Source organism: Acidisoma sp. C75, from assembly GCF_054665095.1.
This window is the reverse complement of record NZ_BAAFHD010000007.1, coordinates 1-54,494: the sequence shown is the minus strand read 5'-3', so window position 1 is coordinate 54,494 and position 54,494 is coordinate 1. Positions and strand designations below refer to the sequence as shown.

General features: G+C 67.4%; 55 protein-coding genes, 1 pseudogene and 1 riboswitch (1 of these 57 running past the window's edge). Of the genes and pseudogenes, 17 read left to right on the top strand and 39 right to left on the bottom strand.

The features are described 5' to 3' along the window. Positions 1 to 929: the 5' portion of a choline ABC transporter substrate-binding protein gene (locus ACYQ7X_RS10740; protein WP_459697017.1), read on the bottom strand. Its footprint begins 34 nt before the window's first position; only the first 929 of its 963 coding nucleotides appear in the window; its start codon is at positions 927 to 929; its stop codon lies beyond the left edge, outside the window. A 307-nt stretch (positions 930 to 1,236) separates the two neighbouring features. On the opposite strand from ACYQ7X_RS10740, the gene betB reads away from it, so the two are divergent. From betB to ACYQ7X_RS10720, 4 genes are all read left to right on the top strand, one after another. Further along, complete coding sequence (betB, locus tag ACYQ7X_RS10735; protein ID WP_459697016.1) at positions 1,237 to 3,327, top strand: betaine-aldehyde dehydrogenase; 2,091 nt, start codon at positions 1,237 to 1,239, stop codon at positions 3,325 to 3,327. Beyond that, a complete protein-coding gene (gene betA, locus ACYQ7X_RS10730; RefSeq protein ID WP_459697015.1) occupies positions 3,327 to 4,982 on the top strand; it encodes a choline dehydrogenase in 1,656 nt (551 codons plus the stop codon). Before betB ends, betA begins: the two co-directional genes overlap by 1 nt. A gap of 105 nt (positions 4,983 to 5,087) precedes the next feature. After that, on the top strand, positions 5,088 to 5,489 hold the full coding sequence (locus tag ACYQ7X_RS10725) for a DUF2177 family protein (RefSeq protein WP_459697014.1): 402 nt from the start codon (positions 5,088 to 5,090) through the stop codon (positions 5,487 to 5,489). Between the two features lie 95 nt (positions 5,490 to 5,584). Then, entirely contained in the window at positions 5,585 to 6,046 is a 462-nt protein-coding gene (locus ACYQ7X_RS10720) for a MarR family winged helix-turn-helix transcriptional regulator (RefSeq protein WP_459697013.1), read from the top strand. 11 nt (positions 6,047 to 6,057) lie between these two features. Here the strand turns inward: ACYQ7X_RS10720 and ACYQ7X_RS10715 are convergent, their stop codons facing one another. From ACYQ7X_RS10715 to ACYQ7X_RS10680, 8 genes are all read right to left on the bottom strand, one after another. Next, on the bottom strand, positions 6,058 to 7,053 hold the full coding sequence (locus tag ACYQ7X_RS10715; protein WP_459697012.1) for a threonine ammonia-lyase: 996 nt from the start codon (positions 7,051 to 7,053) through the stop codon (positions 6,058 to 6,060). Further along, complete coding sequence (locus ACYQ7X_RS10710; protein ID WP_459697011.1) at positions 7,050 to 8,540, bottom strand: glycosyltransferase family 39 protein; 1,491 nt, start codon at positions 8,538 to 8,540, stop codon at positions 7,050 to 7,052. Before ACYQ7X_RS10710 ends, ACYQ7X_RS10715 begins: the two co-directional genes overlap by 4 nt. Positions 8,541 to 8,647: 107 nt before the next feature. Then, positions 8,648 to 9,736, bottom strand: coding sequence for a glycosyltransferase (locus ACYQ7X_RS10705; RefSeq protein ID WP_459697180.1), 1,089 nt, complete (start codon positions 9,734 to 9,736; stop codon positions 8,648 to 8,650). A gap of 88 nt (positions 9,737 to 9,824) precedes the next feature. Further along, a complete protein-coding gene (locus ACYQ7X_RS10700; RefSeq protein ID WP_459697009.1) occupies positions 9,825 to 10,259 on the bottom strand; it encodes a cupin domain-containing protein in 435 nt (144 codons plus the stop codon). Between the two features lie 14 nt (positions 10,260 to 10,273). After that, positions 10,274 to 10,873 (bottom strand): glutathione S-transferase N-terminal domain-containing protein, encoded by a 600-nt coding sequence (locus ACYQ7X_RS10695; RefSeq protein ID WP_459697008.1) that lies wholly within the window; start codon positions 10,871 to 10,873, stop codon positions 10,274 to 10,276. An 87-nt stretch (positions 10,874 to 10,960) separates the two neighbouring features. Continuing rightward, positions 10,961 to 11,692: a hydroxyacylglutathione hydrolase gene (gene gloB, locus ACYQ7X_RS10690; protein ID WP_459697007.1), complete on the bottom strand. Its 732-nt coding sequence runs from the start codon at positions 11,690 to 11,692 to the stop codon at positions 10,961 to 10,963. A 613-nt stretch (positions 11,693 to 12,305) separates the two neighbouring features. Next, a complete protein-coding gene (locus ACYQ7X_RS10685; RefSeq protein WP_459697006.1) occupies positions 12,306 to 13,493 on the bottom strand; it encodes a helix-turn-helix domain-containing protein in 1,188 nt (395 codons plus the stop codon). A gap of 163 nt (positions 13,494 to 13,656) precedes the next feature. Next, positions 13,657 to 14,289, bottom strand: coding sequence for a hypothetical protein (locus ACYQ7X_RS10680; RefSeq protein WP_459697005.1), 633 nt, complete (start codon positions 14,287 to 14,289; stop codon positions 13,657 to 13,659). Between the two features lie 4 nt (positions 14,290 to 14,293). Between ACYQ7X_RS10680 and ACYQ7X_RS10675 the strand changes: the two genes are divergently transcribed. Both ACYQ7X_RS10675 and ACYQ7X_RS10670 read left to right on the top strand, forming a co-directional pair. After that, positions 14,294 to 15,181 carry an IS1 family transposase gene (locus ACYQ7X_RS10675; RefSeq protein ID WP_459697179.1) on the top strand — a complete coding sequence of 296 codons (888 nt, stop codon included), beginning with the start codon at positions 14,294 to 14,296 and terminating at the stop codon, positions 15,179 to 15,181. A gap of 60 nt (positions 15,182 to 15,241) precedes the next feature. Then, positions 15,242 to 15,952, top strand: coding sequence for a class I SAM-dependent methyltransferase (locus tag ACYQ7X_RS10670; RefSeq protein ID WP_459697004.1), 711 nt, complete (start codon positions 15,242 to 15,244; stop codon positions 15,950 to 15,952). Positions 15,953 to 16,074: 122 nt separating this feature from the next. Here the strand turns inward: ACYQ7X_RS10670 and ACYQ7X_RS10665 are convergent, their stop codons facing one another. Then, on the bottom strand, positions 16,075 to 16,674 hold the full coding sequence (locus ACYQ7X_RS10665; protein ID WP_459697003.1) for an NUDIX domain-containing protein: 600 nt from the start codon (positions 16,672 to 16,674) through the stop codon (positions 16,075 to 16,077). A 228-nt stretch (positions 16,675 to 16,902) separates the two neighbouring features. On the opposite strand from ACYQ7X_RS10665, the gene ACYQ7X_RS10660 reads away from it, so the two are divergent. Continuing rightward, positions 16,903 to 17,079: a DUF3309 family protein gene (locus tag ACYQ7X_RS10660; RefSeq protein ID WP_459697002.1), complete on the top strand. Its 177-nt coding sequence runs from the start codon at positions 16,903 to 16,905 to the stop codon at positions 17,077 to 17,079. A 66-nt stretch (positions 17,080 to 17,145) separates the two neighbouring features. On the opposite strand, the gene ACYQ7X_RS10655 is transcribed toward ACYQ7X_RS10660, so the two are convergent. Together ACYQ7X_RS10655 and ACYQ7X_RS10650 are read right to left on the bottom strand one after the other, a co-directional pair. Beyond that, positions 17,146 to 18,570 (bottom strand): S1 family peptidase, encoded by a 1,425-nt coding sequence (locus ACYQ7X_RS10655; protein ID WP_459697001.1) that lies wholly within the window; start codon positions 18,568 to 18,570, stop codon positions 17,146 to 17,148. Further along, positions 18,561 to 19,124, bottom strand: a complete 564-nt coding sequence (locus tag ACYQ7X_RS10650) for a hypothetical protein (RefSeq protein WP_459697000.1) — start codon at positions 19,122 to 19,124, stop codon at positions 18,561 to 18,563. The genes ACYQ7X_RS10655 and ACYQ7X_RS10650 overlap by 10 nt, the downstream gene beginning before the upstream one ends. Positions 19,125 to 19,309: 185 nt before the next feature. Between ACYQ7X_RS10650 and ACYQ7X_RS10645 the strand changes: the two genes are divergently transcribed. From ACYQ7X_RS10645 to glcF, 3 genes are read left to right on the top strand one after another with little or no spacing between them, the layout of a single operon-like run. Then, positions 19,310 to 20,734, top strand: a complete 1,425-nt coding sequence (locus ACYQ7X_RS10645) for an FAD-linked oxidase C-terminal domain-containing protein (protein ID WP_459696999.1) — start codon at positions 19,310 to 19,312, stop codon at positions 20,732 to 20,734. After that, positions 20,731 to 21,948 (top strand): FAD-binding protein, encoded by a 1,218-nt coding sequence (locus tag ACYQ7X_RS10640; RefSeq protein ID WP_459696998.1) that lies wholly within the window; start codon positions 20,731 to 20,733, stop codon positions 21,946 to 21,948. Before ACYQ7X_RS10645 ends, ACYQ7X_RS10640 begins: the two co-directional genes overlap by 4 nt. A gap of 9 nt (positions 21,949 to 21,957) precedes the next feature. Then, positions 21,958 to 23,265 (top strand): glycolate oxidase subunit GlcF, encoded by a 1,308-nt coding sequence (gene glcF, locus ACYQ7X_RS10635; protein ID WP_459696997.1) that lies wholly within the window; start codon positions 21,958 to 21,960, stop codon positions 23,263 to 23,265. Between the two features lie 13 nt (positions 23,266 to 23,278). On the opposite strand, the gene ACYQ7X_RS10630 is transcribed toward glcF, so the two are convergent. The 8 genes from ACYQ7X_RS10630 to ACYQ7X_RS10595 form a co-directional block, all read right to left on the bottom strand. Continuing rightward, positions 23,279 to 23,578: a putative quinol monooxygenase gene (locus ACYQ7X_RS10630; RefSeq protein ID WP_459696996.1), complete on the bottom strand. Its 300-nt coding sequence runs from the start codon at positions 23,576 to 23,578 to the stop codon at positions 23,279 to 23,281. Between the two features lie 26 nt (positions 23,579 to 23,604). Next, positions 23,605 to 24,408, bottom strand: a complete 804-nt coding sequence (locus ACYQ7X_RS10625; protein WP_459696995.1) for a FadR/GntR family transcriptional regulator — start codon at positions 24,406 to 24,408, stop codon at positions 23,605 to 23,607. A gap of 207 nt (positions 24,409 to 24,615) precedes the next feature. After that, a complete protein-coding gene (locus ACYQ7X_RS10620; protein ID WP_459696994.1) occupies positions 24,616 to 24,813 on the bottom strand; it encodes a YqaE/Pmp3 family membrane protein in 198 nt (65 codons plus the stop codon). A 31-nt stretch (positions 24,814 to 24,844) separates the two neighbouring features. Continuing rightward, entirely contained in the window at positions 24,845 to 26,074 is a 1,230-nt protein-coding gene (locus ACYQ7X_RS10615; RefSeq protein WP_459696993.1) for a molybdopterin molybdotransferase MoeA, read from the bottom strand. Beyond that, entirely contained in the window at positions 26,071 to 26,556 is a 486-nt protein-coding gene (gene moaC / locus ACYQ7X_RS10610) for a cyclic pyranopterin monophosphate synthase MoaC (RefSeq protein ID WP_459696992.1), read from the bottom strand. The genes ACYQ7X_RS10615 and moaC overlap by 4 nt, the downstream gene beginning before the upstream one ends. 11 nt (positions 26,557 to 26,567) lie before the next feature. Then, complete coding sequence (trpC, locus tag ACYQ7X_RS10605; protein WP_459696991.1) at positions 26,568 to 27,398, bottom strand: indole-3-glycerol phosphate synthase TrpC; 831 nt, start codon at positions 27,396 to 27,398, stop codon at positions 26,568 to 26,570. Further along, positions 27,395 to 28,441: an anthranilate phosphoribosyltransferase gene (gene trpD, locus ACYQ7X_RS10600; protein WP_459696990.1), complete on the bottom strand. Its 1,047-nt coding sequence runs from the start codon at positions 28,439 to 28,441 to the stop codon at positions 27,395 to 27,397. Before trpD ends, trpC begins: the two co-directional genes overlap by 4 nt. 43 nt (positions 28,442 to 28,484) lie before the next feature. Next, complete coding sequence (locus ACYQ7X_RS10595) at positions 28,485 to 29,081, bottom strand: anthranilate synthase component II (RefSeq protein WP_459696989.1); 597 nt, start codon at positions 29,079 to 29,081, stop codon at positions 28,485 to 28,487. 150 nt (positions 29,082 to 29,231) lie between these two features. Here ACYQ7X_RS10595 and msrB point away from each other — a divergent pair, with 150 nt between their 5' ends. Beyond that, the gene (gene msrB, locus ACYQ7X_RS10590) at positions 29,232 to 29,639 is read left to right on the top strand and encodes a peptide-methionine (R)-S-oxide reductase MsrB (RefSeq protein WP_459696988.1); all 408 of its coding nucleotides are present in this window, start codon (positions 29,232 to 29,234) and stop codon (positions 29,637 to 29,639) included. On the opposite strand, the gene ACYQ7X_RS10585 is transcribed toward msrB, so the two are convergent. From ACYQ7X_RS10585 to ACYQ7X_RS10550, 8 genes are all read right to left on the bottom strand, one after another. Next, positions 29,626 to 30,213 carry a mismatch-specific DNA-glycosylase gene (locus ACYQ7X_RS10585; protein ID WP_459696987.1) on the bottom strand — a complete coding sequence of 196 codons (588 nt, stop codon included), beginning with the start codon at positions 30,211 to 30,213 and terminating at the stop codon, positions 29,626 to 29,628. The two genes, msrB and ACYQ7X_RS10585, sit on opposite strands and share 14 nt — an antisense overlap. Positions 30,214 to 30,419: 206 nt before the next feature. Further along, complete coding sequence (locus ACYQ7X_RS10580; RefSeq protein WP_459696986.1) at positions 30,420 to 30,635, bottom strand: hypothetical protein; 216 nt, start codon at positions 30,633 to 30,635, stop codon at positions 30,420 to 30,422. Between the two features lie 102 nt (positions 30,636 to 30,737). After that, the gene (locus ACYQ7X_RS10575) at positions 30,738 to 31,352 is read right to left on the bottom strand and encodes a thiamine phosphate synthase (RefSeq protein WP_459696985.1); all 615 of its coding nucleotides are present in this window, start codon (positions 31,350 to 31,352) and stop codon (positions 30,738 to 30,740) included. After that, the gene (locus ACYQ7X_RS10570; RefSeq protein ID WP_459696984.1) at positions 31,349 to 32,140 is read right to left on the bottom strand and encodes a thiazole synthase; all 792 of its coding nucleotides are present in this window, start codon (positions 32,138 to 32,140) and stop codon (positions 31,349 to 31,351) included. Before ACYQ7X_RS10570 ends, ACYQ7X_RS10575 begins: the two co-directional genes overlap by 4 nt. A gap of 4 nt (positions 32,141 to 32,144) precedes the next feature. Then, positions 32,145 to 32,342 carry a sulfur carrier protein ThiS gene (gene thiS, locus ACYQ7X_RS10565; RefSeq protein ID WP_459696983.1) on the bottom strand — a complete coding sequence of 66 codons (198 nt, stop codon included), beginning with the start codon at positions 32,340 to 32,342 and terminating at the stop codon, positions 32,145 to 32,147. Continuing rightward, positions 32,339 to 33,334: an FAD-dependent oxidoreductase gene (locus tag ACYQ7X_RS10560; protein ID WP_459696982.1), complete on the bottom strand. Its 996-nt coding sequence runs from the start codon at positions 33,332 to 33,334 to the stop codon at positions 32,339 to 32,341. Before ACYQ7X_RS10560 ends, thiS begins: the two co-directional genes overlap by 4 nt. Positions 33,335 to 33,401: 67 nt before the next feature. Then, positions 33,402 to 33,526, bottom strand: a riboswitch (TPP riboswitch). Positions 33,527 to 33,573: 47 nt separating this feature from the next. Continuing rightward, a complete protein-coding gene (locus ACYQ7X_RS10555; protein ID WP_459696981.1) occupies positions 33,574 to 34,401 on the bottom strand; it encodes a sulfotransferase domain-containing protein in 828 nt (275 codons plus the stop codon). An 18-nt stretch (positions 34,402 to 34,419) separates the two neighbouring features. Continuing rightward, a complete protein-coding gene (locus ACYQ7X_RS10550) occupies positions 34,420 to 34,716 on the bottom strand; it encodes a hypothetical protein (protein WP_459696980.1) in 297 nt (98 codons plus the stop codon). Between the two features lie 226 nt (positions 34,717 to 34,942). Between ACYQ7X_RS10550 and ACYQ7X_RS10545 the strand changes: the two genes are divergently transcribed. Continuing rightward, positions 34,943 to 35,734 (top strand): ImuA family protein, encoded by a 792-nt coding sequence (locus tag ACYQ7X_RS10545; protein WP_459696979.1) that lies wholly within the window; start codon positions 34,943 to 34,945, stop codon positions 35,732 to 35,734. After that, on the top strand, positions 35,646 to 37,190 hold the full coding sequence (locus ACYQ7X_RS10540; protein WP_459696978.1) for a Y-family DNA polymerase: 1,545 nt from the start codon (positions 35,646 to 35,648) through the stop codon (positions 37,188 to 37,190). The genes ACYQ7X_RS10545 and ACYQ7X_RS10540 overlap by 89 nt, the downstream gene beginning before the upstream one ends. Positions 37,191 to 37,274: 84 nt before the next feature. Here the strand turns inward: ACYQ7X_RS10540 and ACYQ7X_RS10535 are convergent, their stop codons facing one another. The 6 genes from ACYQ7X_RS10535 to ACYQ7X_RS10510 form a co-directional block, all read right to left on the bottom strand. Next, complete coding sequence (locus ACYQ7X_RS10535) at positions 37,275 to 37,772, bottom strand: DUF805 domain-containing protein (RefSeq protein WP_459696977.1); 498 nt, start codon at positions 37,770 to 37,772, stop codon at positions 37,275 to 37,277. An 18-nt stretch (positions 37,773 to 37,790) separates the two neighbouring features. After that, positions 37,791 to 38,354, bottom strand: a complete 564-nt coding sequence (locus tag ACYQ7X_RS10530; protein WP_459696976.1) for an NINE protein — start codon at positions 38,352 to 38,354, stop codon at positions 37,791 to 37,793. Positions 38,355 to 38,376: 22 nt separating this feature from the next. Continuing rightward, entirely contained in the window at positions 38,377 to 38,787 is a 411-nt protein-coding gene (locus ACYQ7X_RS10525) for a hypothetical protein (protein ID WP_459696975.1), read from the bottom strand. A 170-nt stretch (positions 38,788 to 38,957) separates the two neighbouring features. Then, positions 38,958 to 40,313, bottom strand: coding sequence for an MATE family efflux transporter (locus ACYQ7X_RS10520; protein WP_459696974.1), 1,356 nt, complete (start codon positions 40,311 to 40,313; stop codon positions 38,958 to 38,960). Further along, positions 40,303 to 41,586 carry a cation:proton antiporter gene (locus ACYQ7X_RS10515; protein ID WP_459696973.1) on the bottom strand — a complete coding sequence of 428 codons (1,284 nt, stop codon included), beginning with the start codon at positions 41,584 to 41,586 and terminating at the stop codon, positions 40,303 to 40,305. The genes ACYQ7X_RS10520 and ACYQ7X_RS10515 overlap by 11 nt, the downstream gene beginning before the upstream one ends. After that, on the bottom strand, positions 41,583 to 42,341 hold the full coding sequence (locus tag ACYQ7X_RS10510; protein WP_459696972.1) for a GntR family transcriptional regulator: 759 nt from the start codon (positions 42,339 to 42,341) through the stop codon (positions 41,583 to 41,585). Before ACYQ7X_RS10510 ends, ACYQ7X_RS10515 begins: the two co-directional genes overlap by 4 nt. Positions 42,342 to 42,782: 441 nt before the next feature. Here ACYQ7X_RS10510 and ACYQ7X_RS10505 point away from each other — a divergent pair, with 441 nt between their 5' ends. After that, a complete protein-coding gene (locus ACYQ7X_RS10505; RefSeq protein ID WP_459696971.1) occupies positions 42,783 to 46,073 on the top strand; it encodes a beta strand repeat-containing protein in 3,291 nt (1,096 codons plus the stop codon). Positions 46,074 to 46,151: 78 nt separating this feature from the next. After that, positions 46,152 to 46,769: a LysE family translocator gene (locus ACYQ7X_RS10500; protein ID WP_459696970.1), complete on the top strand. Its 618-nt coding sequence runs from the start codon at positions 46,152 to 46,154 to the stop codon at positions 46,767 to 46,769. A gap of 187 nt (positions 46,770 to 46,956) precedes the next feature. Here the strand turns inward: ACYQ7X_RS10500 and ACYQ7X_RS10495 are convergent. Beyond that, positions 46,957 to 47,115: pseudogene (locus ACYQ7X_RS10495) on the bottom strand (IS21 family transposase); the annotation flags it as partial. Positions 47,116 to 47,297: 182 nt separating this feature from the next. On the opposite strand from ACYQ7X_RS10495, the gene ACYQ7X_RS10490 reads away from it, so the two are divergent. Further along, entirely contained in the window at positions 47,298 to 51,002 is a 3,705-nt protein-coding gene (locus ACYQ7X_RS10490) for a glycosyltransferase (RefSeq protein WP_459696969.1), read from the top strand. Positions 51,003 to 51,181: 179 nt separating this feature from the next. Here the strand turns inward: ACYQ7X_RS10490 and rsmD are convergent, their stop codons facing one another. The 4 genes from rsmD to ACYQ7X_RS10470 are packed head-to-tail and all read right to left on the bottom strand — an operon-like array spanning position 51,182 to position 53,673. Continuing rightward, entirely contained in the window at positions 51,182 to 51,739 is a 558-nt protein-coding gene (rsmD, locus tag ACYQ7X_RS10485; protein ID WP_459696968.1) for a 16S rRNA (guanine(966)-N(2))-methyltransferase RsmD, read from the bottom strand. Between the two features lie 10 nt (positions 51,740 to 51,749). After that, entirely contained in the window at positions 51,750 to 52,565 is an 816-nt protein-coding gene (locus ACYQ7X_RS10480; RefSeq protein WP_459697178.1) for a pseudouridine synthase, read from the bottom strand. An 8-nt stretch (positions 52,566 to 52,573) separates the two neighbouring features. After that, positions 52,574 to 53,284 (bottom strand): gamma-glutamyl-gamma-aminobutyrate hydrolase family protein, encoded by a 711-nt coding sequence (locus ACYQ7X_RS10475; RefSeq protein WP_459696967.1) that lies wholly within the window; start codon positions 53,282 to 53,284, stop codon positions 52,574 to 52,576. Beyond that, positions 53,281 to 53,673 (bottom strand): hypothetical protein, encoded by a 393-nt coding sequence (locus ACYQ7X_RS10470; protein WP_459696966.1) that lies wholly within the window; start codon positions 53,671 to 53,673, stop codon positions 53,281 to 53,283. Before ACYQ7X_RS10470 ends, ACYQ7X_RS10475 begins: the two co-directional genes overlap by 4 nt. A gap of 83 nt (positions 53,674 to 53,756) precedes the next feature. On the opposite strand from ACYQ7X_RS10470, the gene ACYQ7X_RS10465 reads away from it, so the two are divergent. Further along, entirely contained in the window at positions 53,757 to 54,188 is a 432-nt protein-coding gene (locus tag ACYQ7X_RS10465) for a nucleoside deaminase (protein ID WP_459697177.1), read from the top strand. Positions 54,189 to 54,494 lie beyond the last annotated feature (306 nt).

The following is a 54,494-nucleotide window of genomic DNA, read 5'->3' as shown; positions in this document are numbered from 1 at the left end:
GCAGGCTGGCTGCCATCGAAGGTCGTCACGCCGGCGAGCCAGGAGGTGAGCACATCCGGATGCGCCTTGAGATACTTCGCTGCCGCAGCCTCGGGCTCCATCTTGTCGTACATGATAGAGCCCATAATGGTGTTTTCCATGTCGAGCGAGAATTGCAGGTTCTGCAGGAATTTCCCGACGTTCGGGCATTTCTGCACGTAGCCGGCGCTGGTGTTGGTGGAGACGGTCGCGCCGCCATAGTTCGGGCCGAAGATCGCATCACCGCCGGAGAGGTACTGCATGTTGAACTTAGTGTTCATCGGATGCGGTTCCCAGCCGAGGAAGACGATGGCCTGCTTGTGCGGCACCTTGCGCGCCACTTCCGCGAGCATGCCCTGCTCGCTCGACTGCACGAGCGTGAACTTGCCGAGATCGTCGGTGTTGTTCTTGATCATGTTGAGGATGAGGCGGTTGCCGTCATTGCCCGGCTCGATGCCGTAGATCTTGCCGTCCAGCTGCTTGTAGAAGTTGTGGATGTCCTGGAAGGACTTGAGGCCCTGGTTATAGAGATAGGTCGGCACGGCGAGGGTGTATTTCGCGCCGGTCAGGTTGACGCGCACGACATCGACCTGCTTCGTCTTGAGAAGGGGATCGAGATTGACGGTCATCGTCGGCATCCAGTTGCCGAGGAAGACGTCGATCTTCTTGTCCTTCAATTCCTCATAGGTCACAGGAACGGACAGCAGCGTCGTCGTCGGGTCGTAGCCGAGCGCGCGAAGGATGAAGCTCGCGGTGCCCGTCGTCGCCGTGATATCGGTCCAGCCGACATTGGAGAAGCGCACGGTGTGGCAGGCTTGCGGGTCGCCGGCGGCCTGGGCGCTGGCTGCCGCGCCGATGCTGCCGGCGACGAGGCCGAGCAAGGCCACGGCGTGCAGAAGGTGTTTACGCATCTTGGATCCCCTAATTCAGGCTTTGCGAAAGGTCGAACGCGATCCAGGCGCCGGCCTGGAGCCGTGAATTGAACATACTTTCAATCTTTAGCGGCGGTCATCCGTTTTTTTGACGTGCAAGGCGTGTTTTCGCCGGGATTTTCATGCCGCTGTGCACAAAAACGGCACTTTTGCCGCGCTGCTGCTCATGTTTCGCTCAGTTATTGGCTCAAAACATCCGCTCCACGCTTGTCTTGATTGAACGTTCAAGCAACGATAGAAAGCCCTGCCGGCGACTGACGCCGCCACCTGCTGCTGGAGATGCCGAGTGTCGCGTCGGGAATCAGAGGATCTGAGGCGCAAGCAGCTGATCGACATGACGGTCCAGGTCATGGCGCAGGTCGGCTTTCAGGCCACCACGCTCGGCCTCATCGCCAAGCAGGCCGGGCTCTCACCCGGCCTCGTCGCGCATTATTTCGGAGACAAGGACGGGCTTCTCGAAGCGACGCTGCGTAACCTCGCCTCCCGCCTCAGCCGTGCCGCCTCCGCCCGCCTCCAGGCGGCGGCCACGCCCCGCGCCCGCCTGCAAGCGGTGATCGACGCCAACCTGGCGCCGGAGGAGATGGATTCCCAGACGAGCACGGTCTGGCTCGCCTTTTGGGGCCAGGCGATCCATTCGGACCGTCTCAAGCGCGTGCAGCGCATTTATCAGCAGCGGGTACTGGCCAATCTCCGCCATGCGCTGCGCAGCCTCGCCCCTCCCCAGGATGTCGATCGTCTCGCCATCATCATCGCCGCCATCATCGACGGGCTCTGGCTGCGCACCACGCTCGCCGCCTCCTGGAGCCCGGCCGATTCGGAAGCGGCCCGCCGCATCGCCGCCGGTTTCGTCGATACCCAACTCGCCGCGACCATGGAAGGACAGCCCATGCCCAAGACCCCCGCGGCCGAGGCCGCCCGCCTGCCGCGGCAGGCCAATTGGATCGGCGGTGCCTATCGCCCCCATGCCGCCGCCGAGACTTTCGCAACGCTCAACCCGGCGACCGGCGAAACCCTCGCGATCGTCGAGATCGCAGGCGAGAGCGCGCTCGATGCCGCGATCGCTGCCGCCAGGGCAGGGCAGGGCATCTGGGCCGCGATGACGGGGATGGAGCGCGGCCGCATCCTCCGCCGCGTGGCCGATCTCTTGCGGGCACGAAACGACGAGTTGGCCGCGCTCGAAAGCCGCGATACCGGCAAGCCGATCCAGGAGACGCGCGTCGTCGATGTCATCTCGGGCGCCGATTGCATCGAGTATTTCGCCGGGCTCGCCGGCGGCATCACGGGTGAGAGCGTCGATCTCGGCGCGGCGGCAATGGGCTATACCCGGCGCGAGCCGTTGGGCATCGTCGCCGGCATCGGCGCCTGGAACTATCCCATCCAGATCGCCTGCTGGAAGGCCGCCCCGGCGCTTGCCTGCGGCAATGCGATGATCTTCAAGCCCTCGGAGCTCACCCCGCTCTCCGCCTTCAAGCTTGCCGAAATCATGAAGGAAGCGGGCGTGCCGGATGGGGTGTTCTCCGTGCTCGCGGGGGATGGCCGGCTCGGCGCGCTCCTCTCACGGCATCCGGCGATCGCCAAGGTCTCGCTCACCGGCTCGGTGCCGACGGGCAAGAAGATCATGGCGGCGGCGGCCGAGACGCTGAAGCAGGTCACGCTCGAACTCGGCGGCAAATCCCCGCTCATCGTCTTCGAGGATGCGGATATCGAAAGCGCGGTCGGTGGCGCCATGCTGGGCAATTTCTATTCCGGCGGCGAGGTCTGCTCCAACGGCACGCGCGTCTTCGTCCATCGCAGCATCCGCGACCGCTTTGTTACCCGCCTGCTGGAGCGCACGGCCAGGATCCGCATCGGCGATCCGCTCGATCCTGAAACCCAGATGGGCGCGCTCATCTCGCACGCGCATATGGAGAAGGTGCTGGGCGCGATCGAACGCGGGCGGGCCGAGGGCGCGAAGCTCCTGGCGGGCGGCGCGCGGCTGACGGAAGGGGCGCTCGGCGCCGGCTATTTCGTGCAGCCGACGATCTTCGAGGCCGCCGCCGATGATCTCACAATCGTGCGGGACGAGATCTTCGGCCCCGTGCTGACGATCCTCACCTTCGAGACGGAGGAGGAGGTCATCGCCCGCGCGAACGATACCGAATTCGGCCTCGCCGCCGGTCTCTTCACGCGCGATCTCGCCCGCGCGCATCGGGTGATCGCCAAGCTTCAGGCCGGCACCTGCTGGATCAATACCTACAACATCACGCCGATCGAGCTTCCCTTCGGCGGCTACAAGCAATCGGGCCTGGGCCGCGAGAACAGCCGCGCCGCGCTCGATCATTATTCCCAGATCAAAAGCGTCTATGTCGCGCTGACGCCGGTGGAAAGCCCCTACTGATGGACAGTTTCGACTATATCATCGTCGGCGCCGGCTCGGCCGGTTGCGTGCTCGCCAACCGGCTGACGGAGGATGGCACTACGAGCGTGCTGGTGCTGGAATATGGCGGGTCCGACAAGTCGATCTATATCCAGATGCCGGCCGCCCTCTCGATCCCGATGAACCGCGCGAAATACAACTGGTTCTATGAGACCGAGCCCGAGCCGCATCTGGGTGGGCGGCGCATGCATACGCCGCGCGGCAAGGTGCTGGGCGGCTCATCCTCGATCAACGGCATGGTCTATATCCGCGGCAACGCGCTCGATTTCGAGGGGTGGGAGCAGGCCGGTGCGCAAGGCTGGGGCTACCGGCACGTGCTGCCCTATTTCAAGCGCGCCGAGCATCGCGAGGAGGGGGGAGACGCCTATCGCGGCGCCGATGGCCCGCTCTACACCTCCTATGGCCCGACCGAGAACCCGCTCTACCGCGCCTGGGTGGAGGCCGCGAAAGAGGCGGGCTACCCGGAAACCGCGGATGTCAACGGCTACCAGCAGGAAGGCTTCGGCCGGATGGATCAGACCGTCCGCCACGGCCAGCGGTGGAGTGCCGCCAATGCCTATCTCAAGCCCGCCATGGGCCGGAAGAACCTCGAAGTGCGGACGGGCGTTCTTGCCAAGCGGATCGTCTTCGAGGGGCACCGCGCGGCGGGCATCCGCTACCTCCGCGGCAGCGAGGAGATCGAGGTGCGGGCGCGGCGCGAGGTCATCCTCTGCGGCGGGCCGATCAACTCCCCGCAGCTCCTCAAGCTCTCGGGGATCGGCCCGGGCGCCGAGCTTGCCGAACACGGCATCCCGCTGCTGGCGGATCGCCCCGGCGTCGGCGAGAATTTGCAGGATCATCTGGAATTCTACTTCCAGATGGCGGTCAAGCAGCCCATCACGCTTTTCTCGGCGCAATCTCTCTTCGCCAAGGGCCTGATCGGCATGCGCTGGCTGCTGCGCCGCGATGGCCTGGGTGCGACCAACCATTTCGAGACCTGCGGCTTCATCCGCAGCCGCGCGGGTATTCCCTACCCCGATATCCAGTATCACTTTCTGCCGCTCGCCATCTCGTACGACGGCAACAGCCTGGCGACCGAACACGGCTGCCAGGCGCATGTCGGGCCGATGCGCTCCAAAAGCCGCGGCTGGGTGCGGCTGCGTTCAGCCGATGCGCGGGAAAAGCCGCGCGTCTTCTTCAACTATATGAGCCATCCGGACGATTGGGAGGAGATGCGGGCCTGCGTCCGCCTCACGCGGGAGATCTTCCAGCAGAAGGCCTTCGCGCCCTATCTCGGGCGGGAGATCCAGCCCGGCGCCGAATGCGTGACCGATGCGCAGATCGACGCCTTCATCCGCGACAAGGTGGAGAGCGCCTACCACCCCTCCTGCACCTGCAAGATGGGCGCGCCATCGGATGCGATGGCGGTAGTCGATCCGGAAACCCGCGTCATCGGCGTCGAGGCGCTGCGGGTGGTGGATAGCTCGATCATGCCGCAGGTCACCACGGGCAATCTCAACGCGCCGACCATCATGATCGGGGAGAAGGCGGCCGATCATATTCGCGGCCGGCCGCTGCTCAGCGCCTCCAACGCGCCCTTCTACCAGGCGGAGAACTGGCAGACGGCGCAGCGCTGACCGGAGCCGCCCCGGAGCAGAGCCGCGCCGAGATGCAAGCCCCGGCTTGCGCGCTGGCGCCAATTCGGCTCAATCCTGCGCGGGCCATAGGCGAGGAATGAGACGATGCTGCTCTTCGGCTACTGCGTGACGCTGCTGGTGTTTCTGGCGCTCGATATCGTCTGGCTCGGCATCATGGGCCATAGCTATTGCGCCGTCCTCGGCCCGCTGATGGCCCCGGAGATCCGCTGGGGCGCGGCCGGCCTCTTCTACCTGCTCTATATCCTCGGGCTCACCATCTTTGTGCTGCGGCCCGGGCGGCGGCATGGCGGCCTCTGGGTCGCGGTGCATGGGGCGCTCTTCGGGCTCTTCGCCTATGCGACCTATGACCTCACCAATCTCGCGACGCTCGCGCGATGGACGACGCAGGTGACGATCCAGGATATCGTCTGGGGCATGGTGGTGAGCGCCATCGCCTCGCTCTTCGGCTGGGTGGTGATGCGGGGCCGAGGCCGGCGCCGGCCGTAAGCCAGGGCAGCGGCGGCCGTGGATCCCCTTGCGATCTAATCGCGCGCGACTTATCTCAAGGCAAGGAACGCCGCTGCGCGCGGCTGGAGCTTGCCATGTCCGTCTCTCCGCGCCCATCGCCCGATCTCCCCGACCTGCTCTGCTTCGCAGTCTATTCGGCGAGCCACGCCTTCAACCGCGTCTATAAGCCCTTGCTGGAGCCGCTCGGCCTCACCTATCCGCAGTATCTCGTCATGATGCAGCTGTGGCGGGAGGACGGGCAGACGGTCGGCGCCCTCGGCGGCCGGCTCTTCCTCGAATCGAATACCTTGACGCCGCTGCTCAAGCGCCTCGAAGCGCAGGGGCTCGTCGCGCGTGGGCGGGACCCGGCGGACGAGCGGCAGGTGCGCGTGACCCTGACCGAGGCAGGGCGCGCCCTGGCCGAGGCGGCGCTGCCGGTCCCCTCCTGCATCCTCGATGCCAGCGGCCATAGCCTGGAAGACCTGCAACGACTGACCGCCGCGGTGACGCGCCTGCGGGATCAGCTGATGGCGGCGGGCGGCAGCGAGGAGCGGTAGCCCGCCCTCGCTCACACGCCGGCGGCTGCCTCCGCCATGGCGAGCGCTTGGGAGAAGATGGCCGGATCGACATTGCCGCCCGAGAGCAGCACGGCCGTCACCCGGTCACGCCCGTCGAAGGCGCCCGAGAGCAGGGCGGCGAGCCCGACCGCGCCCGAAGGTTCCAGCACCAGCTTGAGGTGCAGGAAGGCGAAGGCCATCGCCTGCAGCACCGCCTCATCCGTCACCACCAGGCCGCCGGCGACGCGCTGGCGATTGATCGCGAAGGTCAGTTCCCCCTGGTTCGGGGAGAGCAGCCCGTCGCAGAGCGTCGAGCCGCCGGGCGGATTGCTCTCCCGCATGCCGGAGAGGAGCGAGCGGCGCATATCGTCCCGGCCCTCGGGTTCCACCGCATAGCTGGCGAGGCCCGGAAAGCGGGCTTGCAGCGCGAGGCTGAGCCCGGCGAGCAGCCCGCCGCCGCTCACCGGCACGAGCACGGCATCGGGCGTGAGGCCCATCGCCGCCGCATCCTCGGCAATCTCCAGCCCGGCGGTACCTTGCCCCGCGATCACTTCGTGCTTGTCGTAGGGCGGAATGACGGCGGCGCCGGTCGCTGCCGCCTCCGCTGCGGCCAGCGCCTCCCGGTCATCGTGCAGGCGGTCGAACGGAACCACGCGGGCGCCCCAGCTTTTCGTCATCCGGGTTTTGATCGCCGGTGCATCGGCCGGCATGAAGATCGTCGCCGGCATGCCGGCCGCCGCCGCCGCATAAGCGGTCGCCTGGGCATGATTGCCGGACGAGAAGGCGACGACGCCCCCGCGATGCCCGGCCTCGGCGAGGCGAAGCACGGCATTCATCGCACCGCGCAGCTTGAAGCTGCCGGTATGCTGGAGGTTCTCCGCCTTCAGCAACACCGTGCCGCCCACCGCGCGGTCCAGCACCGCGCTGCGGAGCAGCGGCGTGTGGCGGAGGCGGCTGCCGCAGCGGCTGCGCGCCTCTTCGATATCGGTGATCGTCGGCAGGGTCATCGCGGCGCTCCGGTCGGCAGGCGGGTGAGGAGGGCGGGGCCCGCGGCCCCGATGGTGACGGCATAGAGGTGATAGCGCCCGCCGATCCGCTCGCCCCGCTGGCGGGTGATGGTGCCGAGCGGCGAGACTGCGGCCCAGGCGCCAGGCGGCGGCGGGCCCTGGCGATGGGTTGGGCGCAGGAAGAGGCCGCGCGCGCCGGGGGGCGCGGCCGTTTCCGGATGCGGCAGGGAGAAATAGCGCCAGCGCGGCTCATCGGCGAGAACCGGCACCCGGCCGCGCAAATAAAAGGCGAGTTCGGCGCCGAGGCCGTATTCGTCCACGGCGATGAAGGGCGCATGCCGCGCCGCGGCTTCCGCGGCCATGCTGTCCGCAAGCTGTCGCCAGCCGCCGAGCAGCCGCACTGTCGGGTCTTTCGCGCCGCCGAGCGGCAGGGGGCTCGCCACCGCCTGGATATAGACGACCGCGGTGATGGCGAAGCCGAGCGCGAGGCCAGGCTTCAGCCACCGCTGGCCGGCGGGCAGGCGGGCCGCGGCGATGACCCCGGCCGGATAGAGGATTTCCGGCCAGTTGCCCTGCACCCGGTCGCCCAGCGCATGCTGGAGGAAGACGAGCGCCGGCAGCACCCCGAGGGCGGTGAGCAGGCCGGCCGCCGCCTCCTGCCGGCGAAGGGCGATCCCCGCCTCGCGCCAAAGGCCGAGCAGGCAGAGCACGAAGATGATGGGCGTCGCGAGCCCCGCCTGGCCGGCGATGAGTTCGCCGAGGAACTGGGCTGCCCGCGCGGGGTGGAAATCCTCCGTCCGCCCGCCTTGCTTGGCGAAGCTCACCCAGCCATGGCCGGCATTCCAGAGGATGACCGGGAGGAAGAGCAGTAGCGCGAGGCAGAGCGCGGCCCAGGGGCGCGGGTCGGCAAGCCAGCGGCGCCCGGCGGGGAGGGCGAGGAACCAGAGGCCGATGCCCGCCAGCAGCAATCCGGCGGGGTATTTGCTGTCCATCGCCAGCCCCGCCGCCGCCCCAGCGGCGATCCACCACCAGCCGCTGCCGCCCGCCACCAGCCGCGCCATCGCCCAGAGGGTCAAGACCCAGAAGAAGAGCAGCGGCGTATCCGGTGTCATCACCACCGAACCCGCGCCAAAGACGAGGCTCGCATTGAGCAGCAGGCTCGCCGCATAGCCGCGCCCCGCCTCAAGCCGCCGCGCGGCATCGATGAGGAGAAGGGAAGCGGCGAGCCCCGAGAGCGGCCCGAGCAGGCGGATGCCGAGCGGCGTCGCGCCGCAGAGCGCCGTGCCGAGCCGGATCCAGAGGGCGACCATGAAGGGATGATCGTAATAGCCGGCGGCCGGCGCGCGGCTCCAGACCCAGTAATAGGCTTCGTCGGGCGATAGCGGGATGAGGGCCGCGACTATCAGGCGCAGCGCCGTGAGGCCGAGGAGGGCGAGGATCACCGCGGCGAGCGGCGAGAGAAGCGGGCGGGCGCGTGCGACGGGCATTTCCCTGCCTATGCCGGAGCCGGCCCGCCGGCACCAGAGGGTGCGACGCGCGGCGCGAATGCGCGCCGAGACGGACCGGGCCGAGGCTCTCCCGAGCAGGCTGCCGGCTAGACGCTGCGCCAGACGAGGGTGGAGGAGACGGCGTAATTCCACACGACGCCGACCGCCGCACCCACCGCCGCGGCCGAAAGCCCATTGTCGCGGAAGGGGGAGAAGAGCGCGCTCGCGATGCCGATATTGGCGATCGCGCCGACGCCGCAGACCAGCATGAAGAGGATGAGCCCGCGCACCAGCCGCGGCCCGCGCAGCCGGTAGCTGCGATAGGTCAGCCGGTTGTTGAGCTGGAAGTTGAAGAGCATGGCGAGAATCGTCGCGATGATTTCGGAGCGCACGAAATCGAGCCCGACATTCCGCCCCGCCCAGAGCACCGCGAGGTTGACGAGCACGCCGAGCGCGCCGACCAGGGCGAAGGCGAAAAAGCGCATCGGCACGTAGCCATGCAGCAGCTTGTCGAGCAGCTGGGCCGCGAACTGGATCATCACCAGCGCGTCGAGCTTGCTCTCGCCCGCCTCGCGCTTATGGAACTGGCAGGGGATTTCCAGCACGCGGAGCCTTTCCGGCGCCGAGAGGATGATATCGAGCAGGATCTTGAAGCCTTGCGCGGAGAGGCGCGGCGCGATCGCTTCGAAGCCCGCGCGCGGCATCATGAAGAAGCCGCTCATCGGGTCGGTCAGCCGCATCGGCAGCAGATATTGCGCGAGCGCGATGCCGGCATTGGAGATGCGGTGCCGCGCCGCGGAGGAAAGCCCGTCGGACGAGCCGTCGCCGACATGGCGGCTGCCGACCACGAGATCCGCCCCGCCGGCGCGCAGCGCCGCCAGCATTTCCGGCAGCTTCGTCTGGTCGTGCTGCAGATCGCCATCCATCACGGCGACGAAATCGGCCGAGGAGGAGAGGGCGCCTTCGATCACCGCGGAGGAGAGCCCGCGCCGGCCGATGCGGCGGATGCAGCGCACGCGCGGATCGCGCCGGGCAAGCGCGCGCGCCTCCTCGGCCGTGCCGTCGGGGCTGTTGTCATCGACGAAGATGATCTCCCAACCGACCCCGGGGAGTGCGGCGGCCACCCGCTCCACCATCGGGCGGACATTCGGCCGCTCCTTGTAGCAGGGCACGACGATGGAGAGCTCTGGCGGCATCATGCGCGGGCCCGGTTCCGGATTCGAAGAAGAGGACATGGGCGCAGGCATAGCGCGCTTTGGGCCCACGGCAAGAGCGCCCGGCTTCTTAGGGCTCCCAGCCGGGCGGCGCCATCTCGAAGCCCGAGAAGAGAAAAGCAGGGGCGACGACGCAGGAGACGAGCGTCCAATCCCCGGCACTCCAGGCACGCTGCCAGTGGTTCTTCGCGACCACACCCTGGAAGCTTTCGCCAAGCCCGATATCCGGCCCGAGCCGATGGGCGAAGCCGCTTTCCCCCGGCGGGGCGATTTCGAGGACGAGCGGCGCGCCACCATGCCAGAGCCAGATTTCCACCGCATCGACGCGATGCCAGGCGCTGATCACGCCGCGCGGCAGGAGGAAATAGATCGTCGTCGCCACCCCTCGCGCCACGAGATCGCCATCGCGGAAGCTTTCGCGGAAGAACCCGCCCTCGGGATGCGGCTGGAGCGCGAGGGCGGCGATGACATCCGAAGCCCGCAGGCTGGGGTCGCGCAGATCCATGTGGGCCGGCCTCCTCAGCCGGGCGGGGTGGTCTCGGTAAAGCCCGGCAGCGCGGCGGTGGTTTCCGCGAACCACTGGGCGAGGCGGGGATGGGAATCCCGCCAGGCGAGCGGCGCGAAGCGGAAATCGAGATAGCCGAGCGCGCAGACGAGGCTGATCGTGCCGATATCATGATGCAGGGGGGCGGGGATGTGATCCTCGCAATAGGCGAGCGTCCGGGAGACGCCGGCCATCTGCCGCGCGATCTCGGCGCCGCGTGCTTCTTCCGCCGGCCGCTGCTGCTCCATGCGTGTCAGCACCGCCGCGTCCATCATGCCGTCCGCGAGCGCCTGCAGGCGCAGCGCCGGCCAGCGCGCGCCATGCTCGGGGAAGAGCGGCGGGGCATCGCCGAGGCTGTCGAGATATTCGCAGATGACCGGGCTATCGAAGAGCGCTTCGCCATCCTCGGTGATGAGGCAGGGGATTTTCGACAGCGGATTAGCCGCCACCAGTTCGGGCGGCAGGGCATAGGGGTTGGTCGGCACAAGCTCGATCTGGCTATCGATCCCGCGGGTGCTGGCAGCGAGCAATACTTTGCGCGCAAAGGGGCTGGTCTTCGAATAGAGCAGCTTCATGGGCGGTCTCCTCCTGGGGGTAGGCGGCAGCGGGAAACGGGAAGCGGGAAGCGGCCAGCAGGCGGGGGCGGCGGTCTCGCCCCGGCTTCAGCCCTTGAAGCTATCCTTCATGGCGCGGATACGGCCGAAGGAGGCGGCATCCGCGGCCAGCAGATAGGGGTTGACCGGCAATTCATCGGCAAGCCGCACGGGAACCGTCTGCCTTCCTTCCGCCCGCATCCGATCGACCTCGGCGGCGCGGGCGCGCAAGGCCGGGTTCTCCCCGTTGATCGAGAGGGCGAAGCGCGCATTCGCCTGGGTATATTCATGGCCGCAGCAGATCAGCGTCTCGGGCGGCAGGGCGCGGATCTTGGCGAAGCTCTGGAAGAACTGCTCCGGCGTGCCTTCGAACATCCGCCCGCAGCCGAGGCTGAACATGGTATCGCCGCAGAAGAGCAGCGGGCCGCCCGGGAAGAAGAAGGAAATATGCCCGACCGTATGGCCCGGCGTTTCGATCACGCGGCCCTCTTCGCCCGCGAAATCGATGCGGTCTCCCTCCTGCACGGCCCGGTCGAGCGGGGGGAGCCGATGCGCATCGGCCTCCGCCCCGATGATCTGGGCGCCGAAACGCGCGCGCAGCGCATCCGCGCCCGCGACATGATCGCCATGGTGATGAGTGAGCAGGATGAGGTCGAGCCGGCCGCCCATCCCGTCCACCGCCGCGATGGCCGGGTCTGCCTCCGCCGGGTCGATGAAGGCGAGCGCGCCGGTGCGATCGTCCCGCAGCAACCAGGCATAGTTGTCGGACAGCATGGGCACGGGGATGGCGGAAAGGGTCATGCCGGTTTTCTAGCATCGCGGCCGGCGCGCGTGAATGCTTCGCGGCGCAACAAATCGGTAGTGTCTCAGTTTGAAATTTTCCAAGAATTAGACTCCTTGGTCCGTGCATTTCCGGCCCGGATGCCCTATGCTTAGCGGAAAGCATAGGAGAACGCGATGCCACTAACACCACCCAGCCGAACCACCCCAACTTCCGAAGGGCAAAACGGCCTAACTTACGACCATGAGGGTAAGAAGGTTATTATTGTAGCGACGCACGAAGCGGTGCAGGATCATGGGTGGCCTAAAATAACACAGGTAGCTAGCGACAAATACGATCGCGGCAATGTGGATACATCGAAAGACCCTGTTCAAGTGCCAGTTGGCCTTGAAGATTTCTGAGGGCGCCAAGGATGCCTAAAGGCCCTAAAGGCGAAAAGCGCCCTGCCGACGTGATCGGCAACGCCGTGAAGGTCATGCGGATAGCGACTGGCGAGGAGCAGGAGGACATCGCGCCCGCGTCGGCTGCGGCCACGCTGGGGAAGCTGGGCGGGGCTGCCCGCGCCCGGAATATGACCCCCGAGCGGCGGGCAGAGATCGCCAAGAAGGCGGCGGCTAAGAGATGGGGGAAGGGCTAGGCTTTTTTTCCAAAAAGGCTAATCACGTTTGAATCTTGACGGAACTCTTCTTTCAGGACCGGCGTCGCGCGCGAATCCAGCTCACCGGACAGCAGCCCTGGTTCAAGGTCGGCAAGCTCTTCTAACTCAGACGCAGGTAGTGGTAGTGACTTCATAATCTGAGCGGCAGATTGCACTTTAGCCTCAATCAAAAGTTCAAAACTACGCCTAATAAGGTGCGGCTCTTCTACCGCAAGCTTACCATCAAGAGGCTCTCCTTCTCGCCATCCGCGCCGGTTATAGTTAATCCACAATCGGCGTGCGTACTCTTCATCAATGAGGTCGAGATGTTTACAACGCATTACCATCGCGCCCACGGACGCGCCCCAGCGTTCCTTCAAAGTTAGGAAGGCATCCAGTGACGGGGCATACAATTCGTCCGTAAATTCACGTGAAGGCAGCAACATTGCTGACGCAATCTGATCGGCCTGTTTTTCAACAGCCTTATAAAAGCTCCGATCATTCAGCCGACGCTGCGAGATATTTGCATGACAAACGATATGAACAAGTTCGTGAAGAACATCGAAACGCTGACGGCAAGCACTTGCCTTGTCTCGTGATAAAACCACAAACGGCGCGCCAAAGCGGCTTGACCATTGCGAGAATGCGTCAAGTTTATCTGCTCTGACATGAATGCGAGAAACCAGGATTCCGTTATTTTCCAACAACTCAATCGTATCGGGCATCGGCCCAGGGCTCACGCCCCAAAACTCCCTAATCTGCTGGGCGGTGCGCTCAACAAAAGAAGAACTTCCAAAGTTTTCCTCTGAAAATTCTATGTAAGGTAAATTCAATTTAGGCAGATCAAAATAAGATGCTAGGTAATCAACAATCTCCTTCATCCATTCCAAACGGACTTCTGCACGATCACGCGCAACAGGAGGAGCTGACAAACGAGCACGCCAAAAAATTGGTTGCTCATCCCGATGAGGAACTGAGCGTAGAAAATAGTCGCGCGGAAATTTCAAAACGCTAGCCAGACTATACACGACATCAAGTTTGGGGCTTTGGTGTCCATTCTCGTATTTTGAAATAGACTGCACACTTACGCCGACCATATCTGCTAGATCGGTGGCACTTACTCCACGCGCCTTACGCGCCTCAATAAGGCGCTCCCCCACGAAACCCTGAGCTATTGCAGTCATTTTTTGTCATCCGTACCTGTGCCTTCTTCGCCCGGCTTCTTCCACGGCATAGAACGCTTTGGAAGCACCTTTTTCGGAGCAGAGGGGTAGGCACTTAGAATCTCAGTTATGGTTAATTCTGTCGTCCAGACCTTACAGTCAGCGGAAGGGAGACAAAACTGAATCATCCCGAGCTTCTGCGATTCAAGGTCGAAGCGACGACCAACAGGGTTATGAGCGATAGGCCGTACAGGCTACGCATCACGAAAGCGCCTTCTGGTTCGTCCCCAAGATCAAGACGAGGTAGGCCCATTGTCTCGGCAAGCTTCTCCCGAAACTTAGCCGGTTGAGGCATTAAACCAATTGCAGGAACATATGACTGCGTTATCCCAACATCATTCTTAAACACGTAAGCGTGCCTGCGATTGTTTTGTACTATTAAGTTCATCGAGTGCGAAAGTTTATGGCGAACTGCCAAATCAACAAGCAGCTTTTCCATTCTAAAATGGCGGCGTTGAAGAAGGTCATCGATCTTCTGGTCTGGCAAAACATTCTTATCCGTATCAACGGAGGCGAACGCATCAGCGTAAGTGATGATAGCCAAAGATCGAAGGTCGGACCAAAACTCAGCCGGTATGTCCCGAACAATCTTATCTTTAGCAGAGGATTTGATTTCCTCAGATGCGTCCATAAGAAGATGACCCCTAAACAATTTTCCTGTATTGCACAATTCCGTATAAAGCTTAAAGAGTTTTGTGTCAACGACGGGTTTGTGGATGGTTTTTCTTGACGCTAAGCATAAAAGTTCATACAACATGAGTATGAACAAGCTTTCCCTCGCTCAGCGCGCCAATATCCTCACGATGCTTTGCGAGGGCTCGTCCATGCGGTCTGCGTCGCGGATTGCGGATGTGAGCATCAACACCGTGGCGAAGCTGCTGGTCGATGCTGGCGCGGCTTGCGAAGCCTTCCATAACGAGGCTGTCCGTAATGTCCCGGCCAAGCGGGTGCAGTGCGATGAGATTTGGTCATTCTGCTACGCCAAGCAAAAGAACGTGGCGGCGGCCAAGGCCGCCCCTGAAGGCGCTGGTGATGTCTGGACGTGGACGGCGCTGGATGCCGATAGCAAGCTGATTGTGGCCTTCCTCGTGGGTGGCCGTGACGCTGGCTATGCCCACGAGTTCATGCTGGACGTAGCGGATCGTCTCGCTAACCGCGTCCAGCTCACCACAGACGGCCATAAGGCTTATCTGGACGCGGTAGAGGATGCGTTCGGGGCCAATGTCGATTATGCCATGCTGGTGAAGATGTATGGCGAAACAACTGCCGCGCCGGGGCGCTACAGCCCCGCCGAATGCACCGGCATCAAGAAAACCCGCATTGAGGGCAAGCCGGACGCCAATCACGTCTCCACGTCCTATGTGGAGCGCCAGAACCTCACCATGCGGATGTCCATGCGTCGCTTCACCCGCCTGACCAATGGCTTCAGCAAGAAGGTGGAGAGCCATGCGGACATGGTGGCGCTCTATACCGTCTGGTACAATTTCGTCCGCCAGCACAAGACGCTGCGTTGCTCGCCCGCTATGGCCGCTGGCTTGAGCACGACGTTGTGGAGCATGGAGGACGTGGTGAAGCTGATCGATGCCCGCGCCGCCAAGCCGAACCGCCCGGCGGTTTATAAAAAAGCGGCGGCAGAAATTTCAAACTGAGACACTACCAACAAATCTGCCGGATCGCGGGAGTTTGCGGTTCCGTGTATGCTCGCCGCGATGGCACTGGATGTACACGCTGCAGCCGATTTCTATGGGACCGCGCAGGGCGCGGTGACCGCGCGGGTCATTCGGGAGCGGATCGCCGCGCTCTGGCCGGATATGACGGGCAAGGCCGTGCTCGGCCTCGGCTATGCGCCGCCCTATCTGCGCGCATGGCGGGAGGAAGCGCGGATGACGGTGGCGCTGACGCCGGCGCAGATCGGCGCCGCGCGCTGGCCGATGGGGGCGGCCAATCTCACCTGCATGGCCGAAGAGGATGCGCTGCCCTTCGCGGGCCCGGTCTTCGACCGCGTGCTGCTCGTCCATGGCCTCGAAAACGCCGAGAACCTGCGCGGCCTGCTGCGCGAGGTCTGGCGCGTGCTGAAGGATGACGGGAAGCTTATGGTCATTGCGCCCAACCGCCGCGGCATGTGGGCCTATTTCGAGCAGACGCCCTTCGGCCATGGCACGCCCTACACGGCCGGGCAGGTCGGGCGGATGCTCACCGGCTCGATGTTCCGGGTCGAGCGGCGGGACATGGCGCTCTGCATGCCGCCGCTCGCCAGCCGGATCATCCTGCGCAGCAATCGGCTGTTCGAGCGCAGCGGCCGCTGGGCGATGCCGCAATTCGCCGGCGTCATCATCGCCGAGGCGGTGAAGGACGTCTATTCCGCGATCCCGACGAATATGACGCCCTCGCGCCGCTTCATCCTCGCCGAGGCACCCTAGGCGAGCGCCCCGGGAAAGCCGCGCGGCAGCGGACGAGGCAGCCCTCCCGAAGGTTTCGCGCGCGGGATCGTCCCGCCCGATGATGCGGCGCTTGGGCCCCCGTGCCTCGGTCGCGGATTGCCTCACACGACGGAGGCCACATCAGAGAAGAGATGAAGGGCGGCGTAGTAGAGCAGCATGATGGTCTTACCATCGCGGATGGCACCTTCCCGGATCATGGCGAGCGCCTCCTCGATCGTCGGTTCAAGAACCGCGATATCCTCGCCTTCCTCCGCCTTGCCGCCGCCGCTGCCGATACGGTCGGCCGCTTCATAGCGGGCGACGAAGAAATGCAGCCGCTCCGTCACCGAGCCCGGGCTCATGAAGGCGTCGAAGATCGGGGTCGCCGCGCTGATGCGAAATCCCGTCTCCTCCTCCGTCTCGGCGCGGATGCGGTCGGCCGGGGCGGCATCGTCGAGAAGCCCGGCCGGCACCTCGATCAGCAGATCGTCATAGCCGTTGACGAAGGCCGGGTAACGGAACTGGCGGGTCAGAACCACCGTCCGCCGGGTGGGGTCGTAGAGCAGGATGGCAGCGCCATTGCCGCGGTCATAGGTCTCGCGCGCCTGGCGCTGCCAGCATCCATCGGCGCGCCTGAAGGACAGCACCGTCTTTTTGAGGACCGACCAGTCCCGGGCGAGGATTCGTTCCTCTTCGATGCGGATGCGGCCGGCAAGGCTCATGGCAAGGCTCTCCTGAATGGCGCGGGGCGTGGGTGCCGGCGCCCGGCAGGAATACGTGCAAGATCGTGCATGTTCAAGATATTTCGTGCAGACAGCGCCACACAAGCCGCTGGCATGGCGGGCGAAATCTCCGCCCATGGCCCTTCCGCTTCGCGGCTTTGACGCCATCTCCCCTCCCTGTGACGCGGCGCAACCGGCGGCCAAGGCCGCCCTCATCCAGGAAAAGCCATGCTCCTTCTCATCGTCATCATCCTTCTCGTCATCGTGCTATTCGGCGGCGGCTGGGGCTATTCACGCGGCTATTATGTGGACCGGCCGCATTACGGCTACGGCCTCGGCGGCCTCGGCACCTTCCTCATCATCGTCCTCATCCTCATGCTGCTGCTCGGCCATAGCCATTACTGAGCGGGCAGGGCGGGGCGGCGGCCCCGCCGGCCTCAGCCCGGCCTTCACGCCTTCCGCGCAGCCGCTTCAGTAGCTGCGCGGAAAGGTCGTCAGATGCACCGCGAAGAGGGCGCTCGCCTCGGAGGCGAGTTCGGGCGGGGTTTGCAGCATCGGCGCGAGGAAGCGGTGGTTGACGGCGGCGATGCCGATAAACGCGTCGCCCTTCGCCATCAGCGTCTCGAAACCGGCATGAGGCACCGGCTCGCCCGGCGCCTGGCCCACGAAGAGGCTGCGGTTGACGAGCATGCCGCCGGCATGGATCTCCGGCTTGTTATAGCTCCAGGCAGGATCTTTCACGAGATAGGGGAGAAGGGGCTGCGCCCAGCCCGCCTCGAAGGCGAGCGAAGCATCCTGAACCTCGGCGATCCAATCCGGCGTCCAGGGCCTCGCTTGCAGATGCGTGCCGGAAATCGCGAGGCCGATCGCGGGGTCCCCCCAATCCGCCCAGCAGCCGCTCGGCCCCGCCGCGAGCGTCGCCCCCGCCGGCACCGCAATCCCCGCGCCGGTCTTGGCCTCCGTCCAGAGATCGAAGCGGAGCGGGGCGAAGACCGCGATCGGTTGGCCGCTTGAGGCCGCGATCTGCAACAACCCTTTGGGATCGTCCGAGGATCGGTAGAGATCGGCAAGCCCGATGGTGCGGGTTCGCACGAAGCTCAAATCGCCGCAGGCGGCATGCGGCGCTTTCGCATCCGGCGAGACATAGGCGAAGTTGCTGGCGATATCGGTCGGAAGGCCCGGCGCCGCGGCGACCGCGGGCGCCGCCAGCAGATCCCTGAGGTAGCGCGCCCGCACCGCCCAGCCGAGCCCGACGGTGCCGCGTTGCAGCCCGCCCGAGCCGATCGCCACCACCTCGCCGGCATCGTTGAGGATGGGCGCGCCTGAATGGCCGGGCAGCAAGTTGCCATCCACCCGCAGGATTTCGGTCGAGAGGCTCGGGAAGCCGAGCTTCTGGATCTCCTCCCGCTCGGCATCGCCCACCGCATCCTGTAGCAGCGGCGCTGTCTGATTGGCCGCGGTGACATAGAGCGGCGCGTCCGAACTCGTCGGCTGGTCGAGCGGATAGCCATAGACATCGACATAAGTGCCGATCGGCGGATCGGCCGCCGCTGCTTGCAACGGTGCCGCCTGCGGCGGGTCGGCCACGCTCAGCAGTGCGAGATCGGCGCTCAGCAATTCGTGGCGAACGGCGGCATCCACCGCCTGCACCTGGTCGCCCACCGGAAAGAAGACCTGGACCGTGCGGCAGCCGATGACGACATGCAGCGCGGTGACGATATGGCCCGCCCGCTGCCACACGAAGCCGGTGCCGGAGCGCGATTCGCCCGCGCAATCGGTGCCGACGACGCGCAGTACCGACGGCGCGACGCGGAGCAGGATGGCGGCACTCGGCTGGGCGAGCGCGGCGCCGGGCAGCAGCGCGAGCAGGCCGCAGACCGCCTTGATCAGTCGCATAGCGCGGTGATCCCGGCATGCAGCACGGCTGGCTGGTCCGCCGTCGCGGCCGCGGCGCGGGCGGCGAGGATGGCATTGCCGCTTCTGTCGTCGGCGGCGCGGAGCACGAGGAGGGCGGAGGCGTCCGTCACCCGGTTGAGGCGGCTGCAGAGCCCGCTCTGGGTGGCGTAGAAGGCATTCACGGGCGTGGGCGCGGGCCCCACCTGCCGGCCCGCCGGCCGCACGCCGAGCCTTTCGTAGGCGACCAGGGATTGCGCGTCCTCGGCCGAATAGCCGGCATCGGTCCAGCGCTGCACCTGCGCCTTGATATCCGGGGCGAGCACATCGCTTGCGCGGAGCGCGAGGCCGCCGACCCCGCCGAGCGCGCAAGCGAAGCCGAAGAAGCCGATGCGCATGGCCCGATCGGGGCCGCCTGCCTTGGCAAGCCCGAGAAAGGCAGCGAGCCCCGCCATCAGCGCGGCCATCACCTCGCCAACCAGCGAGGTGGACGAGAGGCCAAGTAACAGGCCGACAAGAACACCGAGGCCCATGCCTGAGAACGCTTCGGCGAACATTTTCTATTCTCGGATATTTGCCGTCTAGCAGTAACGGCGATCGGAGGGTGCGTCCAGCGGATTGCGGCTGCCGCCGCTCGCCCTGCGCCTACTCCCCGGCGCCTTGCGTCGCCCGGCGCTTGCGTCGCCCGCCCGGCCGGCGCAGATTCGCGCCCCGCGCTGAAAGCGGAAGGGGGAGGCGGACCATGCTCAAGCAGCTCGAACCCAAGGCCGGGGTGCTCGCCCGGCGGGGCGAGATCATCGCCGGGCTGCGCGCGCTCGTGCCCGCAAGCGGCGTCATCGCCGAGCCGCTGCGCCTCAAGCCCTATGAGACGGATGGCTTAAGCGCGCTGCGCGAAGTGCCGCTCGCCGTCGTGCTGCCGGAAACGACCGAGCAATTGGCGGCGATTCTGCGCTACCTGCACGGCCAGGGCGTGCGCGTGGTGCCGCGCGGCGCCGGCACCGGCCTTTCGGGCGGCGCCCTGCCCATGGCCGATACCGTCGTCGTCGGCATGATGCGGATGAACCGCATCCTCGCGATCGACTATGCAGACCGCTTCGCGGTGGTGCAGGCGGGCGTCACCAATCTCGGGATAACCGCCGCCGTGCAGGAGCAAGGCTTCTTCTACGCCCCCGATCCTTCGAGCCAGCTCGCCTGCATGATCGGCGGCAATGTGGCGATGAATTCCGGCGGCGCGCATTGCCTCAAATACGGCGTGACGGCGAACAACCTCCTCGGCCTCAAGATCGTGACGATCACCGGCGAGATCATCGAGATCGGCGGCGCGCATCTCGATGCGGCGGGGTATGACTGGCTCGGCCTGCTGACGGGCAGCGAAGGCCAGCTCGCCATGGTCGCGGAAGTCACCGTGCGGATCCTGCGCGCGCCGGAAGGGCAGCGGGCGATGCTGGCGGGGTTTCGCTCCAACGAGATCGCGGGGGCCTGCGTCTCGCGCATCATCAGTTCGGGCATCATTCCGGTGGCACTCGAATTCATGGATCGGCCGGCGATCCATGCTTGCGAGAAATTCGCCGCCGCCGGCTATCCGCTGGACGCCGAAGCCTTGCTCATCATCGAGGTGGAAGGATCGGAAGCCGAGCAGGATGCGCTGCTCGGCAAGCTGCGCGCGATCTGCGCCGAGTTCGATCCCATCAGCCTGCGGGTGTCGCAATCGGCGGAGGAGAGTGCCGCCATCTGGAAGGGCCGCAAGGGCGCCTTCGGCGCGGTCGGGCGGATCAGCCCGGATTACCTCTGCATGGATGGCGTCATCCCGACCTCGAAGCTCGCTCAGGTGCTCGGCCATATCGCGATGCTGAGCGAGCGCTACGGCCTCGCCGTCGCCAATATCTTCCACGCCGGAGACGGCAATCTCCATCCCCTCATCATGTTCGACGCGAACGATCCGGCGAGCTACGCCAAGGCCGAGCAGTTCGGCGCCGATATCCTCTGCTATTGCGTCGAGGTCGGCGGCTGCCTGACGGGTGAACACGGCGTCGGCATCGAGAAGCGCGATCTGATGAACCGCCAGTATAGCGAGACGGAACTCGCCCAGCAGCGCGCCATCAAAACCGCCTTCGATCCGGATTGGCTGCTCAACCCGGCCAAGGTCTTCCCCCTGGTGGCGGCATGAGCGTGGCGCTGGCGGCGCCTGCGCGGCTCGCACCGGCGAGCGAGGAGGGGATCGCCGAGGCGGTATGCCGGGCGATCGCGGACGCCGCCCCGCTGGCCATCGAAGGGCTCGGCAGCAAGGCCGCCATGCTGCGGCCGGTGCAGGCGGCAGCGACGCTTTCGACGCGCAACCTCACCGGCATCACCCTCTATTCGCCCGGCGAACTCGTGCTCTCGGCCAAGGCGGGCACCCCGCTCGACGAGATCGAGCGCGCGCTCGCTGGCCAAGGCCAGCAGCTCACGGCCGAGCCGCCCGATCTTTCGCGGTTGCTCGGCGCCCCGCCGCAGCAGACGATCGGCGGGCTTGTCGCCACCAACCTCAGCGGGCCGCGCCGCATCGCCTGGGGCGCGATGCGGGACCATCTGCTCGGCATCCGCATGGTCAATGGCCGGGGCGAGGTCATCCGCTCCGGCGGGCGGGTGATCAAGAACGTCACCGGGCTCGATCTCTGCAAGCTGCTGGCGGGCAGCCAGGGCACGCTCGGCGTGTTGACGGAGGTGACGCTCAAGGTTCTGCCGCGGCCGGAAAGCGCGGGCTCGCTGGTGCTGCGCCGGCAACAGGCGGCCGAGGCGGTGGCCGCCCTCTCGGCCGGGCTCGGCTCGCCCTATGGCGTTTCCGGCGCGGCCTGGCTGCCCGGCTGGGCCGCGGCCCGCCTCGGCCATGGCGATCGGTCCCTCACCATTCTGCGCATCGAGGAGAGCGCGGCGAGTGTCGCCTATCGCCTCGGCCGGCTGCGCGGCGCGCTCGCCGGCTTCGGCGGGGTGGAGCTCTGGCCGGAGGCCGAGAGCGTCGCCGCCTGGGCCGCCATCCGCGATGCGCGGCCGCTGGAAATCGCCGAGGGGGAGGGGCTTTGGCTGCTCTCCACCCGGCCGTCGCGCGGGCCGGCGGTGCTGGCGGCGGTGGAGGCTGCGGGCGGCCGCGGCTTCCTCGATTGGGGTGGCGGGCGGGTCTGGGCCCTGGGGCCTGGCTTGCCCGCGATGGCGCAGGCGATCGCGGGGGCGATCGGCCGGGAAGGCGGCACCTGGATGCTGATGCGCGGGCCGGAGGCGCTGCGCTTCGCAGCCCCCGTGCTGCCGCCCGACCCTCCCGCGCTCGCGGGCCTCGCCCGGCAGGTCAAGGCCGCGCTCGATCCGCATGATCTCTTCAATCCCGGCCGCCTCTCGGCGGCGCTATAGGCCAGCCTCATGCAAACGAACTTCTCCCCCGCCCAGCTGGAAAACCCCGATACGGCGGCGGCGAACGAGGTGCTGCGCACCTGCGTCCATTGCGGCTTCTGCACCGCCACCTGCCCGACCTTCGTGCTGCTCGGCGATGAGCTCGACAGTCCGCGCGGGCGCATCTACCTCATCAAGGACATGCTGGAGCACGACCGCCCGGCGACCGAGGAGGTGGTGCGGCATGTCGATCGTTGCCTCTCCTGCCTCTCCTGCATGACGACCTGCCCCTCGGGCGTGAACTATATGCACCTCGTCGATCATGCCCGCCGGCATATCGAGGAGACCTATCGGCGCCCCTGGCATGAGCGGGCGCTGCGCGCCGTGCTTGCCCGGGTGCTGCCCCATGCCGGTCTGTTCCGCGCAAGCCTGCGGGCGGCGGCCCTCGCCCGGCCGCTCGCCGCCCTGCTGCCGGCCCGCTCCAGGCTCGGCGGCCGGCTGGCGGCGATGTTGCAACTCGCCCCGGCCCGCCTGCCGCCGCCGAGCCCGATGCAGCGGCCGCAGGTCCACAAGGCCGAAGGCGAGCGGCGCGGGCGGGTGGCTCTCCTCACCGGCTGCGCGCAGAAGGTGCTCTCGCCCGCGATTAACGAGGCGACCATCCGCCTCCTCACCCGCCTTGGCATCGAGGTGGTGATCGCCCCTGAGGTTGGCTGCTGCGGGGCGCTCACCCATCACATGGGCCAGCACGATCCGGCGATGGCCGCCGCGCGCGCCGCGATCGCCGGATGGAGCCGCGAGATCGAGGGCGCGGGGCTGGACGCCATCATCGTCAATACCTCCGGCTGCGGCACAACGGTGAAGGATTACGGCTTCATGTTCCGCAACGAGCCCGCGCCCTGGGCCGCGCGGGCGGCCCGCATCTCGGGCCTCGCGCTCGATATCAGCGAATATCTGGCACGCATCGGCTACCGGCCGAGCCGGGAGGCGCCTGGCCTCACCGTCGCCTATCACGCCGCCTGCAGCCTGCAGCACGGGCAGAAGGTGACGGCCGAACCCAAGGCGCTGCTGAAGGCCGCCGGCTTCGCGGTGGTGGAGCCGCGCGATGCGCATCTCTGCTGCGGCTCGGCCGGCACCTACAACATCCTGCAGCCGGAAATCGCCGGCCGCCTGCGCCTGCGAAAGCTCGAAACGCTGGCCGCGCGCAAGCCCGATCTGATCGCCGCCGGCAATATTGGCTGCATCACGCAGTTGGGCGGCGGCGGGCTGCCCGTGGTCCACACCGTCGAACTGCTCGACTGGATGGCGGGCGGGCCGAAGCCTGCCGCGCTCGGCGGTTGAGCCCGGCTCGGCGCTATGCCGCGGGCGGCTCGTCCAGGAACACCACCTGCGAGGCGCCGCCCACCACCATCTCGCGGATCGCGGCGTTGAAGGCGCGGGCATGCGGGCTCGTGATATGCGCCTCGAAGGCCGCATCGTCGGCGTAGATCTCATCCACATGGTAGCAGCGGGGCGCATCAGCCCGGGTATAGGCGATGAAGCGCAGGCAGCCCGGCTCGGCCCGCACCGCGCGGGTGAGGTCGGCGATCATCGCCCGCATCCGCTCCTCCTGGCCGGGGAGAACTTCGAAGGTGGCGTAGAGCGGCTTGGCCATGCGGGCGGTTCCTCGGGCTGTGGGGGTCAGGGCGTGCCGCGATATTCGCGCAAGGCGATCTCGGTCAAGACCATCGCTTGCGCCTGGCCGATGGAGGCCCAGCCATCCTCGATCACCGCGCTCATGGCACGCGCCGCGGCGGAAGGATCGCCGACCGCGATCGCCTCGGCGATCGCGACGTGCCCGGCTTCGGAAAGCGTCTGCCGCTGGGCGTCATCCGTCGGCGCGCTGATCGAGAAGGCGGCGGCGAGGGCGGTGCGAATGAGGGCGCCGATCGATTGCAGGAAGGGATTGCCGGAAGCATCGAGGATGAGGAGGTGGAAGGCGAGATCGGCATCGGCGAAGGCCCGCCGCTCCCGCCCGGCATCGCGCATCAGCTGGGCGAGCGCCCGCAGCTCGGCCACCTGCTCCTCATTGCGCCGCCGGGCCATGAGCGCCGCGGCCATCGGCTCGAAGGTCTGCCGCAGTTCGAAAAGCTGGGCGAGGAAGGCACGATCGACGCCGACTTCGAACCGCCAGGCGAGGATATCGGAATCGAACATATTCCAGTGCCGCGGCTCCAGCACGCGGGTGCCGACCTTGGTTTTGGCGAGGATCATGCCCTTGGCGACGAGCTTTTGCATCGCCTCGCGCAGCGTGCTGTTCGAGACGCGGAATTTCTGCGTCAGTACATCCTTGGTCGGCAGCAGGGCGCCGGTCGGATATTCCCCCGAGACGATCGCGAGGCCGATCTTCCGCATGACGAGATCATGCGCCGATTCGGCTCGGCGGCCGGAGCGGGTGGAGGAGGCGGCGCCCGGGCGCGGGCGGCGCTTTTCTGGGCGTTTCACCACCCCTATACCCACCGCGGCGGTAGAAATCCGCCGGGCTCTTCATGCGGCGCGCCGGTCGCCGCGCTTATCCTGTCTGCCATCGCGCGTTTCCTGCCCTTGCCCCTCTGCCGAAACGGAGGCTTGTGAGCTTTTTGTTGCGCCGATCATACGCAAGCCGCGGCCGGGATGGAACTGATTAACTCTGACTTTTGCCGCGCTCGCCCATCAGGGCCGGCGGAAAAAGCCCGCCTCCCGCATTTTCCGATCGGTCTCGTATTGGTTCAGCGCATAGACCGCCCAGATCGCGGCCGGAATCCAGCCGATGATGGTCGCATGCAGCAGAAGGCAGAGAATGCCGGACCAGGGGCGGCCGATGAAGAAGAACGAAACCCCGGGCAGCAAAAGAGCGAGGAGCAGGCGCATCAGAACCTCCGAGGATGGGCGATGGCGGGCCCTAAAGCCCGAGCGGGGCGAGGCGGAGGACGGGCACCGTGGCGCCGGGGTCCAGCGCCGGCGCGAAAGGCGGGCGGATGATCAACGCATCGGCCGCGGCAAGGCGGCTGATCTGGCCGGAATCCTGGCTCGCGAAGGGATGCGCGATCCAGCCGCCACCCTCCTCCTCCTGCACGAGCAGCGAGGCGCGGACGTAATCCTCCCGCATGTCATTGGCCGGCAGCGGGCTGCCGAGGCGGGCCCGCTCGGTCGGCGGTAGCAGGCCCGGCAGGCCCTGCATGCGGTCGATCGCCGGGAGCAGGAAAAGCAGCGCGCAGACCAGGGCGGAGACCGGGTTTCCCGGCAGGCCGAGCATCGGCACATCGCCGAGCCGCCCGTACATCAGCGGCTTGCCGGGGCGCATGGCGATCCGCCAGAAATCGAGTTCGAGCCCGGCGGCGGAAAGGCCGGCCTGCACCAGATCATGCGCGCCGACGCTGGCGCCCCCGGTCGTGACCAGCATGTCCGCACCGCGCGCCGCCGCCCCCGCCGCGGTGATTGCCGCCAGATCGTCCCGGACGATCGGCAGCAGCAGCGGCTCGGCGCCGCGGGCCCGCAGAAAGGCGGCAAGCGCCGGCCCGTTGGACGAGGCGAGCCCGCCCTCCGGCAGCGGCTCCCCCGGCATGGCGATCTCGTCCCCCGTGCAGAGCAGGAGGATGCGCGGCTTGCGATGAACGGTGAGCCAGGGGTGGCCTGCGGCGGCGGCGAGGCCGATGCTGCGCGCCGTCAACCTGTGGCCGGCCGGCAGCACCGTCTCGCCGGCAGCGAAATCCTGGCCCGCTCTGCGAATATGACGGCCCGGTACCGGCGCTTCCCGCACCCGCACGGTCTCGGCGCCGCTCGCGCTTTCTCGCGCCGTCTCGGCATTCTCCTGGATGAGCACGGCATCGGCGCCTTGCGGGATCAGGCTGCCGGTGAAGATGCGCACGGCCTCCTCGGGGCCGAGCCGCCCGGCGAAGGGATGCCCGGCCGGTGCCGCGCCCACCAGCCGCAACGCCGCACCCGCCGCCGCCTCCGCCGCCCTGACCGCGAAACCATCCATCGCCGAGACATCCGCCGGCGGGTTGCCCAGCCGGGCGACGACGGGGGCGGCCGTCACCCGGCCGGCCGCCTCGGCCAGGCTGAGGATCTCGGCCGGCGTCGGCCGCAAGCCGGCCAGGATGCGCGCGCGCGCTTCGGCGACCGGGATCATGGCGCGGTGAAATCACCCGAAGCGCCGCCCGATTTGGCGAGCACACGCACCGCCTCCACCACCATCGCGCGATCCACCGCCTTGCACATGTCATAGACCGTCAGCGCCGCGACGGTGGCCGCCGTCAGCGCCTCCATCTCCACGCCGGTGCGGCCGGTCGTCCGCACCGTCGCGGTGATGGCGATCGCGGAACCCGCGCGGTCGGGCGCGAGATCGAGGCTGACCGAGCTGAGCGGCAGCGGATGGCAAAGGGGGATGAGATCGGCCGTGCGCTTGGCCGCCATGATGCCGGCGAGCCGGGCGACGCCGAGCACGTCACCCTTCTTCGCCCCGCCGCTCTCGATCAGAGCGAGGGTCTCGGGCAGCATGCGGATGCGGGCGGCGGCCGTCGCCTCGCGCATCGTCTCGGGCTTGGCCGAGACATCCACCATCGCGGCCCGCCCGGCCTCGTCGAAATGGGTGAGCACGCCGGGCTTGGTCATCGGCGCCGGCCTCAGGCAGCGTCGGTTTCGGGCTTGCGCTCGGCACCGATGAGATCGCGCACCGCCTGCGCCACATCCGGCTGGCGGAGCAGGCTTTCACCCACGAGGTAGCATTGCAGCCCGGCCTCGACGAGGCGCCGCACATCGGCCGCATCGCGGATGCCGCTTTCCGAGATCAGGAAGCGATCGGGCGGCACCTGCGGCGCCAGATCCAGCGATGTCTGAATGTCGATGTTCAAGGTCTTGAGATTGCGATTATTAATCCCGATCAGCGGCGTCTGCAGGCCGAGTGCGCGGCCAAGCTCCGTCTCGTCATGCACCTCGGCCAGCACGTCCATATCGAGGGCGCGGGCAAGGGCTTCGAGTTCCCGCGCCTGGTCGTCAGAGAGCGCCGCCATGATGAGCAGGATGCAATCCGCCCCCATCGCCCGGCTCTCGTACACCTGCCACGGGTCGAGGATGAAATCCTTCCGCAGCACGGGCGCCGGAACGGCGGCCCGCACCGCCATCAGATGCTCGGGCTCGCCCAGGAAGTATTTGCGGTTGGTCAGCACCGAAATGCAGGTCGCCCCGCCCGCCAGATAGGCCGAGGCGATCGCCGAGGGGTTGAAATCCTCCCGGATCAGGCCGCCCGAGGGCGAGGCCTTCTTCACCTCGGCGATGAGCGCGACATGATGCAGATTGACGTGATCCATCAGCGTCCGCGCGAAGCCGCGCGGCGGGGTCTGGGCCGCGATCTTCTGCTTCAGCGTCTCCACCGGCAGGTCCTGCCGGCGGCGGGCCACATCCTCCCGGATATCGTTGCAAATCTGGACGAGAACGTCTTCGTTGTGAGAGCTCATGCCACCGTCGCTGCTTCAGACATCTTGCCGGGCTCCGCAGTCGCGCGCTGCAACGCCGCCAGTGCCGCCGCCGCCCGCCCCTCATCAATCGCCAATCGCGCCGCGGCGACCCCCTCGGCGAGGCTGCCAGCCGCGCCGGCAACCACGAGCGCGCCCGCCGCGTTCAACACGACCGTATCCCGATATGCGCCTTCTTCGCCATCCAGCAAGCGCCGCAGGGCCACCGCATTGGCCGCGGCGTCGCCACCGCGGATGGCGGAGAGCGGCGCCTCCCGCAGGCCGAGCTCCGCCGGATGCAGGCTCCGCTCCTCCACTTGGCCCCGATCGAGCACGGCGATGTGATTGACCCCGGCGAGGGTCAGCTCGTCGAGCCCCTGGCCATGCACGATCCAGGCGCGCTCCGAGCCGAGAGCGCCCAGCGCCTCGGCCACCGGCCGCAGCCAGCTTCGCGCATAGACGCCGGTGAACTGCCGCCGCACCCGCGCCGGATTGGCGAGCGGGCCGAGCAGGTTGAAGAGCGTGCGGGTGCCAAGCTCGGCCCGCACCGGGGCCGCGTGGCGCAGCGCCGGGTGGTGGTTGGGCGCGAAGAGGAAGACGCAGCCGGTTTCCGCCAGCACCTGCTCCAGCCGCGCCGGTGGCAAAGTGGTGCCGATGCCGAGATGTTCGAGCACGTCGGCCGCACCCGATTTCGAGCTGAGTGCGCGATTGCCGTGCTTGGCGACCGGCACCCCGCAGCCGGCCACCACGAAGGCGACGGCGGTGGAGATATTCAGCGTTCCCTGCTCATCCCCGCCGGTGCCGCAGACGTCGATCGCCCCGTCGGGCGCGGCGATCGCGATCATGCGGGAGCGGAGGGCGCGGACGGCGCCCACCATCTCGGCCACCGTCTCGCCCCGCACCCGCAGCGCCATGAGCAGCCCGGCCATCTGCGCATGGGTCGCGTCGCCGGTCATCATCTCGCCGAAGGCGGCTTCCGATTCGGCCTCGCTGAGGCTCTCCCCACGCGCCAGGCGCGCGAGCAGGGGGCGGATCACGGCGCTCATACGCTCTGCCTGCTGCTCCCTTTGGCCGGCGGCGCGGCGGCGCTCAGGCAGCGCGCGCGGGGCTGTTCCGCCCGCGGACGATTTCGAGGAAATTGCCGAGGATCTTGTGCCCGTGCTCGCTCGCGATGCTTTCGGGGTGAAACTGCACGCCGAAAATCGGCAGGCTGCGGTGGCGGAGACCCATGATGAGCCCGTCCTCGGTGAAGGCCGTGGGCAGCAGCACTTCCGGCAGGCTTGCCCGCTCGACCACGAGGCTGTGGTAGCGCGTCGCCTTGAAAGGCGAGGGGAGGCCGGCGAAAATATCCGAGCCGCCATGGCTGACCGGGCTCACCTTGCCATGCATCGGCTCCGGCGCGCGGATCACCCGGCCGCCGAAGGCCTGACCGATCGCCTGATGGCCGAGGCAGACGCCGAAGATCGGCACCCGGCCCGCCGCCGCCGCGATCAGATCGAGGCAGATCCCAGCCTCATTCGGCGTGCAGGGGCCGGGCGAGAGCACAATCGCCTCCGGCGCCTTCGCCATCGCCGCCTCCGCGGAAAGTTGATCGTTCCGCCACACCTGGCATTCCGCCCCGAGATCGCCCAGGAACTGCACCAGGTTGAAGGTGAAACTATCGTAATTGTCGATGAGGAGGATCATGTCATTATGATGCGCCGAGCGACCCCGAAGGGTCAATCGGAGGCAGCGCGGGGGCTGGGTTGAGAGCGGCCCGCGATGCGGGGTTCGGCGGGCGAGGCTTGGGGCAGCCCTGCCGGCAACCCATGGATGTGGCAGAGGAGACGGACGATTATGGATGCGGCTGCGAAAAGCTTTCCGGTGACGATGAGCGATGCCGAATGGCGCGCGAAGCTGACGCCGGAGCAATACCAGGTGTTGCGCCAGCACGGCACGGAGCGGCCGGGCACCTGCGCGCTTCTGGTGGAAAAGCGGCAGGGCACCTTCGAATGCGCGGGCTGCGGCAATCCGCTCTTCAAAAGCGGCACCAAGTTCGAAAGCGGCACCGGCTGGCCGAGCTTCGACGAGCCTTTGCCCGGCGCTGTGGAAACGGAAGAGGATCGCAGCTACGGCATGGTCCGCACCGAGGTGCATTGCGCCCGCTGCGGCGGCCATCTCGGCCATGTCTTTCCGGACGGCCCGCCGCCGAGCTTTCAGCGCTACTGCATGAACGGCGTGGCGATGAACTTCATCCCGAATTGAAGGGCGCCGCGGCCTTCGTCGCAGCATCGGCCGGAGCCGCTGCGCGCGCCCCCCGCAGGCGCCGCACCCGCGCTGCCATCGCGGCCCAGGGGCGCGCATCCCACGCCCGGCAGGCGAGGCCTGAGGTCGAGGGGAGAACCATGATCGGCGGCAGGCCTTCGATCGGCGGCTGTTCGCCATAGGCGATGCGGCCGGTGGGGCGGCCGAGAAATTCGGCCGCCGCCCGCTTGCTGTTGAAGGCGAGCAGAGCGGGCCGGTACTGCCACATCGCCTCCGCCAGCCGCGCCGGCAGGAAGCCATGGCGGGGCAGTTCCTCATCCTGCCCGGCAAATCCTTTGCAGACATCCGTGAGCCCGATGCCGAGCGCGAGCAGGCTTGGGTATTCCATCGGCGCGAACAGGCGGGGGGTGAGCCCGATCTCCGCCAGGATCGGCCAGAAGCGGTTGCCGGGCCCGGCGTAATAAGCGCGCCGCGCGGCAGAGACGGCGCCCGGGGCAGTGCCGCAGATGACGAGATCCAGCCCCTCGGCGAGGAGATCGGGGAGGATATCCGCCTCGGGCCTCGCGGCGGGCATGGCGTCGGGGGCGTCTGAGGGCGCGGCCGCGCGCGGAAGCGCGGAGCGGCGATCGGAAGGGCCGGGCATCGGGCCATTCTAGCCGGGCCGCCGCGCCCGGTCACGCCCCGGTCACATCCCCGCGCCTGGCGCTTGGCCTCGGCTGATCGCCGCCAACCTTGGCTTGGCCAGGAGGCGCGGGGGGAGACGAGACGCCGCCCCGCCGGTCAGCCCCCGCTGCCGCGGGGCTTGAGCGTGCCCGGATCCTCGATATCGAGCCCACGGGCGGCAAGGTTGAGGCGGGCGGCCTCGGCCTCCGCCTCATCCTGGGTCATCACCCGGGCGGAGACCATGCGCGCCCCCTGGAAGACGCCGAACCAGATCTCCCCCGGCTCTTGGCCGGCGGGCGCGGCGCGGTAGGCTTCGCCTATCTCATCGCTCATCGCCGTCACGCTCCTCTGTTGTTCTGGGTGCCCCTCAAGGCTCCCGGCCCGGGAGGTGGGGGTGAAGAGGGCGGAAAACCAGGGGGCGAGGGGCCATCCGCTTCAGCCCCGCCGCGATGCGGTCGCCGCCAGCCAGGCGCCGAGCCGCGCTTCAGGATCGGGGTGGCGCAGCACATCCGTCACCACCGCGGCGCAATCCGCGCCCGCTTCCAGGACTGCGCGGCCTCGCTCGGGCGTCAGGCCGCCGATCGCGACCAGCGGCAGATCGCCAAGCCGCTCCTTCCACTCCCGAACCCGATCGAGGCCCTGGGGCGCCCAGGGCATCTGCTTGAGGATGGTCGGAAACACCGGGCCGAGCGCCACGTAATCGGGGGCGGCGGTGAGCGCGCGGTCCAACTCCTCCGGGCTATGCGTGCTCAAACCCAGCCGCAGGCCGTGGCGGCGAATGGCCGGCAGATCGGCCTCCGCCAGATCCTCCTGGCCGAGATGGACGAAATCGCACCCTTCCTCGATCGCGATTTGCCAATGATCGTTGATGACGAGCGTCGCCCCGGCGGCGGCGCAAAGCCCGCGCGCGGCGCGGATCGCCGCCCGCAGCGCCGGCTCCGGCTGCTCCTTGATGCGAAGCTGCACGAGACGCAGGCCGAGCGGCAGCAGCCGCTCGATCCAGCCCGGCTCGTCCACGATCAGATAGAAGGGATCGAGCCGCGGCCTCATTGGAAGGCGAGCCCGAGGACCGGGGTGGAAGGGGCGGCGAGATCGCGCACCGGCATGGGATCGGCCTCATAGGCCTGGCGGCCGGCACGGATGGCGCCGGCGAAGGCTTCCGCCATCAGCGCCGGATCGCCCGCGCGGGCGACGGCGGTATTGAGCAGCACGCCGTCGAAGCCGAGTTCCATCGCCTGGGCCGCATGGGAGGGCAGGCCGATGCCGGCATCGACGATCAGCGGCACTTGCGGAAAGCGGGCGCGCATCGCCCGCAGCCCGTAGAGGTTGTTCAGCCCCCGCGCGGTGCCGATCGGCGCGCCCCAGGGCATCAGCACCTGGCAGCCGGCATCGAGCAGCCGTTCCCCCACCACGAGGTCTTCCGTCGTATAGGGAAAGACCGCGAAACCATCGGCGGCCAGGATGCGCGCGGCCTCCACCAGGCCAAAGACATCGGGCTGCAGATTGTCCTGATGGCCGATTACCTCGAGCTTGATCCAGTCGGTCTCGAAAACCTCACGCGCCATCTGCGCGGTGGTCACGGCCTCCTTCACCGAATGGCAGCCGGCGGTATTGGGCAGCACGCGCAGGCCGAGGCCGCGGATGAGGGACCAGAAGGCCTGGCCCTCTCGCGCCGCCCCCGATTCCCGCCGCAGCGAGACGGTGACGATCTCGGCGCCCGAGCGGCGCACCGCCTCCGCCATGATGGCGGGCGAGGGGTAGAGCGCGGTGCCGAGCAGCAGGCGGGAGGCGAGCGGCACGCCGTAGACCTGAAGCGGCGCCGGTATCGGGAGCGGCATGGCCTCAGCCTCCCCGCATGGGGGCGAGGATCTCCACCCGGTCGCCGGCGCGAAGCGCGAGGCCTGCGCGCATCCGCGCCGGCGCGAACTCGCCGTTGAGCGCGGTCGCGACCGCAGCATCGGCCAAGCCGAGCTCGTCGATGAGGGCGGCGAGGTTATCGGCCGAGACCTCTCTTTCCTCGTTGTTGACGTGGATTTTCATGCGGCGATCTCCGGGTCGAGCGTGCCGGTGGCGAAATAGGCGGCGGCCCGCCGGGCGAGGGCGGGGGCGAGGAGGAAGCCGTGGCGGAAGAGGCCGTTGGCGGCGAGGCTCCGCCGCCCGAAGGGGCGGAGGCGGGGCAGATTGTCCGGAAAGGCCGGCCTGGCATCGGCGCCGAGCTCGATGATCTCGGCCTCCGCGAAGGCCGGGTGCAGGGCATAGGCGGCGTTGAGGAGTTCCACCACCGAACGCGCCGTCACCCGGCCGCGCTCGCCGCTTTCCAGCATGGTCGCGCCGAGCATGAAGACGCCGTCCCCCCGCGGCACGACATAGAGGGGAAAGCGCGGATGGACGAGCCGCACCGGCCGGCTGAGGGAAAGGCCGGGGCAGCGGAGGATGAGCATTTCGCCCTTCACCCCGCGCAGATCGGCAAGCCTGTCCCGCGCCGCGAGGCCCCGGCAATCGGCGACCGGGCCGAGGCTCGGATCCTCGGGATCGGCCGCCACCCCGAAGCGGAGGGAGACGGACCGCGCGGCAAGCTCTGCGACGAGCGCGGGGAGGGCGGCGCGCGGATCGAGATGCGCTTCCTCCGGGTAGAACAGGGCTTCGCGGAAACGCCCGGCGAGATCGGGTTCCAGCGCCGCGATGCCGGCCCCGTCCAGGGCTTGCCAGCCTTCGGTGCGGCGGGCGAAGCGGGCGAGATCGGGGGCATCGCGGGAAGGGGCGAGCACCAGGCTGCCCCGCTGCTCGGTGGCCGGAAAGACGCGCGGCCAGAAGGCGAGCGCCTCCGCGCCGAGGCGCTGCACCGCGGGCTCGGCACTTTCGCGCTCGCACCAGGGGGCGAGCATGCCGCCCGCATAGCGGGAGCAGGCATCCTGCGCGAGGGCCGGGCTGCGTTCGAGGATCGTGACGCCGATGCCGGCTTCGGCGAGGGCGAGCGCAGTGGTGAGGCCGAGGACGCCCGCGCCGATCACTGTAACATGCTCCACCCGCATGCGGGCATCTCCGCTCTGAGATCAGGGGCATGGCCGGAAAGGGCGGAGAGCGTGAAACGGCATGCTGTGCGGCCGCTTGTCCCATCCCTTCGCCAGCATGACCTGGATCAGGTTCGAAGGGTCGCCACGCGCGGCGGGAAAACCCGCCGAATGGCCTCTCAGCCCCTTGCCGGGGCTCCCCTTGGATCCCGCTCTGCTATCGCTCTTCGCCGGTTGCGTCAAATCCCCGGCCGCTCGCCTCAGAGATAGCCGAAGCGCCGCATGATGGTGGCGTGGTCCTGCTCGATCCGGGCGGCCTGGGCCGGGCTCAGCACCCTCCGCCACTGCCCGGCCTCGCCGGCGCGGAAGAAGGCGGCACGGGATTGGGGCGGCTTTTCGATGAAGCCGCGCTCGGCCTCCTGGGCGCGCAGCGTGCCAAAATCGCTGAAGCGTACCGCGCGCGCCAAGCGCTCGGGCTCGGGCTCCTGCCCCATGAAGCGGATGAGCGCGCCGAAACCGGCGTGAGGATCGGCCAGCAGATCCTCGTAGCGCATCACATGCAGCGTGGGGTGGGGGCGATGGGTCCAGAAATGCACATGCGCGGACCAGGTGGCGAGGCGGACATAGACGGTATCATCCGTCCCGCCGGTCGCCGCTTCAGGATCCGCCATGAAGGCGATGGTGCGATCGAGCGAGAGGCCGAGGTGATGGCTGAAGGAGACGGCGACATCGCGCGGATCGCGCAGGATGTAGATGCAGCCCGCCGTCACTGCGCGGGTGATGGTCTGCTCGCCCGCCACCACGAGCAGCGCGCTATGCGTCTTGACGAGGGAGATCCCCGGCCGCGCTTCGGCCATGGCGCGATGCACGAGCGGGCGCAGGCGCTGGACATCGGCGATGCTGTATTGCGAGGCGGGGCGCGGATCGAACGGCGCGAAGCGCGCGGCCGCGCTTTCCCCCGTCGTCACGGCCATCAGGTCGTTGATGTCCTGGGGTTCGGCGGCATCGCGGATGTAGTTCTGCAGGAAGGCCCGCACCCAGGTATTGCCCGATTTGGGGTAGGAGGCGATCCATAGCAGCTGGCCCATACCGGGCAGGCTCCGGCGTCAGGCGCGGCGGGTCAAGGCGTCGTAGATATCGACGATTTCGAGCGCGACGCGGCCAAGCTCGAAATCCCACCAGCGTTCCAGCAGCACATCCGGCTTATGGTGGGGGGCGAGTTCCTCGCGGATCGTCACGAAACGCTCCCAGAGATCGGGCCAGGGCATGTCCTCGGCGGTCAGCATCAGCAGGTCCGGCACCAGGGCCTCGCGCAGGCGCACCTTCATCGGGCCGGTATGGGAGGCGAGGATGCGGGTGGCCTTGAGGAATTTCTCGCGGGTTGCGTGTGCCGTGCTCGTCACCGTCTGCTCCCGTCTCTCTCGCGCTTTCCGGCCCTGGGGAAGGATCGTCTTTGCCCGGGGCAAAGTAAGCGGTTTGTAACCAGGCGCACCAGAGCGGGAGGCTGAACCCAGCCGTGACGGCGGAAGCGGCCTCGCCGATTCGTCGCTTCACAGAAGCGCCCGGCCATGCCTATGTTCCCCTCATGTTCTCTTTATGTTCACTCTCTTTGCTGCGCCCTTGGGAGTTATGAGCGAGATTCTTCAAAACCTTACGCGGCTTCGTGGCACGATCGCCGGGTTGGAGCGCGGCAGCAGCCAGAAAGCGCCGGGCGCTGTCCTGCCCTTCGGCCTCGGCATAGTGGATCGCCACCTGCCGGGCGGGGGGCTGAGGCTCGGCGGCTTGCACGAACTGGCCGATCAGGGCGCCGGCCAGCCCTATGGCAGCGCCGCCGCGCTGATGGTGGCGGGCATTCTGGCGCGGCTACCCGGCCCGGTTCTGTGGATCAGCGAGCGGGAGGATCTCTTTCCCCCCGGCCTTGCCGCCGCCGGCCTGCATCCCGATCGGGTTCTGCATGTGCGCGCGCCGCGGGCGGTGCCGCTGGTGATGGAAGAGGGGCTGCGCCATGGCGGTGCCGCCGGCATCGTGGGCGAGGTCGGAACATGGCTGCGCCCCACCGCCGCCCGGCGCCTGCAACTGGCGGCGGAAACCGCAGGCTTCCCCGCCTTCACCCTCTGCCGGCCGCCGGGGCCGGCGGCCCGGCCTGACGCGGCCCGGCCGCATGCTGCACCGCCGATCCCCGCGCTCACGCGGTGGCGCATCACCCGCCTTCCCTCAGGCCCGCCTGTGGCGGCAGTGCCGGAGATCGCGGGCCTCGCCCCCGCGCTCTGGCAGGTCGATCTCATCCGCTGCCGGGGGGCGGAGGCTGCATCCTGGATTGTGGAGGCTTGCGATGAGACGGGTCATCTCCGTCTTCCTGCCGCTCTGGCCGACCGAGCGGTGGCGCCGGCAGCAGGCGGCGGCCGGCGTCTGCTTGCCTGAGGGGGCGCCGCTCGTCACCCGCCTGCATGATGGCCGACGGCTGGCCGTGGGGGCGGCCGATGCGGCCGCGCGCGCGCTCGGCATCCGCCCCGGCCAGCCGCTCGCCGAAGCGCAGGCGATGCATCCGGGCCTTTGCGTCGTCGATGCCGAACCGGCGGCCGATGCCACGGGCTTGCGGGATCTCGCCCTCTGGTGCCGGCGCTACGCCCCGCTCACGGCGGCCGATCCGCCGGACGGGGTGCGGATCGACAGTTCCGGCGCCGATCATCTGCTGGGCGGGGAGGCCGCCCTGCTGGCCGATCTCCGCACACGCCTCGCGGCGGCAGGCATCACCAGCCGGCTGGCGATTGCCGATACGCCGGGGGCGGCCTGGGCGCTCGCCCGCTACCATCCTGGCGCGGCGGAGGGGCTGCTCTGCCCGCCGGGTGGGGTGGCGGTGGCGCTCGCCCCCCTGCCGGTTGCCGCCTTGCGCATTCCGGGCGAGACCGCGCGGCTGCTCACCCTGCTCGGCCTCGTCAGCATCGGCGATCTCATGGCCTTGCCCCGCGCGGCGCTCGCCCAGCGCTTCGGGGCGGCGCTGCTGCGCCAGATCGACGCTGCCCAAGGCACGCTCTTCGAACCGCTGGAGCCGCTGCCGCCCGCGAGCCTCCTCCGCCAGCGCCTCGCCTTCACGGAACCTTTGATGACGGCGCCAGCCCTGGAGCGGGCCATCACCCGCCTTGCCCGCGCGGTTTCGGAGGCGCTGGCCCGGCGCGGGGAGGGGGCGCGGCGGCTCGATCTCGTCTGCGAACGGGTGGATCACGGCCTGCAGGTCATCGCCCTCGGCACCGCCCGCCCGGTGCAGGAGGCACAGGCCCTCGCACGGCTTCTCACCCAAAGGATCGAGACGATCGAGCCCGGCCACGGGGTGGAGGCGATGACGCTCTGGGTGCCGCTCGCCGAGCGGATGGCGGCCGAGCAGATGGCCGCCGCGCTGGGCGAGCCGCGGCCCCTGGCGCGGGAACTCGCGGCCCTCGCCCCGTTGATCGACCGGCTGGCCGCGCGCTTCGGCGCCGATTGCGTCTATCGCCTCACCCCGGTCGCGAGCGCGGTGCCGGAACGCGCCGTGCGGCGGACCGATCCGCTCGCCCCGCCGGGGGGTGAAACCTGGCCCGCGCATCTGCCGCGGCCAGTGCGCCTTCTCAGCCCGCCGCAGCCGGTCCAGGCGCTCGCCATGCTGCCCGACCAGCCGCCCGCCGCCTTCACCTGGGGGCGGGTGCGCCACCGCATCCGCCGGGCGGACGGGCCCGAGCGGATCTTCGGCGAGTGGTGGCGCCGCCCCGGTGAGGAACAGGCCGTGCGGGATTATTGGGCAGTGGAGGATGAAGCCGGCGATCGCTTCTGGCTCTACCGCAGCGGTGACGGCGAAAGGCCGGAGACGGGCAATCTCGCCTGGTTCCTGCACGGGGTGTTCTGAGCGCGCCCTTCGTTGCGCGATCAGAGCACCTCATGCCGGAAAGGCAACCTTACCCGCCTGGCTTATGCTTATGCCAGTTGGTGCTTATGCCAACTGGCCGTTTTCCGGCCCGAAGCGGTTATCCCCCCGCGTGCCGCGCGTGCAGAACCAGACGAAGACGATGATCCAACCCACCAGAGGCACGAGGTTCAGCAGCTGCCACCAGCCGGAACGATCGATATCATGCAGCCGCCGCGCGCCCACGGCGATCGTCGGCAGAAGGAGGGCGAGCGAGACGAGATCGCCCAGGATTCCGATCGCGTGTTCATGCAGCGCGGCCGCCACCACCGAGAAGGCCACATCCACCAGGATGGTGAAGAGCGCGAACCACCAGTATTCGGCCCGCGGCGCGCGGCCCTGGAAATCGGCATATTTGCGCAAGCATATCGTAATCGCGCTGCCGAAGGTGCGCGGAATACCGTCGCCCGGCCCTGCCGCGCCGAAGCTGCCCTGCGGCGCCCCGCAATGCGGGCAGGCGAGGGCAGTGACATGCAGCCGCTGGCCGCAGCCACGGCAGAAGACCATGTTCGGATTGTCGCTCATCCCGGAGACGCCCTTTCTTCAATTATATTTGCGTGAAAAACGCTCGTCCGACATGGTGAGGTAGATCACCCCTTCGATCAGCCCGATCAGCGCGGGGATGAAGGTCCAGCAGAAGAGCAGGTAGAGAACGCCGAGCCCGGGCTGCTCGAGGTAGAATTTATGCACCCCGATGCCGCCCAGCAGCAGCGCCAGAATCCCCGCGGTTGACTTGTCCTTCTGGCCGCGCGGCCGGCCGGCCATGGCGGCCGCCTGCGGCGCCCCGCAATGCGGGCAGAATGGTGCTGTCCGATGGATCGGCTTGCCGCAGCCGCGGCAGAACACCTGATCGGTCAGGATCGCCTGCCCGGCGGTGGCCGATGCCGAAAGCGGGGCCGAAAGCGGGGCGAGGCTGCGGCCGGCCGCCACCCCGTCGCCCGCTGACCCGGCCGCGCTCGCCGCCAGCCGAGGCTGCGCCGCGCCGCAATGCGGGCAATCCCGCGCGGTGAGATGGATCACCCGGCCACAGGCGAAACAGAATTTCTCGTCCGCGGCGCGCCCCAGGGCCATTCTCTCGCCACTCTCGCCATCGCCTGCTTCGGCCATCCCCCGCTCCTCCGTCGATCGATCAGACATGGCTGAGCGCGCCCGCACTACCGGCAAGGCCAGGACCGGGCCCGCCCAGAACCAAGGCCGCAACCGCCCCGAGCAAGCGCCCCAGCAACCACACGAGCCAGGCCCAGAGGCTCAGAACCTCATGCTCGAAGAACCCGAGGAGAAAGACCAGGAAAGCAAAATTGGCGAAAGCGAGGCAGATCGCCCCGAGCACGAGGCCGAGTTCGCGGCGGTTGAGCGATCCACCGGCGATCAGCCCGAGATTGACGAGGTCGAGCAGCAGCCCGATGAGGGTCGAGGGAGGAAAGGGTGTGGCCGAGAGCAGCAGGCCGAGCAGCACCGCGCGATCCCGCCCGGCGACAGAGCGCGCCAGCCGCTGCACGGCTTTGGTGACTTCGATCTCCAAGGCGCTTTTATACGGCATGCGGAATGAGCGGTCGCCCGATGGCAGAGGGGTGTCGATCCCGGCATCGACCCGGCGGTGCCCGCCCCAAAGCACCCCCGCCGGCGCGATGCCCGGAACCTCACCATCGCGTGAGCCGAGCTTGGATCATTTTGTATCCGGTCGCAAGCGGCGCAGGTCGGGCGCGGCCGCTATCCGCCGAAGGCCGCGAGCCGCGTGCCGCGGCCGAGCCGGCGATGCAGCCGCATCCCCAAGGTGGCGCCACGCACCGCCATGAAGAAGAGGAAGGCAGCCCATAGCCCGGCATTGCCGAAGCGCGGCATCAGCACCGCCCAGGCGGCCAGGAAGAGCAGCACGGAGACCAGCATCATATCCCGCATATCGCGTGACCAGGTGGCCCCGATGAAGATCCCGTCGAGCGTGAAGGCCGCGGCGGCGACGAGCGGCACCAGCGCGGCCGCGGCGAGGCTTGCTTGCGCCGCCGCCCGCACTGCCGGCGCCTCTGTCATCAGCGCGATGAAATCCGGGCCGAGGATCCGGTAGAGCAGGGTGATGCCGCCGCCGCAAACGAGGCTCGCGAGCAGGGTGAGCCGCACGGCGCGCAGAAACCCCGGCCGGCTTCCCGCGCCGATCATGCGGCCGGCGAACTGCTCGGCGGCGGCGGCGAAACCATCGAGACAATTGGCCGAGAGCGCGAAGAACTGCATATGGACCGCGTTGGCCGCGACGACGACGGCCCCGAGGCTCGCCCCCTGGCGGGTGAAGAAGGCGAAGCTGAAGAGCAGGGAGAGCGTGCGGATCAGCGTATCGCGGTTGAGCACGCCCATATGCCGCCAGCCCGCGCCATCGCGGAGCGCGGGCGCGCAGCCCTGCCAGGCGCGCCCGCCCCCGGCGCGTGACAGCAGGACGAGGCCGAGCAGGCAGGCGGCCGTTTCCCCGGCAACCGCGGCCCAGGCCACGCCCTGCACGCCCCAGTGGAGGCCGAGCACGGTCCAGATCGAGAGGAGGATGTTCGTCCCGTTCAGCACGAGTTGCAGAACGAGCCCGGTGGCCGCGCGGCTGCGGCCGAGGAAGGCGCCGAGAATGGCGTAATTGGCGAGCGCCATCGGCGCGGAGAGGCAGCGGATCAGCACGTAATCCCGCGCCACCCGCAGGATCGGGCCATGCGCGCCGAGCAGCGGCAGGCCGAAGCGCGCTTCCGGGCCGCGCAGCGCGAGGATGACGAGCCCGAGGCCGAAGCCCAGCACCAGGGCGCGTTGGCAGACCGCGTGCGCCTCCGCCTCCCGCCCCTGGCCGAGCGCGATCGCGGTCAGCCCGAGGGTGGTGCTGCGGAGGAAGCTCAGGCTGACCAGCAAAACGTCGAAAAAGATGGCGGCGATGGCGACGCCGGCCGCCAGCACCGCATCGGCCAGCCGGCCGATCGCGGCGGTGGCGACAGCGCCGACCAGGGCGGTGCTGAGATAGGCCAGCATCATCGGCAGGGCGATCTTGAGGATGGCGCCGAAGCTGACTTCCCTCTCCAGGCGGGCTTGGCCTTCAGCTGGCATGCGGGTCTCTCCGGCTGCTCCGCCGCGCCTGCGCCGCGGTATAGCGCCGCGCGAGCCGTGGCATCGTCAACCCCTGGACGATGATGGTGAAGACAACGACGGCGTAGCAGACCGGCAGAAGATGCGCGCGCGGCGCGCCGGCCGGCAGGCTGAGCGCGAGGGCGACCGAGATGCCGCCGCGCAAGCCCCCCCAGGTGAGCACCGCGAGCGCATCGGCATCGAGAATGGCATGCAGGCGCAGGACGAGCGCCGGCAGCAGGATGCTGACGAAACGGGCGAGAAGGGCGAGGGCGATGCCGATGCCGCCGGCCAGGAGATCGAACACAGTGACGGGGACGGAGACGAATTCGAGCCCGATCAGCAGGAAAAGCAGCGTGTTGAGCAATTCGTCGATCATCGACCAGAAGGTCGTCACATGCTGCTGGGCGATCGCGCTCAGCGCATCCTGGCCGCTCTCGCTGCCCATGGCGAGGCCGGCGAGGACGACCGCGATCGGGCCGGAGAGGCCGAGGGCGCTTGCCAGGCTGTAGGTGCCGGTGGCGAGGGCGAGCGAGAGGATGAGTTCGAGGTTGTAATCATCCACCCCGCGCATGAGGCGGAGCGCCACCCAGCCGGTGGCGAGGCCGAGCAGCGCGCCGCCGCAAGCCTCTGTCAGGAAGGCGGCGGCCACGCCCGTCGGGCTCAGCGCATGCCCGCTCGCCGTGGCGATCCCGAGAAAGACGGTAAAAACGACGACGCCGACGCCATCGTTGAACAGCGCCTCGCCCGCGAAGATGGCGCGAAAGCCCGCCGGCAGGCCGAGCCGCTTGAGCAGCCCGACGACCGAGACGGGATCGGTCGGCGCCAGGATCGCGCCGAGCACGAGGCACCAGATGAGTGCCACGGGGCGGCCGAGGGCGGCGAAGACGCCGTAGATGCCGAGGCCGAAAACCCCGACCGCGATGAGCACGCCGAGGGTGGCGAGCGCCAGCACCGTCCATTTCCGCCGCAGCAACTCGGCGATATCCACATGCATGCTGCCGGCGAAGAGCAGGAAGGCGAGCGCGCCGTTCATCAGCGTCGCCGGCAGGTCGATCGTATGCAGGAGCGAGAGTGCCAGCGCGCGGAAATCGACCGCCGTCACCAAGGGGTCGATCGCGATCGCGATGATCGAGACGGCGAGAGCGATGATCAGCACCCCAGTCGAGGCATGCACCCGCAACAGCCGGTAGTTGACGATACCGAAGACGGCGGAAAGCGTCAGCAGGATGGCGATGAAGCCGAGCCCGCTCACGCCGCCGAGGCCGCCTGGCCGTCGGTTCCTTGCGCCGTCAACGCCCGGTCGGCGACCGCTTCGAGATGATCGCGCATCGCGGAAAGCGCGCCCGCCCGGTCCCCGCTCTCCAGCCGGTCGAGCAGCGCGCGATGATCCTGCACCCCGCAATGGCCGGAATGGCGCGCCCGCTGGCCGGAAAGCAGCAGCGAGCAGCGGGAGACGAGTTCGGCGACGTAGCGGGCGAGCAGCGGGCTGCCGGCCGCTTCCGCCAGGCGGACGTGGAATTCCCCCGATAGCCGGACGGAGGCGGCATGCCCGGCCTCGCCATCGGCAAGCGCGCGCTCCTCCTCGGCGACATGGGCGCGGAGCGCGGCGAGCATCGCGGGGGCAAGCCGGCGCTTGGTCAGCCGTGCCAGCACCAGCAATTCGATGCTCTGCCGCAGATCGAGGATATCGGCCGCCTCATCCTCGCTCGGCCGCGCCACGCGGGCGGCGAGGTTGTTGGGGCGGACCACGAGGCCCTCGGCGATGAGCCGGGCGAGGGCGGCGCGCACCACGGTGCGGCTGACGCCGAAGCGGCTGGCGATATCGCCCTCCGGCAGGCGGGTGCCAGCGAGCAGGGCATGCTCGATGATTTCCAGCCGAAGGGCTGCATAGACACGGTCGGGGCTGTCTCCGGCGCGGCGCGGCTGGGCCGGGCCGGTCTTCGCCGGCCGCGCCTGAGCCGGCGGCGCCTGAGCCGGCGGCGGCTCGATCGGGGGGGAGGGTATCATCTCGCTCATCGGCAGGGAGGCTAATGAAACTCACCGGGCTTGGCCATGCCGCCCGCGCCTCAAATCTCTGGCCGGGGGGCGGGCACCCCCGCCCACACTCATGGGTTGAAATTCTGCCGCAAGGCGCTTGACCCTCTGCAACCTCCGGTATAAATGGTTAACACATTACTAACGGTTCGCTTCTTGCGGGAGCGGGTTCATCTTTATCTCATCTCTGCCTTTCGACCGCCTTGCTGCGAAGGGATCTGCTTTGCCTGAGGCTTGAGCGCGCCTGCTCAAGCAGATCAGGCAGTCTTCGAAGCGGATCCGCGCGCGTTACTTGCGCCATGACTTCACAAGCATCGGTCGCGGCCTCGTCGCGCGCCCTCGCGCGGCAGGAAGGCCGAGGCACGCCTGCCCGCAAGCTCAGCGTACCGCTCACGGCAGGGCAGGCGGGCATCGATGACGATCATTTCCACTTCGGTTTCGCTCACGGATGGCGTCGTTTCCGGGGAAACGGTCGTCGCCGGCGGCACGCTGCTGCTCGGCAGCGGCGGCGAAGCCTTCGACACGCTGGTGCTGGAGGGCGGCAGGCTCATCGCCGGGGCCGGCGGCACCGATGTCGGCTCGATGCTCGGCGCGGGCGGTAGCGAGACGGTGGCGCTCGGCGGGCTCATCCTCGGCCAGACCGGCGGCTACGCGCCCGCCATCGCCGCAGCGGGCGGCGCAGGGAGCACCATCGCCGGCGGCACGCTCGTCAATGCCGGCAGCATCATCGGCGGGGCCGGCGGCATCGGCCTCGCCGCGGGCGGCGCGGGCGGCGCGGGCGTCTTTCTCGACGGCGGCACGCTCATCACCGGCGGCAGCATCAGCGGCGGCGCGGGCGGCGCCGGGCTTGCCGGCACCACCGGCGCGCAAGGGGCGGCGGTGCTCTTCGGCGCGGCGGCGGCAAGCCTGGTTCTGCTTCCCGGCGCGCGCTTCCAAGGCGCCGTCGCCGGCAATGGGCTCGGCAATGATGCGCTGCTCCTCGCCGCCGGCGCCGCCGATGGCGCGGGCATGCTGAGCGGCTTCGGCACCACCTTCACCGGCTTCGGCACCATCGCCGTGCAATCCGGCGCGACCTGGCTGGAGACCGACGATACCAGCTTCGCTGGCCTCCTCACCAATGCCGGACGGCTAAGCGCGGATGGGCTCGTGCTCTCCGGCATCGTCCAGAACGAGGGCACGCTCGCCGGCACCGGGCCGGGTGGCGTCGGGCTGCGCGCGGCGGGGGCGACGGTGAGCAATGCCGGGCTCATCACCGGCGGCAGCGGCGAGCGGAGCCTTATCCCTGGCGTGGCGGAAGGCGGCACCGGGGCGGCGATCAGCCTCGGCGTGGTCAGCAATAGCGGCACCATCGCGGGCGGCGCCGGCGGCTTCCTGGCGCAGGGCGGCTCCGCCGGCGGCGCGGCCGTGGCGCTCGCCGGCGGCACATTGACCACCTCCGGCCTCGTCACCGGCGGGGCGGGCGGCAGCGGCCTCTATTCCGGTGGCGCGGGGGGCGATGGGTTCGACGATAGAGGCGGCTGGCTCACCAATGCCGGCAGCATCGCCGGTGGTGCCGGCAGCTTCGGCCCCTCCATGGGCGGCCAAGGCGGCCAGGGTGGCCTGCTGGAAGCGGGCTTCGCCTTCAATAGCGGCACCATCGCGGGCGGCACCGGCGGCGCCGGCAATGGCGCGGGCGGGGCAGGGGGCAGCGGCGTTACGATCGACAGCGGCACCTTCATCAATAGCGGGGTCATCCTCGGCGGCACCGGCGGGGCGAGCCCGCTGCAGGGTGGCGCCGGCGGGGCGGGGGTGCTGCTTGCGGGCGGCACGCTCATCAATAGCGGCACCATCCTGGCTGGCCTCGGCGCCGGCGGCGGCCAGGCGGCCGGCAGCGAGGGGGCGGCGATCGCCTTCGCCACGGGCGGCACGGGGAGCAGTGGCGCCGCCGCCCTCATCCTCGATCCCGGCTCCAGCATCGCCGGCCGCGTGCAGGCCGACCCTACGGCGCAGGATGGGCTGGTGCTCGGCGCCGGCGGGGCGCCCGGGCAAAGCGGGGTGCTGAGCGGCCTTGGCACCCAGTTCACCGGCTTCGCGAGCCTCACCGTCGCCTCCGGCGCCTCCTGGGCGCTCTCCGGGCAGACGAGCTTTTCCGGCCTCGTGACGAATGATGGCAGCCTCGGCACCGATGGCCTGGTGCTGAGCGGCACGCTCATCAATCACGGCACCATCACCGGCATGGCGGGTGCCGCGCCGGGCGGCGCTGGGCTGGTGCTCAATGGCGCCTCCGCCCTCAATACCGGCCTCATCCAGGCCGGGGATGGCGCGGCGGGGGTGCTGATCCAAAGCGGCACGCTGGAAACAGCGGGGCTGATCACGGCGGGTGCGGGCGGGAAGGCGATCGCCTTCGGGCCCGGGCGCGGCACCCTCCTGGTCGATCCCGGTGCCGCTTTTTCCGGGGCGGTTGCGGCGACCCCGGATGCCGGGGACGTGCTGGTGCTGAATGGCGGCACCGGCACGTTCTCGGGCTTCGGCGGGGAGGTTACGGGCTTCGCCTCCCTCAGCTTCGCGCCCGGCGCTGCTTGGACCCTCGATGTCACCGCCAGCAGCGATACCGTGATCAGCGGTTTTTCCGGGGCGGACCGGATCGACCTGCAAGGCGCGGGGCTTGAAACCACGGCGACCCTCGATGGCGACCGGGTGACCTTTTCCGGCGGCACGGCGGCGCGCAGCCTCGTCTTCGACCCTGCCGCCGGCCTCACCGCGGCGAGCTTCGCCCTGGCGAGCGACGGGCATGGCGGCACGCTCCTCACGCTTGCGGCGCCGCCCGTCACCAGGATCACCCTGCCGGGCTCGTTCAACTCGGTCTCGGCGGCGGCGCCAGGCACGCCGACGCTCGGCGGCGCGCCCGCCGGCACGTCCACCGGCACGCCTCCAACCACGCCTTCTGGCACGGGGACGGAGGCAACGGCCGGGCGCGCGGCCGCACGCGCTGCCCTCACCGCCTCGGCCAGCGCCGCGCAGGCCGGGGGCCAGACGATCCTGGTGGATGGGACGAGCGGCACCGTCGCCCCCAGCAGCGGCCCCGCCACGATCCTGCTGCCGAATGCGGACCAATCCGCCATCGTTACCAGCACAGCCGGGGGCAATGCGGTGATGCTCGGCAATGGCGGCGATCAGGTGGCGCTCGGCGGCACGCTCAACACCGTCTCGCTCGGCAATGGCGATGACAGCGTCGCCGCCGGGCATGGCGGCGCCAACCTCTCCCTCGGTGACGGCAATGACAGCGTGACCCTCGCCGGCCGCGGCAATCACCTGGCCCTCGGCGCCGGGCAGGATCTGGTCTCGGCCGGGATCGATGACCGGATCGTGCTCGACGGCACGGCCCTCACCCTCTCCGGCGGCGAGGGGGCGAGGCTCTCCTTCATCGGCGGCATGGGCAAGGCCGCCAGCATCACCGATCTCTCGCGCGATATGACGGTCGCCTTCGGGCCGGGGAGCGGCAGCCTCACCTTGGCCGATGTCACCCAGGATGCGGGCTTCACGCTGCACTTCACCGGCGGCGTCGGCGGCTTCGCGCGCTATGCCGATGTGCTGCGCAACCTCTCCGCCGATGGCCATGGCGGCACCCTGCTGACGGTGCCGCAGGGTGGCGCCACGCCGGTGACGATCGATTTCCAGGGCGTCGCGCGCGCCGCCCTCAGCCCCGCGCTCTTCCAATTCGGCTGAAGCGGCGCTTCACTGCGGGGCGGAAGCCGCGGCCAGGTGCGCCGTGGCAGGCGCCGGGTTGAGGGGGAAAGCTGGGCGATGGATTGGCATCTCTATCTCGGCTTCCTGCTCGTCACCTTCATCCTCGGCTGCATTCCGGGGCCGAATGTCGCGCTGATCGTCGCGAACAGCATCGCCCATGGCCCGCGCTACGGGCTGATGACGGTCGCGGGGACGCTTTCCGCCCAGGTCATCCAGCTCGTCGCAGTCGGCCTCGGGCTGGCGGCGCTGCTGCATGGCCTCAGCGCCTGGTTCGCCGTCATCCGCTGGCTCGGCGTCGGCTATCTGCTCTACCTCGGCATCCGGCAATGGCGGGCGCCGCCGGTCGATCTCACCCGGGTGGCGGCGGGGCGGAAGGTGCCGCTCAGCGCCATGCTGCCGCGGGCCGCCGCCGTCTCGCTGACCAATCCCAAGGTGCTGCTCTTCCTCGGCGCGCTCTTCCCGCAATTCGTCTCCACCGCCCATCCGGTGCTGCCGCAGGTCGCGCTGCTGGCGGCGAGCTTCCTCGTCATCCTGGGGCTGATGGATGCCGGCTGGGCGCTACTTGCCGGGCAGTTGCGCAGCGTTCTCGGCCAGCGCGGGCGGCTGCGCAACCGGCTTTCGGGCGGCATGCTGATGGCGGCGGCATGCGGCCTCGCCCTCGTCCACCGGCGGTAGAGCGGCTGCGCTATATCAGCCTCTAACCGTTCAACGATCTCGCCCCCGTGCTCGATGACAACCCAACCCTCATCGCACTCTCCGTCGATCCGGGCAAAATACCTCATGCAGCAGCCTGGCTGAGTAGACCCTCAGGCCAATCGAATTTTCACCACTCCCGTGGATGCAATCCCCAAACGGGGGCCGGCTTGCTCGGCCGATCATGCGCAGTGAAACGGGGAATCGTGACGTTGGAACGCAGATACTTCCGGATCGTGTTCCGCGACAAACCCGTACGCTGCGCAATCTTGCGGATGGGAACCTGCCGCCGGAAATGCCACCGGCGCGTCACACTCGGAAGATCCATCTTTATCACTCCGAATGCCTCGACCGCTCGATCGGAGGAAAGGTCAGAAAACGGCGGTTCTCAGCAAAAATTTCCGGCCTTCTCGAACCAGTTATCACGAAAAATCAATAATTAAGATTTATTAACAGGCTTTTTGCTCGCGACTAAAGTTCTCGCGCTGTCGCAAGAAGAGGGTCTGATTGATGGCACTGGAGTCTACCGGTGAGCGGTTCATGCCAGGCATGGAGGGGGAAACCGCAATTGAACACTTGCATAGGTATCTGATCGCTCAGGAGCTGGCCCCGGGCCTCGATGTTCTGGATATTGCAAGTGGGGAAGGATACGGCTCCGCACTGCTTGGCAAATGCGCAAAATCGGTCATCGGTGTTGATATTTCCATCGATGCGGTCAATCATGCCAATAGCGCCTACGCAAATGATACCGTTCGTTATATGGTCGGAAATTGTCTCGACATTCCCCTTCCCGGTAACTCTGTAGATCTCATCGTTAGCTTCGAGACCTTGGAGCATGTTGAAGATCATGATCGCCTTCTCTCAGAATATAAAAGGGTTCTTCGAGCGAATGGTCGCTTACTGATATCCAGCCCGGACCGCTACCTGTATTCCGTTTCGACAGGATATCAGAACCCTTTCCACAAAAAGGAACTGTACGACTATGAATTCCGCTCTTTGATCGAAAAATACTTCAATTTTTCAGTCTTTGGCGGCCAAAGAAACATGTTTGGATCAACGATTGGATTCGAGGACGCTAGTAGTTCAAACGTTTCTTTCTTGAGAGAACAGAGCCGGATTATCAAAACGAACGGAACGCCAAAGCCAATGTATCTTCTGGCGCTGGCGTCCGACAAAGAGCTTCCACCCTCAGTGAGTGGTGTTCTCATCGAACCAGTTACGTCTAGCGATGCGTTCCGCTCGATTGGTCAAGACGTATTAAACAAAGATCACGAAATAAAAGAACTGCGAGACAGCTGCGGCAACCTTGTCGGAAAATTAGACCACGCAGAAGAAGAGCTCAGATTACTTGGTAAAAAAGAACAGCATCAGTCGCACGAGCTGTCTAAATTGCGGGCACTTAATCTGCACCTTGAACAAGATTTGTCCAATAAAAGAGTGGAGAATGAAGGCCTCGAAGTTCGCCTAGACCGAGAGAAACTGGCGCGACTCCGGCTCGCGCGAGAAGCAGTGCTCTCTGCCAAGCAGCGCCACTCTGCGGGCGAGACGGCCGCTTTGGATGCGGTCGTGGCGAAACTGAGCAGTATAGAGGCTGCTCATGCCCAAGGTGTCGAAGATCAAGAGAATAGGCTGCGGGCATTGTCGGAGCAGTATGAGATAGCCTTGGGGGAAGTCGCGCGCCTTGCACAAATCGAGCAAAGCTTGACTTGGCGGGTGACGAAGCCGGTTCGGACGGTTCTGAGTAAGAGCCCTGCCAGCCGCCGCGCAATTCGCGCAGTGGCAAGGCGGATACGATCCGTTATGCGCGGCACCCGGACAGTGCCTCGCTCGACGCCGCCAAATGAATGCGACCAAAAGCACGAACAATTCGTCATTGAAAACGATGTTTCTGCTTCTCTTCAGCCGCCTTCGGCACGCCAGTCTTACGAGGACCGAGTTCTCCAAAGGCTGCGAGCAGCCTTTGATGTTGATTACTACAGTCGGCAAGTGGAAACTATGGGCGGGTTCGCTACAGAGGATGAGGCGCTGTCTCATTTTCTAGATTTTGGTTGGAAGATGGGACTTGATCCTTCTCCCTTGTTTTCAACCTCATATTATCTTCAAATGCATGCCGATATCAGGAACTCGGATGAAAATCCGTTTGTCCATTGGGTGATGCACGGAAGAGAAGAGCTTCGCCGGTCCATTCCATTCCAGCGGCGTGTGCGGCAGGGCTTTGGTGCGCCCTTGGTCAGCGCAATCGTCCCGAACTACAATCACGCGGCGTTTCTAAAAAAGAGGCTGGATTCCATTCTTTCGCAGACCTACCAAAAAATTGAGATCATTGTTTTGGACGACTGCTCTACGGACGGAAGTGTCGAGATCATCGCGCAATACGTATCAAAACATACCGACAAAATCCGGTTCATATCGAATGCAAAAAATTCCGGGAACGTCTTCGCGCAGTGGCGGAAAGGGCTTTCAGCCGCAAGAGGCGATCTTTTTTGGATATGCGAGAGTGACGACTTTGCAGAGTTGGACTTTCTCGAAAAGCTGGTTCCGACATTTGCAGATGAAAGCGTGATGTTGTCCTTCGGCAAAATCCAGCTGTGTGACGTTGAAGGAACTCCCGACTTTTGGCTAGACGGCTATCGTGAGAGGGCCCAGTCAGGAATCTGGAACGCGGAGCAGATTAAACCTGCAGCCTGGTGGTTTAAGAACGGATTTTCCAGAGCAAACGTGATCCCGAACGTTGGCGGCTGCCTGATTCGTTCTCAAGCGATCAGCGACAACACGTGGGCAAGCGCCGAACAGTATAAAATCCTCGGCGACTGGTTTCTATATAGTGAGTTGAGTCATGGCGGCAAAATTGCCTACTCACCAGATGCCGTATCCTATTTCCGGCAACACGGCAATAACACCTCTGTTAAGAGCTTCCATACGAAGCATTACTATCAGGAGCACGAATCGCTTTTACGTCACATTGCCCAAAAGTGGGGCGTCAGCGACTCAGTCCTCTTCGACTTTTCTGTCAATCTGAAGGAAGTATTCGATAACTCGCGTGCGGAGCGTGAAATCGGACCATTTGAATCAGTATATCGCAAGGAATCGCTGGAACGAACAAAAAGATCGCAGAGACACGTCCTTTTCTGCGTGCTGGGATTCCATCTTGGTGGAGGAGAGCTATTCCCAATCTTGCTAGCAAATGAGCTTATCAAGCAGGGAATCATGGTGTCCTTCGTTGTTTTTCACGGAGAGGTCCGAGATGAAAATATTCGACGGCAGCTCGACTCCAGGATCCCTGTTTATGATTTTGAGGACATAGAAGAATATGGGATCTGGGATTTTGTCGTTGATGCCGAGGTTGATCTGATTCATTCGCACTTCTGTAGGTATGAAGAGCGGTTTTTCGCCGAAGCCTCAAGTCGGGCCATCGTGCCGTATATAGTGACGCTACACGGTTCATATGAATGCATTGAATATCCAGCGGATCTCCTGCAGCGGATAAAGGAACAGGTTACGCAATGGATTTATCTCGCACCTAAAAACTTGGCGCATCTTCGCGATCCTGATGGATCGCTTCCACAGGGAGATCTCACCTTTATTGGCAACGGTATGCCCTTGGATAGCCGGCCCTTTCCGTTCGACCGCGCGTCGCTCGGCATTGAGGCCGACGCCCTTGTTGCTGCATTTGCCAGCAGAGCAATTCCGCAGAAAGGATGGGACCAGGCGATTCAAGCGTGTCTTCGGGCAGGGAAGTCTCTCGAGCGGGCCGTCCACATAATTCTGTGTGGGACGGGTCCAGAGTTCGAGCGCCTTAGCGCATATTACTCGGACCACGAGCGAGTGCATTTGATGGGTTATCAGGATTGCATCCACGGCCTCTACCGCTTGGCTGACTGCATAATATTTCCCTCGCGATTCGCGGGGGAGTCGTTTCCTTTAACACTTGTTCAGGCGCTTCAAACGGGCACCCCTGCGATAGCTACCGAGATTGGGTTCGTTCGCTCCATGATGACGGGAGGTTCTGACCGGGACGAGGATCTAGCTGGCGTGCTGGTCCCTCCGCTTTCCGACGATGAAGGCTTCGTGGACAGCCTCGCAGAAGCTCTGATCTCATCTGCCGAACCTCAAAAAATTGAGTTCCTTAGCCGGAAAGCGGCCGCCCTTAGACATTCGTTTGACATGGATGCTGTCGCAGCCAAATATATATCGTGTTATCGTAGATTTTGCTGATTGCGCAGTAGGGTGACGGCCATCTCGATGTTGGCCGTCGCTCGATGTTTGATCCCAGGGTTTGATGGTGCCAGGGACGTGGATCGGCGTCATGTAAACGGGCGGTGACGATCCGCAAATACATCGCCGCCGCGCGGCCGCCACCACGATCAGATCCAGCAAATGCCGGGACTGAACATCTACCCCCGCCAGGCGCAGAGGCGGGCGGCACCGAAAACCCGGTCGAGCAGCAGCGGCGCGGGGGTAGGCGGCGGCTCCCCGGCGCCGACCTCCGCCAGGATCAGCGCCTGCGGCGCGATCCAGCCGGCCTTGCCGAGGGCCGAGAGCGCGGCCGGCACCAGATCCTTGCCATAGGGCGGATCGAGCAAGACAAGCGTCGCCGCGCCTGCGCTCCCTGCGGCAGGCTGCGGCGGCCGCCGCGCATCGGCCGCCACCACGCGCGCCGCGCCCTCGGCCTTGCAGGCCGCGATATTGGCGCGCAGCGCGGCGAGGGCGGCGCGGTCCTGCTCGATGAAGACCGCCATCGCCGCCCCGCGCGAGAGGGCTTCGAGGCCGAGCGCGCCGGTTCCCGCGAATACATCCAGCACCACCGCCCCCGGCACCGCGCCGGCCGCCCAGGGGCTATGCATCAGCATGTCGAAAAGCGCCTGCCGCGCCCGGTCCGCGGTCGGCCGTGTCGCTTCCCCCGCCGGCGCGAGGAGCCGCCGCCCGCGCCAGCGGCCGCCGATGATCCTCAACCCCCGCCCCTCACGCCCGCTCGGGGCCGCCCGTCCGCCGGCCGGGCTTGCGGGCGCCCGCCTTCAGCCCGGCCGCGGCAACGGCCGCCGCCGTCTCGCCCGCCTTCGGCAGCTGGTCCCGCAGGATCTTGCCCGTCACCTCCTCCGCCGCGCCCTTCGGCAGCACGCCGAGCTGGAAGGGGCCATAGGCGATGCGGATGAGGCGCGAGGTCTGCAGCCCGAGATGCGCCATCACCCGGCGGATCTCCCGGTTCCGCCCTTCCCGCAGGCTGACGGTGAGCCAGGCATTATCGCCCTTGCGGCTATCGACCCCGGCCTCGATCGGGCCGTAGCGCTCGCCTTCCACCGTCACCCCTTGGGCGAGGGAGGCGAGCGCCTTCTCGTCCACATAGCCGTTCACCCGCACCCGGTAGCGGCGCACCCAGCCGGTTTCCGGCCGTTCGAGCAGGCGCGCCAGGCCGCCGTCATTGGTCAGCAGAAGCAGCCCCTCGCTATTGAGATCGAGCCGCCCGACCGAGATGAGGCGCGGCAGGCCGGGGGGCAGCTTCTCGAACACCGTCGGCCGGCCTTCCGGGTCCTTATGCGTCGTCACCAGGCCGGCGGGCTTGTGGTAGCGGAAGAGGCGGCTGCGCGCCGGGGCATCGACGACGCGGCCATCCACCTGCACCACATCGCCCTCGGCCACGAAGCTCGCCGGATGGTCGAGCACGCGGCCGTTGAGCTTGACGCGCCCTTCCGCGATCATCCGCTCGATATCCCGCCGGCTGGCGACCCCGGCGCGCGCCGCCCATTTGGCGATGCGCTCGCCCCGGGCGTCGTTCTCCATCTCGCCGCTCATCGGCAGGCCTCCACGAAAGCCGCGAGGATGCGGGCATCCGCCGGATCGGTATGGAACTCGGGATGCCATTGCACGCCAAGGCAGAAGCGATAGCGCGGATCCTCGATCCCCTCGATCACCCCATCGGGGGCGACCGCGTTGACGACGACGCCCGGCCCCGCATCCCGCACCGCCTGGTGGTGGGAGGTATTGACCAGCATTTCACCCCCACCCGCGATCCGCGCGAGCAGGCTGCCCGGGGTGAGCGCCACCGGGTGCCCCGGCTCGTCGTGCCGGGTCTTCTGCTCATGCGCCAGGGCCTCGGGGATGCTGTCCGGAATATGCTGGATGAGCGTGCCGCCGAGGGCGACCGCCATCAACTGCTCCCCCCCGCAAATGCCGAGCACCGGCATATCCCGCTCGAGCGCGCCGCGCAGCAGCGCCATCTCGGCCGCCGTCCGCCCGGATTTGAGCGAGACGGTTTCGTGCCGCTCGGCCGCGCCATAGATCGCCGGGTCGATATCGAAGGCGCCGCCCGTCACCACCAGCCCGGCGATGCGATCGAGCCAGTCTTCCGCCAGGGCTGGATCATGCGGCAGTGCCACCGGCAGGCCGCCGGCCTCGGCCACCGCCGCGAGGTAGTTCTGCCGGATCGCGTACCATGGGTAGCGGGACCAGCCGCCCGGCTGCTCGCTATCGAGCGTGATGCCGATGAGCGGGCGGCTCACGCGCTGAATTCCCCGAGCATGATCTCGATCTTGCGGAAGGCGAGGGAGACTTCCCGATCCTTCGGCACCAGGGCGGCGATGCGGGCCCCGGCTTCGTGGCTGGGCGCGATGAGGCCGCGGAGGGTGACGAGATAGGGGGTGAGCGCGGCGCGGTCGGGCAGTTCGCCGCGGTCTCCCGCCTCGTCCATGGCGACGATGAGGTCGCTGAAGCTGCGCAGCCATGCGAAGCGCGGATCCTGCATCACCGCGGTGAGCAGCTTGTAGGGGTTGCCGTCCAGCCCGCTCGCGCGGGCTTCCGCCTGGATCAGGGCACGGTGCAGATCCATCACCGCATGCGAGAGCGGGCGCTGCAGGGTGCTGGGCGTGGGTTTTTCGGGTCGCTTTGCCATTCCCTGCTGATGGCATGAGATCGCCCCCAAGGTCCACTGGACTGAGCAAGCGTCTGGCGGCAAGAAGTCGCATGACCTCGATGATGGAGATCGCGCTCGCCGAAGCGCGCGCCGCCGCCGCGCGGGGGGAGGTGCCGGTGGGCGCCGTGGTGCTCGATGCCCAGGGCCTCGTGCTGGCGGCGGGCGGCAACGAGACGGAGGCTGCCTGCGATGCCTCCGCCCATGCCGAGATGCTGGCGCTGCGCGCCGCGGCGCGGGTTCGGGGATCGCCCCGGCTCGCCGATTGCACGCTCGTCGTGACGCTCGAACCCTGCCCGATGTGCGCGGCGGCGATCAGCGCCTTTCGCATCCGCCGGCTCGTCTTCGGCGCCTATGATCCGAAGGGTGGCGGGGTGGAGCATGGCGCGCGCATCTTCGCGGCCTCCTCCTGCCACCACGCGCCGGAGGTGATCGGCGGGGTGCGGGAGCGGGAATGCGCGGCGCTCCTGCGGGACTTCTTCCAGGCCAGACGGTGAGGGGGTGTTGCTGACCTCTTCGGAGAGGCTGTCCTCGAACGATGTCCGAACGACGGCTTGGCAAGCCGCACGCCGTATTGGGTGATACGCTGGGGGTGTCTCTACTGGGCTGAGAGCGGAGTGGCCGCTTTCCATGCCAGGTTTCGAGGAAGCGGACGTAGTCGTGAGAGAAGCGACCGGCGGCTATCGACACCATTTCGGGACGTTTACGGCCACATAGTTACGGCAGTGTCAGGAATTCCGTGTATGGGCGGCGGTTGAACATCAGGCCGCCATGGCCCTTACGAAGCGATCGCCGAAGATGAC

Excerpts from the sequence above, each read along its gene's own strand:
- ACYQ7X_RS10685 (WP_459697006.1), bottom strand. The coding sequence starts at position 13,493 with ATGACTGCAATAGCTCAGGGTTTCGTGGGGGAGCGCCTTATTGAGGCG.
- ACYQ7X_RS10665 (WP_459697003.1), bottom strand. The coding sequence starts at position 16,674 with ATGAGCCTTGCCGGCCGCATCCGCATCGAAGAGGAACGAATCCTCGCC.
- ACYQ7X_RS10490 (WP_459696969.1), top strand. The coding sequence starts at position 47,298 with ATGGCACTGGAGTCTACCGGTGAGCGGTTCATGCCAGGCATGGAGGGG.
- ACYQ7X_RS10695 (WP_459697008.1), bottom strand. The coding sequence starts at position 10,873 with ATGAAGCTGCTCTATTCGAAGACCAGCCCCTTTGCGCGCAAAGTATTG.
- ACYQ7X_RS10670 (WP_459697004.1), top strand. The coding sequence starts at position 15,242 with ATGGCACTGGATGTACACGCTGCAGCCGATTTCTATGGGACCGCGCAG.
- ACYQ7X_RS10680 (WP_459697005.1), bottom strand. The coding sequence starts at position 14,289 with ATGTTGTATGAACTTTTATGCTTAGCGTCAAGAAAAACCATCCACAAA.
- ACYQ7X_RS10545 (WP_459696979.1), top strand. The coding sequence starts at position 34,943 with ATGAGCGAGATTCTTCAAAACCTTACGCGGCTTCGTGGCACGATCGCC.
- ACYQ7X_RS10510 (WP_459696972.1), bottom strand. The coding sequence starts at position 42,341 with ATGATACCCTCCCCCCCGATCGAGCCGCCGCCGGCTCAGGCGCCGCCG.
- betA (WP_459697015.1), top strand. The coding sequence starts at position 3,327 with ATGGACAGTTTCGACTATATCATCGTCGGCGCCGGCTCGGCCGGTTGC.
- ACYQ7X_RS10560 (WP_459696982.1), bottom strand. The coding sequence starts at position 33,334 with ATGCGGGTGGAGCATGTTACAGTGATCGGCGCGGGCGTCCTCGGCCTC.
- ACYQ7X_RS10705 (WP_459697180.1), bottom strand. The coding sequence starts at position 9,736 with ATGCCGCCAGAGCTCTCCATCGTCGTGCCCTGCTACAAGGAGCGGCCG.
- trpC (WP_459696991.1), bottom strand. The coding sequence starts at position 27,398 with ATGAGCTCTCACAACGAAGACGTTCTCGTCCAGATTTGCAACGATATC.
- ACYQ7X_RS10570 (WP_459696984.1), bottom strand. The coding sequence starts at position 32,140 with ATGCCGCTCCCGATACCGGCGCCGCTTCAGGTCTACGGCGTGCCGCTC.
- ACYQ7X_RS10555 (WP_459696981.1), bottom strand. The coding sequence starts at position 34,401 with ATGGGCCAGCTGCTATGGATCGCCTCCTACCCCAAATCGGGCAATACC.
- ACYQ7X_RS10580 (WP_459696986.1), bottom strand. The coding sequence starts at position 30,635 with ATGAGCGATGAGATAGGCGAAGCCTACCGCGCCGCGCCCGCCGGCCAA.
- msrB (WP_459696988.1), top strand. The coding sequence starts at position 29,232 with ATGGATGCGGCTGCGAAAAGCTTTCCGGTGACGATGAGCGATGCCGAA.
- glcF (WP_459696997.1), top strand. The coding sequence starts at position 21,958 with ATGCAAACGAACTTCTCCCCCGCCCAGCTGGAAAACCCCGATACGGCG.
- ACYQ7X_RS10720 (WP_459697013.1), top strand. The coding sequence starts at position 5,585 with ATGTCCGTCTCTCCGCGCCCATCGCCCGATCTCCCCGACCTGCTCTGC.
- ACYQ7X_RS10650 (WP_459697000.1), bottom strand. The coding sequence starts at position 19,124 with ATGTTCGCCGAAGCGTTCTCAGGCATGGGCCTCGGTGTTCTTGTCGGC.
- ACYQ7X_RS10530 (WP_459696976.1), bottom strand. The coding sequence starts at position 38,354 with ATGGCCGAAGCAGGCGATGGCGAGAGTGGCGAGAGAATGGCCCTGGGG.
- ACYQ7X_RS10620 (WP_459696994.1), bottom strand. The coding sequence starts at position 24,813 with ATGCGCCTGCTCCTCGCTCTTTTGCTGCCCGGGGTTTCGTTCTTCTTC.
- ACYQ7X_RS10540 (WP_459696978.1), top strand. The coding sequence starts at position 35,646 with ATGAGACGGGTCATCTCCGTCTTCCTGCCGCTCTGGCCGACCGAGCGG.
- ACYQ7X_RS10615 (WP_459696993.1), bottom strand. The coding sequence starts at position 26,074 with ATGATCCCGGTCGCCGAAGCGCGCGCGCGCATCCTGGCCGGCTTGCGG.
- ACYQ7X_RS10520 (WP_459696974.1), bottom strand. The coding sequence starts at position 40,313 with ATGCCAGCTGAAGGCCAAGCCCGCCTGGAGAGGGAAGTCAGCTTCGGC.
- ACYQ7X_RS10725 (WP_459697014.1), top strand. The coding sequence starts at position 5,088 with ATGCTGCTCTTCGGCTACTGCGTGACGCTGCTGGTGTTTCTGGCGCTC.
- ACYQ7X_RS10470 (WP_459696966.1), bottom strand. The coding sequence starts at position 53,673 with ATGGCAAAGCGACCCGAAAAACCCACGCCCAGCACCCTGCAGCGCCCG.
- ACYQ7X_RS10465 (WP_459697177.1), top strand. The coding sequence starts at position 53,757 with ATGGAGATCGCGCTCGCCGAAGCGCGCGCCGCCGCCGCGCGGGGGGAG.
- ACYQ7X_RS10710 (WP_459697011.1), bottom strand. The coding sequence starts at position 8,540 with ATGCCCGTCGCACGCGCCCGCCCGCTTCTCTCGCCGCTCGCCGCGGTG.
- ACYQ7X_RS10505 (WP_459696971.1), top strand. The coding sequence starts at position 42,783 with ATGACGATCATTTCCACTTCGGTTTCGCTCACGGATGGCGTCGTTTCC.
- ACYQ7X_RS10525 (WP_459696975.1), bottom strand. The coding sequence starts at position 38,787 with ATGCCGTATAAAAGCGCCTTGGAGATCGAAGTCACCAAAGCCGTGCAG.
- ACYQ7X_RS10645 (WP_459696999.1), top strand. The coding sequence starts at position 19,310 with ATGCTCAAGCAGCTCGAACCCAAGGCCGGGGTGCTCGCCCGGCGGGGC.
- ACYQ7X_RS10660 (WP_459697002.1), top strand. The coding sequence starts at position 16,903 with ATGCTCCTTCTCATCGTCATCATCCTTCTCGTCATCGTGCTATTCGGC.
- ACYQ7X_RS10595 (WP_459696989.1), bottom strand. The coding sequence starts at position 29,081 with ATGATCCTCCTCATCGACAATTACGATAGTTTCACCTTCAACCTGGTG.
- trpD (WP_459696990.1), bottom strand. The coding sequence starts at position 28,441 with ATGAGCGCCGTGATCCGCCCCCTGCTCGCGCGCCTGGCGCGTGGGGAG.
- ACYQ7X_RS10500 (WP_459696970.1), top strand. The coding sequence starts at position 46,152 with ATGGATTGGCATCTCTATCTCGGCTTCCTGCTCGTCACCTTCATCCTC.
- ACYQ7X_RS10675 (WP_459697179.1), top strand. The coding sequence starts at position 14,294 with ATGAACAAGCTTTCCCTCGCTCAGCGCGCCAATATCCTCACGATGCTT.
- ACYQ7X_RS10535 (WP_459696977.1), bottom strand. The coding sequence starts at position 37,772 with ATGAGCGACAATCCGAACATGGTCTTCTGCCGTGGCTGCGGCCAGCGG.
- ACYQ7X_RS10640 (WP_459696998.1), top strand. The coding sequence starts at position 20,731 with ATGAGCGTGGCGCTGGCGGCGCCTGCGCGGCTCGCACCGGCGAGCGAG.
- ACYQ7X_RS10585 (WP_459696987.1), bottom strand. The coding sequence starts at position 30,213 with ATGCCCGCCGCGAGGCCCGAGGCGGATATCCTCCCCGATCTCCTCGCC.
- ACYQ7X_RS10655 (WP_459697001.1), bottom strand. The coding sequence starts at position 18,570 with ATGCGACTGATCAAGGCGGTCTGCGGCCTGCTCGCGCTGCTGCCCGGC.
- ACYQ7X_RS10480 (WP_459697178.1), bottom strand. The coding sequence starts at position 52,565 with ATGGAGAACGACGCCCGGGGCGAGCGCATCGCCAAATGGGCGGCGCGC.
- thiS (WP_459696983.1), bottom strand. The coding sequence starts at position 32,342 with ATGAAAATCCACGTCAACAACGAGGAAAGAGAGGTCTCGGCCGATAAC.
- ACYQ7X_RS10630 (WP_459696996.1), bottom strand. The coding sequence starts at position 23,578 with ATGGCCAAGCCGCTCTACGCCACCTTCGAAGTTCTCCCCGGCCAGGAG.
- ACYQ7X_RS10715 (WP_459697012.1), bottom strand. The coding sequence starts at position 7,053 with ATGACCCTGCCGACGATCACCGATATCGAAGAGGCGCGCAGCCGCTGC.
- gloB (WP_459697007.1), bottom strand. The coding sequence starts at position 11,692 with ATGACCCTTTCCGCCATCCCCGTGCCCATGCTGTCCGACAACTATGCC.
- moaC (WP_459696992.1), bottom strand. The coding sequence starts at position 26,556 with ATGACCAAGCCCGGCGTGCTCACCCATTTCGACGAGGCCGGGCGGGCC.
- ACYQ7X_RS10700 (WP_459697009.1), bottom strand. The coding sequence starts at position 10,259 with ATGGATCTGCGCGACCCCAGCCTGCGGGCTTCGGATGTCATCGCCGCC.
- ACYQ7X_RS10575 (WP_459696985.1), bottom strand. The coding sequence starts at position 31,352 with ATGAGGCCGCGGCTCGATCCCTTCTATCTGATCGTGGACGAGCCGGGC.